Source organism: Pseudomonas sp. SDI (assembly GCF_003105155.1).
Taxonomy (GTDB): Bacteria; Pseudomonadota; Gammaproteobacteria; order Pseudomonadales; family Pseudomonadaceae; genus Aquipseudomonas.
Window position 1 is genome coordinate 1 of record NZ_QETK01000015.1, and the last position, 55,945, is coordinate 55,945.

General features: G+C 63.8%; 52 protein-coding genes, 2 tRNA genes and 1 pseudogene. 19 read left to right on the top strand and 36 right to left on the bottom strand.

Annotated features, from left to right (window positions below; genetic code table 11):
- Positions 1-94: 94 nt before the first annotated feature.
- On the bottom strand, positions 95-1,792 hold the full coding sequence (fadD1, locus tag DCO48_RS11765) for a long-chain-fatty-acid--CoA ligase FadD1 (RefSeq protein ID WP_116550783.1): 1,698 nt from the start codon (positions 1,790-1,792) through the stop codon (positions 95-97).
- A 268-nt stretch (positions 1,793-2,060) separates the two neighbouring features.
- A complete protein-coding gene (fadD2, locus tag DCO48_RS11770) occupies positions 2,061-3,749 on the bottom strand; it encodes a long-chain-fatty-acid--CoA ligase FadD2 (protein WP_116550784.1) in 1,689 nt (562 codons plus the stop codon).
- 204 nt (positions 3,750-3,953) lie between these two features.
- On the opposite strand from fadD2, the gene DCO48_RS11775 reads away from it, so the two are divergent.
- Together DCO48_RS11775 and DCO48_RS11780 are read left to right on the top strand one after the other, a co-directional pair.
- Positions 3,954-4,898 carry an alpha/beta hydrolase gene (locus DCO48_RS11775; RefSeq protein WP_116550785.1) on the top strand — a complete coding sequence of 315 codons (945 nt, stop codon included), beginning with the start codon at positions 3,954-3,956 and terminating at the stop codon, positions 4,896-4,898.
- A 40-nt stretch (positions 4,899-4,938) separates the two neighbouring features.
- Positions 4,939-5,409, top strand: a complete 471-nt coding sequence (locus DCO48_RS11780) for a MaoC family dehydratase (RefSeq protein WP_116550786.1) — start codon at positions 4,939-4,941, stop codon at positions 5,407-5,409.
- Between the two features lie 371 nt (positions 5,410-5,780).
- On the opposite strand, the gene DCO48_RS11785 is transcribed toward DCO48_RS11780, so the two are convergent.
- From DCO48_RS11785 to DCO48_RS11795, 3 genes are all read right to left on the bottom strand, one after another.
- Entirely contained in the window at positions 5,781-6,269 is a 489-nt protein-coding gene (locus tag DCO48_RS11785; protein WP_116550787.1) for a GyrI-like domain-containing protein, read from the bottom strand.
- Positions 6,270-6,603: 334 nt separating this feature from the next.
- Positions 6,604-7,263, bottom strand: coding sequence for a LysE family translocator (locus DCO48_RS11790; RefSeq protein WP_116550788.1), 660 nt, complete (start codon positions 7,261-7,263; stop codon positions 6,604-6,606).
- 105 nt (positions 7,264-7,368) lie between these two features.
- On the bottom strand, positions 7,369-8,325 hold the full coding sequence (locus DCO48_RS11795) for a threonine dehydratase (protein ID WP_116550789.1): 957 nt from the start codon (positions 8,323-8,325) through the stop codon (positions 7,369-7,371).
- Positions 8,326-8,411: 86 nt separating this feature from the next.
- Between DCO48_RS11795 and DCO48_RS11800 the strand changes: the two genes are divergently transcribed.
- The 4 genes from DCO48_RS11800 to ada all read left to right on the top strand — a co-directional run bounded on the left by DCO48_RS11800 (position 8,412) and on the right by ada (position 16,872).
- Positions 8,412-9,752, top strand: a complete 1,341-nt coding sequence (locus DCO48_RS11800; RefSeq protein ID WP_116550790.1) for a PLP-dependent aminotransferase family protein — start codon at positions 8,412-8,414, stop codon at positions 9,750-9,752.
- Positions 9,753-9,839: 87 nt separating this feature from the next.
- Complete coding sequence (locus DCO48_RS11805; RefSeq protein ID WP_116550791.1) at positions 9,840-15,008, top strand: dermonecrotic toxin domain-containing protein; 5,169 nt, start codon at positions 9,840-9,842, stop codon at positions 15,006-15,008.
- Between the two features lie 108 nt (positions 15,009-15,116).
- Positions 15,117-15,725, top strand: a complete 609-nt coding sequence (locus tag DCO48_RS11810) for a DNA-3-methyladenine glycosylase (protein WP_116550792.1) — start codon at positions 15,117-15,119, stop codon at positions 15,723-15,725.
- Positions 15,726-15,807: 82 nt separating this feature from the next.
- Positions 15,808-16,872 carry a bifunctional DNA-binding transcriptional regulator/O6-methylguanine-DNA methyltransferase Ada gene (gene ada / locus DCO48_RS11815; protein ID WP_116550793.1) on the top strand — a complete coding sequence of 355 codons (1,065 nt, stop codon included), beginning with the start codon at positions 15,808-15,810 and terminating at the stop codon, positions 16,870-16,872.
- Between the two features lie 95 nt (positions 16,873-16,967).
- On the opposite strand, the gene DCO48_RS11820 is transcribed toward ada, so the two are convergent.
- Entirely contained in the window at positions 16,968-17,225 is a 258-nt protein-coding gene (locus DCO48_RS11820) for a DUF2790 domain-containing protein (protein ID WP_116550794.1), read from the bottom strand.
- A gap of 364 nt (positions 17,226-17,589) precedes the next feature.
- Here DCO48_RS11820 and DCO48_RS11825 point away from each other — a divergent pair, with 364 nt between their 5' ends.
- Positions 17,590-17,961: a GNAT family N-acetyltransferase gene (locus tag DCO48_RS11825; protein WP_116550887.1), complete on the top strand. Its 372-nt coding sequence runs from the start codon at positions 17,590-17,592 to the stop codon at positions 17,959-17,961.
- On the opposite strand, the gene def is transcribed toward DCO48_RS11825, so the two are convergent.
- The 3 genes from def to DCO48_RS11840 all read right to left on the bottom strand — a co-directional run bounded on the left by def (position 17,913) and on the right by DCO48_RS11840 (position 19,782).
- Positions 17,913-18,452 carry a peptide deformylase gene (def, locus tag DCO48_RS11830; RefSeq protein ID WP_116550795.1) on the bottom strand — a complete coding sequence of 180 codons (540 nt, stop codon included), beginning with the start codon at positions 18,450-18,452 and terminating at the stop codon, positions 17,913-17,915. The genes DCO48_RS11825 and def overlap by 49 nt on opposite strands.
- Positions 18,442-19,434 (bottom strand): YihY/virulence factor BrkB family protein, encoded by a 993-nt coding sequence (locus DCO48_RS11835; RefSeq protein WP_116550796.1) that lies wholly within the window; start codon positions 19,432-19,434, stop codon positions 18,442-18,444. Before DCO48_RS11835 ends, def begins: the two co-directional genes overlap by 11 nt.
- A 168-nt stretch (positions 19,435-19,602) precedes the next feature.
- Positions 19,603-19,782, bottom strand: coding sequence for a CsbD family protein (locus tag DCO48_RS11840; protein WP_116550797.1), 180 nt, complete (start codon positions 19,780-19,782; stop codon positions 19,603-19,605).
- Between the two features lie 376 nt (positions 19,783-20,158).
- Here DCO48_RS11840 and DCO48_RS11845 point away from each other — a divergent pair.
- A pseudogene (locus tag DCO48_RS11845) lies at positions 20,159-20,911 on the top strand (NosD domain-containing protein); the annotation flags it as partial.
- A 96-nt stretch (positions 20,912-21,007) separates the two neighbouring features.
- Here DCO48_RS11845 and DCO48_RS11850 read toward each other — a convergent pair.
- Positions 21,008-21,430 carry a hypothetical protein gene (locus tag DCO48_RS11850; protein ID WP_116550799.1) on the bottom strand — a complete coding sequence of 141 codons (423 nt, stop codon included), beginning with the start codon at positions 21,428-21,430 and terminating at the stop codon, positions 21,008-21,010.
- A gap of 189 nt (positions 21,431-21,619) precedes the next feature.
- Between DCO48_RS11850 and DCO48_RS11860 the strand changes: the two genes are divergently transcribed.
- Positions 21,620-22,000 (top strand): hypothetical protein, encoded by a 381-nt coding sequence (locus tag DCO48_RS11860; protein WP_116550800.1) that lies wholly within the window; start codon positions 21,620-21,622, stop codon positions 21,998-22,000.
- Here the strand turns inward: DCO48_RS11860 and DCO48_RS11865 are convergent, their stop codons facing one another.
- Positions 22,001-22,837, bottom strand: a complete 837-nt coding sequence (locus tag DCO48_RS11865) for a S1 RNA-binding domain-containing protein (protein ID WP_116550801.1) — start codon at positions 22,835-22,837, stop codon at positions 22,001-22,003. It abuts the gene before it with no gap.
- Positions 22,838-22,941: 104 nt separating this feature from the next.
- Between DCO48_RS11865 and DCO48_RS11870 the strand changes: the two genes are divergently transcribed.
- Positions 22,942-23,811: a DUF6279 family lipoprotein gene (locus DCO48_RS11870; protein WP_116550802.1), complete on the top strand. Its 870-nt coding sequence runs from the start codon at positions 22,942-22,944 to the stop codon at positions 23,809-23,811.
- Between the two features lie 17 nt (positions 23,812-23,828).
- Here DCO48_RS11870 and DCO48_RS11875 read toward each other — a convergent pair whose 3' ends face one another.
- From DCO48_RS11875 to DCO48_RS11890, 4 genes are all read right to left on the bottom strand, one after another.
- Positions 23,829-24,152, bottom strand: coding sequence for a DUF2025 family protein (locus tag DCO48_RS11875; RefSeq protein ID WP_116550803.1), 324 nt, complete (start codon positions 24,150-24,152; stop codon positions 23,829-23,831).
- Between the two features lie 171 nt (positions 24,153-24,323).
- Positions 24,324-25,178, bottom strand: a complete 855-nt coding sequence (locus tag DCO48_RS11880; RefSeq protein WP_116550804.1) for an HlyD family secretion protein — start codon at positions 25,176-25,178, stop codon at positions 24,324-24,326.
- Between the two features lie 11 nt (positions 25,179-25,189).
- Positions 25,190-25,396, bottom strand: a complete 207-nt coding sequence (locus tag DCO48_RS11885) for a DUF1656 domain-containing protein (RefSeq protein ID WP_116550805.1) — start codon at positions 25,394-25,396, stop codon at positions 25,190-25,192.
- Complete coding sequence (locus DCO48_RS11890) at positions 25,383-27,371, bottom strand: FUSC family protein (protein ID WP_116550806.1); 1,989 nt, start codon at positions 27,369-27,371, stop codon at positions 25,383-25,385. The genes DCO48_RS11885 and DCO48_RS11890 overlap by 14 nt, the downstream gene beginning before the upstream one ends.
- Positions 27,372-27,568: 197 nt before the next feature.
- Between DCO48_RS11890 and DCO48_RS11895 the strand changes: the two genes are divergently transcribed.
- The gene (locus DCO48_RS11895) at positions 27,569-27,991 is read left to right on the top strand and encodes a tail fiber domain-containing protein (RefSeq protein WP_165840763.1); all 423 of its coding nucleotides are present in this window, start codon (positions 27,569-27,571) and stop codon (positions 27,989-27,991) included.
- Positions 27,992-28,089: 98 nt separating this feature from the next.
- Here DCO48_RS11895 and DCO48_RS11900 read toward each other — a convergent pair.
- Positions 28,090-28,166 (bottom strand) — tRNA-Asp (locus DCO48_RS11900).
- Positions 28,167-28,182: 16 nt separating this feature from the next.
- A tRNA-Val gene (locus DCO48_RS11905) sits at positions 28,183-28,258 on the bottom strand.
- Between the two features lie 159 nt (positions 28,259-28,417).
- On the opposite strand from DCO48_RS11905, the gene rdgC reads away from it, so the two are divergent.
- Together rdgC and sugE are read left to right on the top strand one after the other, a co-directional pair.
- Entirely contained in the window at positions 28,418-29,338 is a 921-nt protein-coding gene (gene rdgC / locus DCO48_RS11910; RefSeq protein WP_116550808.1) for a recombination-associated protein RdgC, read from the top strand.
- Positions 29,339-29,520: 182 nt separating this feature from the next.
- Positions 29,521-29,838 carry a quaternary ammonium compound efflux SMR transporter SugE gene (sugE, locus tag DCO48_RS11915; protein ID WP_116550809.1) on the top strand — a complete coding sequence of 106 codons (318 nt, stop codon included), beginning with the start codon at positions 29,521-29,523 and terminating at the stop codon, positions 29,836-29,838.
- A gap of 16 nt (positions 29,839-29,854) precedes the next feature.
- On the opposite strand, the gene DCO48_RS11920 is transcribed toward sugE, so the two are convergent.
- Positions 29,855-31,729, bottom strand: coding sequence for an MFS transporter (locus tag DCO48_RS11920; protein ID WP_116550810.1), 1,875 nt, complete (start codon positions 31,727-31,729; stop codon positions 29,855-29,857).
- Positions 31,730-31,915: 186 nt separating this feature from the next.
- Positions 31,916-33,052 (bottom strand): TDT family transporter, encoded by a 1,137-nt coding sequence (locus tag DCO48_RS11925; RefSeq protein ID WP_116550811.1) that lies wholly within the window; start codon positions 33,050-33,052, stop codon positions 31,916-31,918.
- A 177-nt stretch (positions 33,053-33,229) separates the two neighbouring features.
- Between DCO48_RS11925 and DCO48_RS11930 the strand changes: the two genes are divergently transcribed.
- Entirely contained in the window at positions 33,230-34,426 is a 1,197-nt protein-coding gene (locus DCO48_RS11930; RefSeq protein ID WP_116550812.1) for an MFS transporter, read from the top strand.
- A gap of 125 nt (positions 34,427-34,551) precedes the next feature.
- The gene (locus tag DCO48_RS11935) at positions 34,552-38,028 is read left to right on the top strand and encodes a PAS domain-containing hybrid sensor histidine kinase/response regulator (RefSeq protein ID WP_116550813.1); all 3,477 of its coding nucleotides are present in this window, start codon (positions 34,552-34,554) and stop codon (positions 38,026-38,028) included.
- Here the strand turns inward: DCO48_RS11935 and rmuC are convergent.
- Positions 38,000-39,385, bottom strand: a complete 1,386-nt coding sequence (gene rmuC / locus DCO48_RS11940) for a DNA recombination protein RmuC (RefSeq protein ID WP_165840765.1) — start codon at positions 39,383-39,385, stop codon at positions 38,000-38,002. The two genes, DCO48_RS11935 and rmuC, sit on opposite strands and share 29 nt — an antisense overlap.
- Before the next feature lie 180 nt (positions 39,386-39,565).
- Positions 39,566-39,892 (bottom strand): sel1 repeat family protein, encoded by a 327-nt coding sequence (locus tag DCO48_RS11945; protein WP_116550814.1) that lies wholly within the window; start codon positions 39,890-39,892, stop codon positions 39,566-39,568.
- Between the two features lie 959 nt (positions 39,893-40,851).
- Here DCO48_RS11945 and DCO48_RS11950 point away from each other — a divergent pair.
- The 3 genes from DCO48_RS11950 (at position 40,852) to DCO48_RS11960 (ending at position 43,310) form a co-directional block, all read left to right on the top strand.
- Positions 40,852-41,079: a hypothetical protein gene (locus DCO48_RS11950; RefSeq protein WP_116550889.1), complete on the top strand. Its 228-nt coding sequence runs from the start codon at positions 40,852-40,854 to the stop codon at positions 41,077-41,079.
- 319 nt (positions 41,080-41,398) lie between these two features.
- Complete coding sequence (locus DCO48_RS11955) at positions 41,399-41,881, top strand: hypothetical protein (RefSeq protein ID WP_177410610.1); 483 nt, start codon at positions 41,399-41,401, stop codon at positions 41,879-41,881.
- Positions 41,882-42,026: 145 nt separating this feature from the next.
- On the top strand, positions 42,027-43,310 hold the full coding sequence (locus DCO48_RS11960) for an OmpP1/FadL family transporter (protein WP_116550816.1): 1,284 nt from the start codon (positions 42,027-42,029) through the stop codon (positions 43,308-43,310).
- A 44-nt stretch (positions 43,311-43,354) separates the two neighbouring features.
- Here the strand turns inward: DCO48_RS11960 and DCO48_RS11965 are convergent, their stop codons facing one another.
- Positions 43,355-44,281, bottom strand: coding sequence for a LysR family transcriptional regulator (locus tag DCO48_RS11965; protein WP_116550817.1), 927 nt, complete (start codon positions 44,279-44,281; stop codon positions 43,355-43,357).
- A 115-nt stretch (positions 44,282-44,396) separates the two neighbouring features.
- Here DCO48_RS11965 and DCO48_RS11970 point away from each other — a divergent pair, with 115 nt between their 5' ends.
- Positions 44,397-44,663, top strand: coding sequence for a DUF2798 domain-containing protein (locus DCO48_RS11970; protein WP_116550818.1), 267 nt, complete (start codon positions 44,397-44,399; stop codon positions 44,661-44,663).
- Between the two features lie 6 nt (positions 44,664-44,669).
- On the opposite strand, the gene DCO48_RS11975 is transcribed toward DCO48_RS11970, so the two are convergent.
- The 14 genes from DCO48_RS11975 to cobO all read right to left on the bottom strand — a co-directional run bounded on the left by DCO48_RS11975 (position 44,670) and on the right by cobO (position 55,934).
- Positions 44,670-45,221: a glutathione peroxidase gene (locus DCO48_RS11975; protein WP_116550819.1), complete on the bottom strand. Its 552-nt coding sequence runs from the start codon at positions 45,219-45,221 to the stop codon at positions 44,670-44,672.
- Positions 45,222-45,262: 41 nt separating this feature from the next.
- Positions 45,263-45,385 carry a hypothetical protein gene (locus tag DCO48_RS22960; protein WP_256584060.1) on the bottom strand — a complete coding sequence of 41 codons (123 nt, stop codon included), beginning with the start codon at positions 45,383-45,385 and terminating at the stop codon, positions 45,263-45,265.
- Positions 45,382-46,587, bottom strand: coding sequence for an MFS transporter (locus DCO48_RS11980; protein ID WP_116550820.1), 1,206 nt, complete (start codon positions 46,585-46,587; stop codon positions 45,382-45,384). Before DCO48_RS11980 ends, DCO48_RS22960 begins: the two co-directional genes overlap by 4 nt.
- Before the next feature lie 62 nt (positions 46,588-46,649).
- Positions 46,650-47,054: a MarR family winged helix-turn-helix transcriptional regulator gene (locus DCO48_RS11985; RefSeq protein ID WP_116550821.1), complete on the bottom strand. Its 405-nt coding sequence runs from the start codon at positions 47,052-47,054 to the stop codon at positions 46,650-46,652.
- A 116-nt stretch (positions 47,055-47,170) separates the two neighbouring features.
- A complete protein-coding gene (locus DCO48_RS11990) occupies positions 47,171-47,902 on the bottom strand; it encodes an adenosylcobinamide-GDP ribazoletransferase (RefSeq protein ID WP_116550822.1) in 732 nt (243 codons plus the stop codon).
- Complete coding sequence (gene cobC, locus DCO48_RS11995; protein WP_116550823.1) at positions 47,902-48,471, bottom strand: alpha-ribazole phosphatase family protein; 570 nt, start codon at positions 48,469-48,471, stop codon at positions 47,902-47,904. Before cobC ends, DCO48_RS11990 begins: the two co-directional genes overlap by 1 nt.
- A complete protein-coding gene (gene cobT / locus DCO48_RS12000) occupies positions 48,468-49,523 on the bottom strand; it encodes a nicotinate-nucleotide--dimethylbenzimidazole phosphoribosyltransferase (RefSeq protein WP_116550824.1) in 1,056 nt (351 codons plus the stop codon). The genes cobC and cobT overlap by 4 nt, the downstream gene beginning before the upstream one ends.
- Positions 49,520-50,041, bottom strand: a complete 522-nt coding sequence (gene cobU / locus DCO48_RS12005) for a bifunctional adenosylcobinamide kinase/adenosylcobinamide-phosphate guanylyltransferase (RefSeq protein WP_116550825.1) — start codon at positions 50,039-50,041, stop codon at positions 49,520-49,522. The genes cobT and cobU overlap by 4 nt, the downstream gene beginning before the upstream one ends.
- A gap of 1 nt (position 50,042) precedes the next feature.
- Positions 50,043-51,497 (bottom strand): cobyric acid synthase, encoded by a 1,455-nt coding sequence (locus DCO48_RS12010; RefSeq protein ID WP_116550826.1) that lies wholly within the window; start codon positions 51,495-51,497, stop codon positions 50,043-50,045.
- Complete coding sequence (gene cobD, locus DCO48_RS12015; RefSeq protein ID WP_116550827.1) at positions 51,494-52,486, bottom strand: threonine-phosphate decarboxylase CobD; 993 nt, start codon at positions 52,484-52,486, stop codon at positions 51,494-51,496. Before cobD ends, DCO48_RS12010 begins: the two co-directional genes overlap by 4 nt.
- The gene (cbiB, locus tag DCO48_RS12020) at positions 52,479-53,387 is read right to left on the bottom strand and encodes an adenosylcobinamide-phosphate synthase CbiB (protein ID WP_116550828.1); all 909 of its coding nucleotides are present in this window, start codon (positions 53,385-53,387) and stop codon (positions 52,479-52,481) included. Before cbiB ends, cobD begins: the two co-directional genes overlap by 8 nt.
- Positions 53,384-54,034, bottom strand: a complete 651-nt coding sequence (bluB, locus tag DCO48_RS12025) for a 5,6-dimethylbenzimidazole synthase (protein WP_116550829.1) — start codon at positions 54,032-54,034, stop codon at positions 53,384-53,386. Before bluB ends, cbiB begins: the two co-directional genes overlap by 4 nt.
- Positions 54,031-55,326 carry a cobyrinate a,c-diamide synthase gene (locus DCO48_RS12030; protein ID WP_116550830.1) on the bottom strand — a complete coding sequence of 432 codons (1,296 nt, stop codon included), beginning with the start codon at positions 55,324-55,326 and terminating at the stop codon, positions 54,031-54,033. The genes bluB and DCO48_RS12030 overlap by 4 nt, the downstream gene beginning before the upstream one ends.
- Complete coding sequence (cobO, locus tag DCO48_RS12035; RefSeq protein WP_116550831.1) at positions 55,323-55,934, bottom strand: cob(I)yrinic acid a,c-diamide adenosyltransferase; 612 nt, start codon at positions 55,932-55,934, stop codon at positions 55,323-55,325. Before cobO ends, DCO48_RS12030 begins: the two co-directional genes overlap by 4 nt.
- Positions 55,935-55,945: the final 11 nt, after the last annotated feature.

The window sequence follows — 55,945 nt, forward strand, 5'->3', positions numbered from 1 at the left end:
AAGCATCGCGGGACGAGCCCGCTCCCACAGGGTTATCACTGAACTCAAGGGCAGTGAAGAACCTTGTGGGAGCGGGCTCGTCCCGCGATAGGGCTTAGGCGATCTTCTTCAAGCCCAGCTTTTTCAGCTCTTCATCGCGCAGTTCACGGCGCAGGATCTTGCCGACGTTGGTGGTCGGCAGTGCCTCGCGGAACTCGACGAAACGCGGCACCTTGTAGCCAGTGACATTGGCGCGCATGTGCTCCATCACCTGCTCCTTGGTCAGCGTCGTGCCCGGCTTGGCGACGATGAACAGCTTGATCACTTCACCCGACTTCTCGTCCGGCACACCGATCGCTGCGCACTGCAATACCCCCGGCAAGGTCGCCAGCACGTCTTCCAGCTCGTTCGGGTAGACGTTGAAGCCAGACACCAGGATCATGTCCTTCTTGCGATCGACGATACGCATGTAGCCGTCCGGCTGGATCAGCGCGATATCGCCAGTCTTCAGCCAGCCATCGGCGTCGAGGATCTCGGCGGTAGCGTCTTCACGCTGCCAGTACCCCTTCATCACCTGCGGGCCCTTGATGCACAGCTCGCCGACTTCGCCCAGGGCCAGTTCCTGGCCTTCGTCGTTGATCACCTTGCACAGTGTCGACGGCATCGGAATACCGATGGTGCCGACCTGGATCTGCTGCGCCGGGTTCACCGAAGCAACCGGGCTGGTTTCGGTCATGCCGTAGCCTTCGCAGATCGCGCAACCGGTCACCGCTTTCCAGCGCTCGGCCACCGACGACTGCAAGGCCATGCCACCGGACACGGTCATTTTCAGCGCGCTGAAGTCCAGTGTGCGGAAGCCCTCGTTGTTGCACAGGGCAACGAACAATGTGTTCAGGCCCACAAAACCACTGAACTTCCACTTCGACAGTTCCTTGACCATCGCCGGCAAGTCGCGCGGGTTGCTGATCAGGATGTTATGGCTACCGATCAGCATCATGGCCATGCAATGGAAGGTGAAGGCATAGATGTGGTACAGCGGCAACGGAGTAATGAGGATCTCGCAACCTTCATTGAGGTTGGAGCCCATCAGCGCCTTGCATTGCAACATGTTGGCGATCAGGTTGCGGTGCGTGAGCATTGCGCCCTTGGCCACCCCGGTAGTGCCGCCGGTATATTGCAGCACAGCGACGTCGTTGCTGTTCGGGGCAACTTCCTTCACCGTCTTGCCACGCCCCTGACTCAAGGCGTGGTTGAACTTCACGGCCTTGGGCAAGTGGTAGGCAGGGACCATTTTCTTCACGTACTTGATCACGCTATTGATCAGTACGCGCTTCAGCGCTGGCAACAGGTCGGCCACTTCGGTGACAATGACGTGTTTGACCTGGGTCTTGGGCACCACCTTTTCCGCCAGGTGCGCCATGTTCGCCAGACACACCAGGGCCTTGACCCCGGCGTCGTTGAACTGATGCTCCATTTCCCGCGCGGTATACAACGGGTTGGTGTTGACCACGATCAGCCCGGCGCGCATGGCACCGAACACGGCAACCGGGTATTGCAGCACGTTGGGCAGTTGCACGGCGATGCGATCACCCGGCTGCAGGTCGGTATGTTGCTGCAGGTAGGCAGCAAAGTGACCGGACAGCTCGTAGAGTTCGCCGTAAGTAAGGGTCTTGCCCAGGTTGCTGAATGCCGGTTTATCGGCGAATCGCTGGCAGGACTGCTTCAATACCGCTTGAATATTCGGATACTCATCAGGATTGATTTGCGAGGCAATCCCAGCTGGGTACTTATCCTTCCAAAAGTTTTCGATCATGGAAGCCCACTCCTCCAGCAACAGCGAATTCTTCACCGCAGTCGATGCGATTATTATTGATATGTGATTACGGTTTATTGCAAACCGAATAATCAGAAGCGGGCCGAGAGTAGCAGCTTTGCCAAGGGTCGCCTAGAGCTAAAGCGGCCCAGATAGTCACAAAAGTGACTCATGAAAAATCAGTAGTCATTTTTAGAGCAAAGATACTAAAACCCGAAATCAAGAACATCGCGGGACGCGTCGTCCCGCAATGGCCGCCCCACAAGATTCAAGCGATATCGCGCAGCTCCCGCCGCAGGATCTTGCCCACCGGCGTCATCGGTAGCGAGTCGCGCAGCACGATGTGCTTGGGCACCTTGTAGCCGGTGAAGTTGGCCTTGCAGTAGGCCTTCAACTCTTCCACGCTCACCCCGCTCTCACGCGGCACCACAAACAGTTTCACCGCCTCGCCGGAACGATCGTCCGGCACGCCGATGGCCGCGCAGCTGGCCACCTTCGGGTGCGCCATGACCACGTCTTCGATCTCGTTGGGGTACACGTTGAAACCGGAGACGATGATCATGTCCTTCTTGCGGTCGACAATCCGGGTGAAGCCGTCCGGGTCGATCACGGCGATGTCGCCGGTCTTGAACCAGCCCTCTTCGTCCTTGGCCTCGGCGGTAGCATCCGGCCGTTGCCAGTAGCCCTTCATCACCTGCGGGCCCTTGATGCACAGCTCGCCACGCTCGCCCAGCGGCATTTCGTGGCCTTCGTCGTCGATGACCTTGAACGCCGTACCCGGCACCGGAATCCCCACGGTGCCCAGGCGCGCCAGCTGGCCATACGGGTTGGTACTGGCCACCGGCGACGTCTCGGTCAGGCCGTAGCCTTCGACGATGCGGCAACCGGTCATGCTTTCCCAGCGCTCGGCCGTGGCCTTGACCAGCGCGGTGCCGCCGGAGTTGGTGACTTTCAGCGCAGAGAAGTCGAGGTCCTTGAACGCCGGGTTGTCCATCAACGCGACAAACAGCGTATTGAGCCCGAGCAGTGCCGAGAAGCGCCACTTCTTCAGCTCCTTGACGAAGCCGGCGATGTCCCGCGGGTTGGTGATCAGCACGTTGTGGTTGCCGGTCACCATCATGCACATGCAGTTCGCCGTGAACGCATAGATGTGGTACAGCGGCAGCGGCGCAATCATCACCTCCTGGCCTTCCTTGAGCAGCTTTTGTCCATCGGCGCCGATCTGCGAGAAGCACGCCAGCACCTGCAGCATGTTCGCCACCAGGTTGCCGTGGGTAAGCATCGCGCCCTTGGCCAGGCCGGTGGTGCCGCCGGTGTATTGCAGTACGGCAACGTCGTCGAGACCGACCTGCACCGGCTTGAGCGCATGCCCGCGACCGCGGCTCAAGGCGGCCTTGAACGGCACCGCCTGTGGCAGCGAATAGGCCGGAACCATCTTCTTTACTTTGGCAACGATGGTGTTGACCAGCCAGCCCTTGGCGCTCGGCAGCATGTCACCCATCTTCGCTTCGATGAGGAAATCGATACCGGTGTCGGGCAGCACTTCCTGCACCAGCTTGCCGAACACGTTCAGGTACACCAGCGCGCGCGCACCGGAATCCTTGAACTGGTGACGCATCTCGCGGGCGGTGTACAGCGGGTTGGTGTTGACCACGATCAGCCCGGCGCGCAAGGCACCGAACACGGCAATCGGGTACTGCAGCACGTTGGGCATCTGCACCGCGATGCGCTCGCCGGGCACCAGGTCGGTGTGCTGCTGCAGGTAGCCAGCAAACGCAGCGGAATAGCGGTCGAGCTCGGCGTAGGTGATGGTCACGCCCAGGTTGCTGAAGGCCGGCCGGTCGGCGAACTTCTTACAGGAGCGCTCGAACACCTCTAGGATCGACTTGTAGGTGGTCATGTCGATCTGTGAAGGAACACCCGTAGGGCGTTTGTCGTTCCAGAAATCAGCGTGCATTTATTGTTGTCCTTATTCCTGACCGGTGCGGGCCGAATTGCCTACATGCAAAACGGATATTCTGCCGACGTTAGCAGCTCTGCCGCAGGTGGCAAATACGCCAAGCGCTGTCATTAACATTGTGAATCTAATTGCCGTGGATCCTGCGATCCGCCAGATGGGTTATACACTCAGACGTCAACGACTTGCGCACAGGGACCCGCCATGCATCACGACGCGTTCTGGCTACCGGCCAGCCACCATTGCAGCCTGTATGTCTATCAATGGTTGCCGGACACGCCGATCAAGGCGGTGGTGCTGATCGCCCACGGCATGGCCGAGCATGCCGGCCGCTACCAGCGCCTGGGCCAGGCACTGGCTGCGGCAGGCTATGCAGTGTATGCCCACGACCAACGCGGCCATGGCCGCAGTGCCGAGCTGGGCAGCCGCGGCCTGTTCGCCAGCCACGACGGCTGGACCCACGTGGTCAACGACCTCGGCCTGCTCAGTCAGCACATCGGCCAGCAACACCCCGGTGCAGCGCTGTTCCTGCTCGGCCATAGCATGGGCAGCTACATCGCCCAGGCCTACCTGCTGCACCACAGCGCCAGCCTGCACGGCGCCATTCTCAGCGGTTCGAACTTCCAGCCGCCGGCGCTGTACCGCGCCGCCTGCCTGATCGCCCGCTTCGAAGCCTGGCGCCAGGGCCCGAACGGGCACAGCGCGTTGATCGAGTGGCTGTCGTTCGGCTCGTTCAACAAGGCCTTCAAGCCCAACCGCACGGCGTTCGACTGGCTCAGCCGCGACCCGGCCGAAGTCGACAAGTATGTCGCCGACCCGTTGTGCGGCTTTCGCTGCAGCAACCGCCTGTGGATCGACCTGCTGATGGGCCTGGAGCAGATCAGCCAGCCACGCCAGCTGGCGCAGATCGATCCGAACCTGCCGATTCTGGTGATGGGCGGCGAATGTGATCCGGTCAGTGCCGGCAAGCGTCTGAAGGATCTGGCCGGTGCTCTGCACCAGGCCGGTAACCAGCATGTGCAGCTCAAGCTCTACCCGCAGGCGCGGCATGAACTGCTCAACGAAACCAACCGCGACGAAGTGACCGCCGAGCTGATCGCCTGGCTCGATCGGGCCCTGAGCCAGGGCCGGCCGGCGCGCAGCGAGTGATACACTGACGCCCCGTCGCGAATCGAAGGAAGCCCCACGCATGACCCAGGTCACCAACACGCCGTACGAAGCCCTCGAAGTCGGCCAGACCGCCAGCTTCAGCAAGACCGTCGAAGAACGTGATATCCAGCTGTTCGCTGCCATGTCCGGTGACCACAACCCGGTACACCTGGACGCCGAATTCGCGGCCAAGAGCATGTTCAAGGAGCGCATCGCCCATGGCATGTTCAGTGGCGCGCTGATCAGCGCTGCCGTGGCTTGCGAACTGCCTGGCCCCGGCACCATCTACCTGGGCCAGCAGATGAGTTTCCAGAAGCCGGTGAAAATCGGCGACACCCTGACCGTGCGCCTGGAAATCCTCGAGAAACTGCCAAAATTCCGCGTGCGCATCGCCACCCGCGTGTTTAACCAGAACGACGAACTGGTGGTCGATGGCGAAGCCGAGATCCTCGCCCCGCGCAAACAGCAAACCGTCGACCTGGTGAGCCCGCCAGCAATCACCATCGGCTGATCAGCCCAGCTCGCGCAGGCGGCGTTCGATAAAGCGCCGCACGGGCGCTGCAACGGGCAGCACAACGGCGATGGTGGCTTGCAGGCAGATCAGGTTTGCCGTGCTCGTCGTCACAGCGGCATCTCACACTCCGGGGTGGTCATGCCGTGCGGCGCCCAGCCCTGTGTGCAAACGACTCATTGTTGTGTTCTCTCTCGTCGCAGGGTTGCAGTTTGCGGATCGGGCGAAACCCGGCTCGTCGCTGGCCTGCACCTGCCACGGCGCCCTCCCGAACACCATCGGCCCCGGGCAGTAGTCGAAGCAGATTTTTCAATCCGCGAGGCAGGCGGCCTTGCCCGACGACCGCTGCCAATGGTCGAACGGAGTCGATGTCACTTCGGCATCAGCGGCACCCAGATTTCTACCCTGCCGCACTTGGACTGCGGATCGAAATCGCCCCCATAGCGCTCGAACTCGGGGGCGTCGGCGGCCTGCTCGCCCGAGGCCGGATACCAGTGTTTCCAGATTTTCTCGAAGGTGTGGCCGATCTTTTCCACCTGACCATGGTGCTCGAACACCGCGTAGCGTTGGCCAGCCAGCTTGAACCAGCGGTATTGCTCGGGCAGTTGGGAAATACTGCCTACCTCGACGCCGGCGATGTACTCAAAACCGCCCTTTTGGTCCGGGTTGCAGCACAGGCCATAGGTTTCCTTGCCGATCCGCCCGGGAACAGTGTCGATATCCTTGGCAAACCGTTGCCAGAGCGCCGGAATGCCCTGCTTGGCCTGTACCGTATAGCGTTCGCCCAACCCGGCGATGATAAAGGCCGGGGCTTCTACTACGCGTACCGGTTCGATGCCGGTGTCCTTGGTGGTCAACATATCCATGCCTCGAAAGGGAAATCGACGAGCAGCCAGCGTGGCGCCCTGCGCGCATCAGCATAAGCGTCTGCCCGGCTAGCGTAGCCGCATTGTCCGGCGCTAGGAACGGCCGTTTCCGCTGTATTGGCCAGCCCATCACACATGAAAAGAGCCCCTTGCGGAGCTCTTGGCGACTTACTTGGGAAGAAACTGGGCGTGGTCACCTTTTGCGTGTTTGGCCTGGCGTTTTTCCTTGGCGGTGTGGACCGGTTTCTTCTTCACAGCTTTCTTCGCATTAAGACCTTTCATGACAGGCCCTCCGCTGAGCGACACCTGCTTGCCGGTGACCGAGTAATTATAGACCCGCAACGGCGGCCGGCGCGGCGAGGATGAATTCGCGATAGCCGGAGACGATCACATACACCGCGAAGTAGCAGAAGATCGCCGCCGAGGCCAGGTACGACCAGGTCAGCAGGCGGTCGCCAAGCAGCCGGCCGCCGTGGCTGGCGACAAAGCACAGGGTAAAGCACCAGGCCAGGCCGGCGGCGAAGAAGCCGCTGAGAAACAACCCCGCCTCCAGCGTGCTGCCACCGCCGGAACGCGAGATCAGCACACCGCCAACCGCGGCGAACCAGAGAATCGCGCTGGGCGAGGACATGGCCAGGAAGATCCCCCGCAGGAACTCGCGCCACGGCGACTCACGCACCACCTGCACGTCGGCATCCAGGTGCGCGTTGCCGCGCCAGGCGGCGAGCAGCATCTTGATCGCGAACCCTACCAGCAACAACGAACCGCCGATCCACAGTACCCAGCGCACGCTGGTGAACTGCAACAACACGCTCATCCCGGCCAGCGCTGCCAGCGCATAGACCAGGTCGCCGACGCAGGTGCCCAGGCCAAGCCAGAAGCCTTGCCAGAAACCGCGTTGCATGGCCAGGGTGATCATGGCGATGTTGGCGATGCCGATATCCAGGCACAGCGACAGGCTTAGCAGAAATCCATTTGAAAAGGGCATGGGCACTCGACTATCGGCAATTGAAGGCAGGCGCCATTAAAGCGGATTTGTCAGGCGCTGTATTGGGAGAAATCGCACTGCCTCACGCCTGCGCGGCGCTGCCTCTCACCCCCCTGCCAGCACTTGCGCATAGCGCTCTCGGTCGACATTTGCCCCACTGAGGATCACCGCCACCTTGCGCCCCTGCTGGCGTTCGCGCTCCTGCAGCAAGGCGGCCAACCCAGCGGCACCAGCGCCTTCGGCGGTGTTGTGGGTGTCCTCGTGGTAGATGCGCATGGCATGGGCGATTTCGCCGTCGTTTACCCGCACGATGCGCGCCGCGCCCTGACGAATGATCTCGAATGCTTCCGGCATCGGTATCCGGCAGGCCATGCCATCGGCAAAGGTGTTAGCGGTTTCGGTGGTCACGATATGCCCGGCCGCAAGGCTTTGCGCAAAGGCATCGGCCTCGGTCGAGACGACGCCGACGATCTCGGTGTTCAGGCCCAGCAAGTTGCGCGCCTGGATCAGGCCGCAGATGCCCGAACCCATGCCGATCGGCACGTACACGCATTCCAGCGCGGATACCGCCTCGAACAGCTCCAGGGCGTAGGTGGCGACGCCGCGAATCAGGTCCGGGTGAAACGAGGGGACCATCTCGTAACCATTGACCTCGGCCAGTCGCGCCGCCTCGCCGCGGGCCAGATCGAAGTCGGCGCCATACTCGACCAACTGTGCGCCCTGCGCGCGCATCGCGGCGTTCTTCTCCCGCGAGTTGCCCTCCGGCACCACGATGATGATCGGCAACCCGGCTGCCCGTGCCGCCAGCGCCAGGCTCTGGCCATGGTTGCCACGGGTAGCGGTGACCAGCCCGCGCACTTGCGGCGCCCGGGCCAACAGCGCCTGCACGTACAACAGGCCGCCGCGCACCTTGAAGGCGCCGGTCGGCGCATGGTTCTCGTGCTTGACCCAGACCTCGGCGCCGACCCGTTCGGCCAGGCGCGGCCAGGCGTACTGCGGTGTAGCCGGAACAACGGCGCGAACCTGACGGGCAGCATCGCGCAAAGCAGGCAGATCGAACATGGGGCAGCTCCAGGGTGGGAAGTTGACCTGATCCTAGTCGCCACGCATTGTATGGGTACATTCTTATATTGCATGGCCAACAATAAATGTGGACCCCCACCCTCCCCGCCAACGACCAACCGCGCTACCTGGCGCTGGTAGAGGCCATTGCCGCAGCCATCGAGAGCGGCGCGCTGAAGGTTGGCGAGCGCCTGCCGCCACAGCGGCGCCTGGCCTGGAACCTCGGTCTCAACCCGAGCACCACCCAGCAGGCGTACCGCGAGGCGGCGGCGCGGCATCTGGTGGCTGGCGAGGTTGGCCGTGGTACGTACGTGCTGGCCGGGAGCAAGGAGGCCACACTGTTCCGTCTCAAGCAGCGCGACACACAGCCGGCGTTGATCGACCTTTCGACCAACGTGCCGGTGGTCGATCCGGCCCGCGAGGACATCGAACGCGCCTTGCAGGCCCTGCTCGACAACCGTCAGGGCCAGCACCTGGAGCACTACCTGAATGCCGAACAATTACTGCTCGGCCGCTTGCACGGCGCCGCCTGGCTGAACCGCCGAGGCCTGCAGTTGAGCGCACAGCAGGTGCTGCTGTGCAGCGGTGCCCAGCAGGGGCTGTTCAGTGTGCTGCTGTCGTTCTGCCAGGCCGGCGATGCGGTGATGGTCGAGGCGCTGACGGCACCGGGCATCAAGGCGGCGTGCCGGCAACTGCGCCTGCCGCTGCATGGCGTGGCGCTGGACGCCGACGGCATTCGCCCGGAGGATCTCGACCGGGTGGCCCGCGCCAGCGGCGCACGCGTAGTGGTGCTGACGCCAACGCTACACAACCCGACCGGCGCCTGCATGAGTGCCGCGCGGCGCGAGGCGATTGCCGAGGTGGTCGCGCAGCATGACCTGTTGCTGATCGAGGACGATGTATACGGCGCCCTGACGGACCATCCACCGCTGCTGCCGTTGCTCGCTGGACGGGGCTTGCTGGTGAGCAGCTTGTCGAAAACCGTAGCGGCGGGCTTGCGCCTGGGCTGGATTGCCGGCGAGACGGCGCTGCTGGAACGCATCGACCCGCATGCGCAGGCGACGCACTGGTCGGTGTCGCCGCTGAACCTGCAGATCGCCTGCACGTGGATTGCCGACGGTACGGCGGCGCGCCGGCTGGCCTGGCAGCGCGAGGAAACCCGGCAACGCTGGCGCCTGGCGCAGCGGATACTGGGGGATCGCCTGCTCGGCCACGGCGAGCCTTCGCCACATGCCTGGGTACAGGGGCAGCGCGCCGGCGCGGAACTGGCGCGGGCGTGTCGCGAGCAACAGGTGGAGGTGGTGCCGGCGGAGGTATTTTCGGTGAAGCAGGGCGATGTCTCGGCGATCCGCCTGAGCCTGTCGGCGGCACGTAGCCGGGCGGAATTGAAACAGGCGCTGGAGCGTGTGGCCGCCGTGTGCCGCTGAACGCTCGTCGCCGTACATATCTAGCGCCGGGCCTTCGCCCCGGGACTTTCTAATGACGCGTCTTCACTTCCCGCACGGACTCGCCCAATGGAAACGCCCTCGCCCGCCCTGTCCCTCCGCCGCCACTTCCCCCTGTCGCCGCTCCCCGCCTACTCTCTGCGCGACGAAAGCCTGGCGCTGAGCGCCAGCCAGCGCAGTAATGAAAGCCGCCGCCAGCTGCACAACCTGGTCGCCGAAACGCCAGCCGAACACCGCCAGGCCTACTGGACCGCCAGGGCGCCACACACGCCCTGGTCGCGCCTGCAACTGGCTGGCCATCTCTACAGCAACCACCTCGAAGCCAGTGCCCAACTGGCTTACGCCACCGCTGCCCTGCCCGCCAGCCAATGTGAACCGGTGCTGGCACTGACCAGCCCCACTACCGAACCCGCCACCTCTGCACCAGCCGCCTATGCGGTGCTGCTGAAACTGGACGACGATACGAAGGTCAGGCTCACCGGCGCACTGGCAATCAGTAGCACGCCCCAGGGCGGATACCTGCTGTATCTGCCGGGAGAACTGCCAGCCCTTCGCGCGTTCGGCGATATCACTGCACTGGGCGATTACCTGAAGGAACGCTTGCAACGGTTCTGGCCATGGGTCGATCCTGCGCGGCTGGACAGCAGCCGCTGCCGGCTGGCGGTAGACCCCGCGCCGCTGCAAAACAGTATGAAGGTATGGATCGCCGACCTGCTTGAGCATCAGGCCCGCACCCCGACCTTCGATCTCGCCCAATACAGCCAGAGCCTGTTCAGCCAGACGCCTGCCCTGCCGGGTATCCGCCCGGAAATAGCCGCTGCGGCCAACCTGAACAGTTTCGGCAACCTGGACCTGGAAGCCCCTCTGAGCACGCGCTGGGCAGCCCTCAGGCACCAGGTCGAGGCCCTCGAAGCAAACCGTCATCAAGCCCAGCCCCTACGCGTCGCGCTGGCGAAGCTGGAGGCCGCGCACAGCGCGGCCAGCACCGCTATCGACGCGCTGCTCACGGCCAGCGCTCCCGCGGACCTGTTCAACCTGCGCAGCAACAAGGAAGGTCACCTGACCGCGCTCCAGCAAGCCCGTAGCGAAGGCTTGCGCGCCGAGTTCAGCATTCAGCACCTGCTTGGACTGATCGACGACAACGAGCAGCGGCTGTGCGCAGTGCTCGACGACTCGGGCATGGCCAACATCGCCGTCGCCTCGAACCTGAGCCTGGTCCTGGCGCACGGCGAGCAGGCTGGCAGCCAGCAGGAGATCTTCGGTGCGATGCTCATCAGCCCAGGCCAGGCCTTGCCTGCCGACACCACGGGCGTCCTGCTGTACCTGCCCGGAACCGGCGGCGGGCTGCAACGGTTTGCCAGCCGTCGGGAGATGGAGCAGAGCTTGTTCATGACCACCAGCAGCGACCCGGCCCTGACCCTGGCCTATTCGCACATTCCGGGCGAAGCGACGGACTACGGCGTGCAGGCCCAGTTGCATCGGATCGAGCAACAAGCCGTGGCATTGACGCACAGGCCCGCGGCGGAGCACGACGCTGCCTTGCCGAAACTGCTCGAACAGGCCCGCCACAGCCTCCAGGTCCCCCTGCCAAGCGCCCGGCGTGCGGCCCTTGAGCTGATCGAAGAGCAACGGCAAACCGAGCTCCTGGCGGATCAGTTGCCCGAATGGCTGAAAAAACTCGATACCCCAGGCCGCGAACGCCTGCGCGACCTCATCCACGCCTACATCGCCGCCATGCACCGTTCGCAGGCACTGCTGGATCGCGACCTGGCCCCGCGTGAAGCGTTCGTGGACAAACGGCTACAACAACAAATGCAACAGGATTTCGCACTGCAGCACAGCGCAGCGGTCAGCCTGGACCTGCCGGAAAAGGTCGAGTTCAAACGCGAGCTGATCATCGGCGCCGGGGTCCCCGGCGCGCCTTACCGCGAAGTGCCGTATCCGAGCAAAGCGCGCAGCCAGGTCTCGCTGACCGAGATGGCGTTGAACAACCTCGACGACGCCCTCAGGCAGCGCCTTGCGTTCATGCACGTCAATATCGAGACCGACCACCCCGAGGACCGCCAGGCGCTGCTGACGGGCATCGACAAGGACTGGCTGGTGCGGACCCTGCCTCGGCTGGATGCCGCCGGGGCCTATGAACAGCACCTGCGTGCCGCGTTCATGGGCGCCCCCGATGAATCGCCCTACGCCAATGCCTACCGCCGCGAATGCCTCAGCGAACCGCTGCGCCTGATGCTGCAACTGCAAAACGAGGTGGCGCGCCAGCAACGGAACATCGACGACAGTGCCTGGCGCATCGTCGATATTGCTATCGATGCCAGCACCGCAGACGCCTGGCGAGCCGACGGTCACGACATCGTCCTGCATGCCGCCGTCCTCAGGAGCGGTGGCAAAGCGGCCCAGGAGCCAGGTGTAACGCTGAGCGGGATTACCTTTATCCACGACCGCAACAGCCAGCAAACAGTGCTCTACCTACCCGACGCCCCCGACGGCAACCACCTGCGCGCCTATGTCAGCCTGGAGGCGGCGCGCCTTGGCCTGTTCCGTCTGAGCCTGAACCACAACCTGCGCGACTACCTGGCCGAACGCGCCCTGCTGGGCTCCCCGCAAGCGCATGCCGCCCGCCTCGACCAGGCCCACCTGAACCACTTCGACCGCATCATCGCGGTGGGCACATCATGGCCCGCTACCACTTCGCTGGCCGTTCACCTGCTCGACGCCAACATGGGCTGCCGGATCGAAGCCCACCGGCAGACGTCGCGGTCTTCCTACGCGCTGTACATGGAACGGTTCGCGCTGAAAAGCGACAGTGTGTTCAATTACGTGAGAATGGCGATCGGCATGGTGCCCTTCGTCGGCACTGTGCTGGCCCTCCATAATGCCTGGACTAGCGCCAACAAAGCTGTGACCGCGATCCGCGACGGCGATCTGGGCACCAGCCTCGCGCAGCTCGAGTCGGTGCTGTTGTCGCTGATCGACGCCTTCATGGACCTCGCGCCCGGCCTTGTCATCGCGCCCCCTGCTCGCCAACGCCAGGTGAGCCGCTTGCTTAGCGGCGTGACCCGACGCCAGCCACGCAAACCGGGCCATGCCTTCCAGGCACTGCGTTCGTTCGCCGGCTACGAGTACACCGGCGATATACAGCTGGCTGGCATTACCCCTGGCACCGTCGGGCTTTACCGCAACATCTACCGCCATCCCAAGGGTAACTTCATCGTCAGCATGGGCCGGATCTACCAGGTCGACCTGAGCGAAGCACCACGGACCTGGCGCCTTTACGGTACGGCGAGCAAGACCTACAAGCAGCCCATCGCCCTCGACGAGTTTGGCGAGTGGGCCACTCATGGGCAACTCTACGGCACCCTGATCAAGGGCGGCCTGGCCGGAGGCGGCAATCTGCTCGGACGCCTGGCCGACGGCCTGGAGCCGGTCTGGCCGAACATGATCCGCGAGTACCTGCCACGTTGGTGGGTCGACCGGATCTATCGTCGGCGCGATCAGTTGAAAAGCAGCCTCGACTCGCTCTACCAGAGAATCGAACAACAGGACGTGCGCGCGCAAGATAGCTTCGAGGTGTTCAATACCTCGAAACAGACCCCGGCACCGACTCGCAGCCTAGAGGCGCACCGGGTCGCCACCCTGGCGGCAGACCAGGCCAGCCTGCAACAACTGGAGCTGTGCAAGAAAGCAGCCCGCCAGCTCGAGGAACTGCTGACGCTGACCTCCGGCAACCGCCGCCAGCAACTGGGCGAAGCGCTCAGCGAGGTCTGCACCAAGATCACCCTCAACCTGCAGAACCGTACAGTGCTCAATACATCCCGACAGCTGGATATGCTGGACGAGCTTGCCCAGGCGGTCGCCAGCCCGGCCAGTACGGTCGACTTCAGCCGCCTGGCACGGATCAAGCAGTTGCGCATCCAGTTACTGGGGCACATCGACGAAGCACGCGACCTGCTGGACGACATGCTGGCGTGGAGCCGACGGATTACCAAAGCCGCGCACAAAAGGGAAATCGGCAGCGACGTACTGGACGCCATTGCACGCGTACCGGCACACACGACCACGCTCATGCGCACCAGCCAGCTGTTGCGCATCATCCTGCGCTATGACGGCTCACCGAGCATCGAATGGTTGCTACTGGCTGCCGAAGTCAGGCCAATGCTCAGCGTCGGCGACCGGACACTGGCCAGCCTGCTCGGCCTGAGCACCGCCAGCTTCACCCAGCGCCAGCATAAGCTGCTGCTCCAGCAGGCCAGCGCGTTCCTCGAACAGCTGCAAAACCACCTCAAGAGCTGGCAGTTACGTTATCCGCAACTGATCGATGTGCCGCATGCCGAACGCCTGCACCAGCATTTGGACGAAATCCTGACATTCAACAAACGTGCGCCCGAGCCAGCGCCGCCGCGCAGACCGGTAGCGAGCAAGCAGCCGCCACGGGTATTCGAAACCGAAGATGGCACCCTGCTGATCGGTGACGAGCAGGCCGCGACCGCCCGCACACCGCGACGCTTCACCATCACTGGTGCAGGTGGGCATACCGAAATCTACGAGCAACAGGCCGGAGGTCGATGGCAGTTGACCAACGCGCTGCCGCCGCCCACGCATTTGCCGGAACCGGCCCGCTACATCGGCGAGGCGCGCCGGCGTCTGCTCGACGTCGAAGCCCTAAGCGAACGCGTTCGCGGCTACGCCCAGCGATACGACACGTTGCCTGCCGACCTGGAGGACATCCTGTGCCTTGAGGCCAAAGCCTTGCAGGAACGCGCCAACCGCTTGCACGATCTGGCGCCGGACAATCCGCTGATCGGCCAGCTGTATGGCAAGGCCAACCAACTGATCGACGAAGGCCGCCGACTGCGGATCGAGCATTCGCTGCAGAGTGAGACGCCCACCGACGGCATGCTCGATTACCTGATGGACGAAGGCGCCCTGGAGATCATTCGGCTGGGCAAGCCTAAGGAGCTGGCGAAACGTCCGGATGGGCGCCGCGACTTTCTTCAGGAGTACGAGATCCGCAAGTTGCAGGGCGGCAAACCGATACCGCACTGGTACGCGCACTTCCATTACGAAAGCGCAGCGGCGCCGTTCGAACAGTTTGCCAAGGCGCACCTGAAAACCGCCAACCAGCGCCACCTCGGCCTGCAATGGCAGGTCGCCCAGGGACAGCGGGCCGAACCGATCTGGCGCGGCGCACTGAGCAAGCCGTTGGCGATCAAACACTTCCAGGCGTTGTAAGCCAACCCTCGCGCCAGTCCGCGGTCTCTCGGACTGGACGCAGGTGTCGACAGGGAGGACAACATGAGAAATATTCGAGCCACCCGCAAACGACCTCAGGTGTAATCCGTGCCGCCCCCCTACCGCCAGGCCACCCGCCACCTCAGCGCGCTCGACCCCATATGGGCCGCGCACATCGCCCGGGTCGGCCCTTGCCTGCACGCCCCGTTACCAACCCGCGACCCGTACCAGGCTCTGGTCCGTGCCATCGCCTACCAACAACTGCACGCCAAGGCCGCCGAAGCGATCCTTGGGCGTTTTCTCGCGCTCTACCCCGACACGTCCTTTCCCAGCCCAGAACAATTGCTGGCCACCCGCGCCGAGCAGTTGCGCGCCTGCGGCTTTTCCGCGCGCAAACTCAACACGATTCAGGGCATCGCTCGGGCGCGCCTCGACGGCCTGGTCCCCGACCACCGGCAAGCTCGGCAACTCGACGAGGAAACCCTCGTCGCACGCCTCACCCAGTTGCACGGCGTCGGCCGCTGGACCGTGGAAATGCTGCTGATCTACACCCTCGAACACATGGATATCCTGCCCGCCGATGACTTTGGCGTGCGCGAGGGGTACCGTCGCCTGTATGGCCTCGAACGCCAGCCGACCCGCCAGCAGATGATCGACATCGGCCAGGCCATGCGGCCCTATCGCACCGTCGCCGCCTGGTACCTGTGGCGCGCCTGAATTCGATAGCAAGACTCGGAGTTTCACCTGCGCGCCAGCCGCGTAACCTGATCGACATCCACCCTGCCATGAGAGCCCGACCATGCGCCGCCCCGGTACTCCCGCGATCAGCGAAACCGATCCACGCTGGCAAGCAGTCCTGGCCCGCGACCCCGCCGCCGACCCAGGCTTCGTCTACGCCGTGCGCACCACCGGCGTGTACTGCCGGGCCTCCTGCCCGTCGCGCCTGCCGCGCCGGGAGAACGTCGAATTCTTCGACACCGCCGCACACGCCGAAGCTGCTGGCTACCGCCCCTGCCGCCGCCAGGCCGGCAATCCCGGCCGGGTCGCCGAGCAGCATGCCGCGCAGGTCACCCGCGCCTGCCAGTTGATCGAACGTGCCGAGCGCGAACCCAGCCTGAAGCAGTTGGCCGAGCATGTCGGCATAAGCCCGTTTCATTTTCATCGGGTGTTCAAGGCCGCCACCGGCCTGACCCCCAAGGCCTATGCCAGTGCCCATCGGGCGCGCAAGGTACGCCGCTGCCTGACCCAGGCCGAGACCATCACCGATGCCGTGTACGAAGCCGGTTACAACGCCAACAGCCGCTTCTATGAAGCCAGCGACGGCCTGCTCGGCATGACCCCTGGCGCCTACCGCGCGGGCGGCGCCAACACCGACATCCGCTTCGCCATTGCCCAGTGTTCGCTGGGCGCGATCCTGGTGGCGCAAAGCGCCCGCGGCATCTGCGCGATCCTTCTGGGCGACGACCCACAGGCTCTGCTGCACGACCTGCAGGACAAGTTCCCGAAGGCCAACTTCATCGGCGCCGACGCCGACTTCGAACAGTTGATCGCCAGGGTGGTGGGCTTTGTCGAAGCGCCAGCGCTTGGCCTGGATCTGCCGCTGGACCTGCGCGGCACGGCCTTTCAGGAGCGGGTCTGGCAGGCGCTGCGCAACATTCCGGCCGGCAGTACCGCCAGCTATGCCGAGATCGCCGCACAGATCGGCGCGCCCAAAGCCGTGCGCGCGGTGGCCCAGGCCTGTGCCGCCAACAGCATCGCCGTGGCCATCCCCTGCCACCGCGTGGTGCGCAGCGACGGCAGCCTGTCCGGTTACCGCTGGGGCGTCGAGCGCAAACAGCTACTGCTGGAACGGGAACGCCATTAATCCCGGTTTCTTACAACAATCGCGGCGAATCACTAATACGCCAGATAAACAAAGCCCCCACTCAGGCGGGGGCTTTCATGGGCAGTCGATGTCTATCAACCCTGGCTGCAACCGTCGCCCATGGCGCGGTATTCGATAGTGTGGCGCTGACCTTGGTGATCTTCATAGATCATGGTCGCCGGCACCACTTCACAGACATTGGGAATGGTCGACAGGCTGATCACCTTGGCGATATCCAGGTTAGTCGAATAATCGTACTGCGCCACTGCCGGCTGGGCCGAAGCTACGTTGGCTTCATCGGCAAAGGCAAAAGAAGAGGCCGCAACCACTACAAGGGCAAGTAAACGTTTCATCGTTATAGGCCTGCACAGCAATCGAACTATCAGCTTGACTTCATCTGCCGTTATGGCGCGGAGAAGTTGTTATATCAACTCGCGGATATAACACGAAGAACCGATCCCGCTGGACTGGATGACTGGGGGATGGGCGTAGTTTACGACCTGGAAAAAACAGTTGAATCCCGAACCCAGACATTCACTGTTACCTAATCCGCAACAATAGCGCCATCAAACAGCCCTCGACAGATCCCGCCTCACGGTGTAAAAGCCCGTTGCAGAGCCTCTGCCGGAAGCCGCCGTGAGCGCAATCAGCTTCACCACCCTGAACGCCAGCGAACGTCCGCTGTTGAATAAATTCTACCGAAGCCATGCCTCGGCCATGCGCGCCAGCGCCAACGCTGAACTGTGGGTCGCCCGTGCACCGGGTATCGTCGCGGCGCTGAACCTCAGTGCGGTTGCAGAGGGGTATTGGCTGACCGGCCTGCTGGTCGATCCGACACGGCGCAGCCAACGCCTCGCCCATCGGCTGATCGCGCAGGCCTGCAGCGGCAAGGCCGGTACCGTCTGGCTGTTCTGCCATCCCGAACTGGCCGGGTTCTACCAGCAACAGGGGTTCACTGGCGTGGACAGTCTGCCAGCGGCGTTGGCCGAACGCCTGGCGCGCTACCAGCGCAGCAAGCCACTGATCGCGCTGGGCCGGGCTCAGTCGTCGGTGCTGGGATCAAGCCCGGGGAACAGTACCTCGGTATAGCCGAACTTGCCGAAGTCATGAATACGCGAGGGGTACAGCCGGCCAATCAGGTGATCGCACTCGTGCTGCACCACCCGCGCATGGAAGCCATCGGCCGTGCGCTGAATCGGCTGGCCCTGCGGGTCGACCCCTTCATAGCGGATATGGCGCAAGCGCGGCACCACCCCACGCAGCCCCGGCACCGACAGGCAGCCTTCCCAGCCGTCCTCGACTTCACTGCCCAGCGGGGTAATCAACGGGTTGAGCAGGATGGTCTGCGGCACCGGCTCGGCGTCCGGATAGCGCGCGCTGCGCTCGAAGCCAAAAATCACCAGTTGCAGGTCGACACCGATCTGCGGCGCGGCCAGGCCAACGCCGCCGACATGGCGCATGGTCTCGAACATGTCGTCGATCAGTTGTTGCAACTCGGCGCTACCGAACAGGCTGGCGGGCACCGGCGGGGCGATGCGCAGCAGGCGCTCGTCACCCATCTTGAGAATGTCACGAATCATGGGGGGCTCGGCTCACGGGGGCAATGTCGACCTCGGGCGCGTGTGCATGGTCAAGCGAATGATCGCGACCCAGCCCGGACACATGCTTTTTATCATGCGCCGCCGGGGCTGCGCCGAAATCTTTCTGACCGGGGTCTTTGCCCTCGGCCGACATGTGTTCGATCACCGCATTCATTTCCGCGCCGAGCAATAGCACCGCGGCGGAAATGTAGAAGTACAACAGCAACACGATGATTGCGCCGATGCTGCCGTACATGGCGTTGTAGTCGGCGAAGGTCTTCACGTAGTAACCGAACGCCAGCGAAGCGATGATCCACACCACCACGGCCAGCACCGAGCCGGGGGTGATGAAGCGGAATTTCTGCTTCACGTCGGGCATCACGTAATAGATCAGTGCCACCGCCACCATCATCAGGATGACGATGGTCGGCCAGCGCAGTACTGTCCACACCGTGACAATGATGTCTTCCATGCCGACCTGCGCGGCGATCCAGCCGGTAACCTGTGGCCCGAGCACCATGAACGCGGCGGCCGCCAACAGCATGCCGGCGATGCCGATGGTGTAGATCACCGACAGCGGGATGCGCTTCCACACCGGGCGGCCCTCGACCACATCATAGGCGGCGTTCATCGCGCTCATCATCAGCCGTACGCCGGCCGAGGCCGTCCACAGGGCGATGACGATACCCACCGAAAGCAGGCCGCCCTTGGACTGCTGCAACTGGTCGATCACCGGGTTGACCTGCTCCAGCGCCTGCGGCGGCAAGACCAGTTCCGATTGCAGGCGCAGCCAGGAGAAAAAGTCCGGCAGGTGCAGGAAACCGATCAGGGCAATCAGGAACAGCAGGAACGGAAACAGCGAAAACAGCATCTGGTACGCCAATGCAGAGGCGTAGGTGGACATCTCGTCATTGAGAAATTCCGTGATAGTGCGCACCAGCACACGGTGCAACGGCAGACCGCGCAAGTCGGGAAAAATCATAGCGTCTCCTTTCGCCGCTCGACTGTCATAAGCAAGATCCTTGAATCTTGGGAGGCGTTATACCTCACGGTAGTCTAATAGACCGCGCCCGCGAGCTTACGCTTCATTGCCGCCAACATAAAAAACGGCCACCCGAAGATGGCCGTCACTTTAGCTGTAAGGCACAGTTCAAGGCTTCTGCAGAGCATCCTTGACCTTGCCGACCACCTGTTGGGCTTCGCCTTTGAGCTCCTGAGCCTTGCCCTCGGCGCGTAGCTTGCCATTATCGGTTGCTTTGCCAACGCCTTGCTTGATGTTGCCTAGCGCTTCGTTGGCCAGACCTTTGACTTTATCTTGGGTGCCACTCATGGGATTTCTCCTGACGGGGGGGGGAAGTGCGCTGTCAGAATCGACAGTCAGTGGACCCAGGGCCGTTTGCAGGAGTTTCATATATTTTTCCGGCGGCGTTTTGGCGCGGGCAAACAGCGGGCGAATATCACCCCGAATCGTCCGTCCACCCGGCCGTTGCGCCTGCGCATTCCTTAGAATCAGCCACCAACGACTGCTTGCCAGTCGCCATAACAACAACAGACTTCGTGGTAATTCCGCCTATGCGCATCTCTCCTCTGCTGGCAGCGTTGCTGCTGACCGTACCCGCCCTCGATTCCCTGGCCGCCAGCGCGGCGCCGACTGTCCTGGTGGTCGACCGCTATGCCGACGATAATCAGCCAGGCAGCCGTCGCAGGGCATCGAGATCCTCTGGGGCAACGACAACAGCGTGGTGCGCAATCGTTTCGAAAACTATTCGGACGGTTTGCAGATCAACTGGGGCCAGCGCAATTACCTGGGTGCCAACACCTTCAGCGGCAATTCGATTGGTGTGAGTGTCAGCGGCACCGGGAACATCCTCGATGGCAACCTGATCCATGGCAACCGCATCGGCGTAGCCTTGCGCCCGGAGCCGACATCGACCAGCAACCGCCTCAGCGCCAACCGGATCTGGGACAACGGCAAGGACATCCGCCGTTGCCAGGCCGGCGGTTCCTGCGTGCCGGAGCAGCGTACCGGCGCCATCGTATTCTCGGTGCCGGCGCTGGAGCATGCGATTTATGTGGGCTCGCGGGGGATTGGCGTAGATCAGTCGGGCACCCACCGGGCGATTATCTGCACGGTAGATGCGGCGCCGAGCGGCTGCCAGCCGATTCCGAACCACAACCAGCCGGCGCCCGTGCTGAGCGGGCTGAAAGATGGCCACTTGCGCGGCCGTGTGCGTGGCGAGGCCAACAGCCTGTTGCGGATGGAGGTGTTTGCCAATCGCGAGGCTTCGGCGAGCGAAGCCGAGGCGTATCTGGGCGACGTGCTGGTGAGCACGGATGCAACGGGCGCGGGACGCTTCGACTACGCGCTGGAGCAGGCCGAGGGGTTTGCGGCGTTTACCGCGACGGTAACCCGTGCCGATGGGGCCACCTCGGAACTGAGCAGCGCACTTACCCGCTAACGGTCAACCTCGTGTCGGAGCCGACTTTGCCAGCGATGAAATCGGCGCTGGCCCTATCGCCGGCAACGCCGGCTCCCACAGGTTTTGTCGGCGCTATCAGCGCTTCATCGCATTGCACCGCGCGCGCAAGTCACTGTCGCCGATGCTCATACAACTGCTGCCCTGCTGGGCGTTACAGAACGCTCGCTGATCATAATCGGAGATGGACATGCAACTGCCACTGCCGGTCTCGGCATTGCACTGGGCACGTAGATCGGAGTTACTGATGCTCATGCAACTGCTACCTTTTCTGGCGTTGCAATACGCACGTTGATCGCTGTCGGAAATGGACATGCAACTGCCACTACCGGTCTCGGCATTGCACTGGGCACGTAGATCGGAGTTACTGATACTCATGCACGAGCTGCCATTTTCCCGGGCATTGCAATACGCACGTTGATCGCTGTCACCGATACTCATACAGCTACCGGCACTGGCATAGCTGCTGAACAGCAACAGTAGGGCAATCACAACGCTCATCTATGGTCTTCCTTGGGTTGTCAGGGAACAGCCTGGCACTGATCGATCGAATCGACGGCAGCACGTTAACGCGCCACTAAATTGATATCAATTTCAGCATTAAGTTCCGCAGCCACAGCGCCTGCTTTATGTTTCAGTACAATCCCAGCACAATGTGCGACCTTTCCAGCGTCACCCGTAGGAACCTGCATGAAAATCGACAAACCCACTGCCATCGCCCGTCGCAATCAGGAACTGGCCAAGCCGGTCCTGACCAGCACCAACACCCTGTTCGCCGTGCTCGACAGCAAGCGCAGCCTGTGGTGGTTCGATGTACCGGTGGCGTTCATCTACAACGGCGTCACCGACTGGGTGAACCTGCTGCTGCACACCCCGGAAACCGACGAGTTGCAGCACCTTAAGGTGCCGGTGAACTTCCTCAAGGCGCATCTGGAAAGCATGGAAGTGCGCAATCCGCGCAAACGCCGCTCGACCATCAGCCTGGCGCTGAGTGCCGATCGCGACGCGAAGCTGCAGGACCTGCGTCCAGGCGGCAACAACCTGAGTTTCGCCGCCTTCCTGCAAGGTTGATCAGACCAGCTCGATGCGGTCCGGGTGAATGACGATGCGGCCGTCCTTGTACAGGGCGCCGATCGCTTTCTTGAAGTTGCCCTTGCTCACCCCGAACAGCTCGCTGATCAGCTGCGGATCGCTCTTGTCGCTGACCGGCAGGCTGCCGTTGGCCGCCTTGAGCTTGTCGAGGATCTTCTCGTTGAGGGTGCTGGCCAGGGCCTGGCCCACGGGCTGCAGGCTCAGGGCGATCTTGCCGTCGCTGCGCAGTTCCTTGATGTAGCCCTTCTCCTGCTTGCCCGAACGCAGGAACTTGAACACTTCGTTCTTGTGGATCAAGCCCCAGTGCTTGTTGTTGATGATCGCCTTGAAACCCATCGGGGTTTCTTCGACCACCAGCAAATCGACTTCCTGACCGACCGTGTAGTTGGCCGGCAGTTTGTCCAGGTAGCGGTCCAGCCGCGCGGTGGCAGTGATGCGGCGGGTACGCTTGTCGAGGTAGGCGTGCACCACGCAGTACTCGCCAGCCTTCATCTGACGCTTCTCTTCCGAGTACGGCATCAGCAGGTCCTTGGGCAGGCCCCAGTCGAGGAACAGGCCGATGCTGTTGATCTCCTTGACCTTGAGGCTGGCGAACTCACCGACCTGCAGTTTGGTTTTTTCCGTGGTGGCGATCAGCTTGTCTTCGCTGTCGAGGTAGACGAAGACGTTCAGCCAGTCTTCCACCTCGGTGGGCGTGTCCTTGGGAATGTAACGATTGGGCAGGAGGATCTCGCCGTCCGCCCCGCCGTCCAGGTACAGACCGAAGTCCGTGTGCTTGACCACTTGCAAAGTGTTGTAACGCCCAACTAAAGCCATTTCCGCAAATCCTCGATGCAAGGGCGGCATTCTACCACCTGAGTTGAACCGAGCGTGACCGCCTTGTTCTATAAAGACAAGCAAGCCTTCGCAAGGATTCGCTCATGTACGCCTGCCTGTCCAAGTACCTGCGCCCGCTCCTCCTGCTGGTGCTCCCCGGCCTGGTATTACTGGCCTGCACCCGTATCGACCTGGCTTATCGCAACCTCGATGTGCTGGTGCCGTGGTCGCTCAGCGATTACCTGAACATGAACCGCCAGCAGAAGGACTGGCTCAACCAGCGGCTCAAGCAGCACCTGGCCTGGCATTGCCGGACGCAGTTACCGGGTTATCTGACCTGGCTGGACGGCGTGCGCAGCATGGTCGCGAGCAATGCAGTCAGCGACGAGCAGTTGCGCGGGCAGACCCAGCAGGCCAAGGCGGCAATTGCCAAGGTGGCCGAGCAGATCACCCCGTCGGCGGCGCAGCTGCTACGCGGAATGAGCGATGAACAGGTGCGCGGGTTGCGTGAAGCGTTTACCGAGGATATTCAGGCGCGTCAGGCCAAATATGTAAAGACACCACTGGCCAAGCAGGTGGCGGCGCGCAGCCAGCGCATGGAAAAGCGCTTGAGCGATTGGCTGGGCGAGTTGAGCCCGCAGCAGCGCGTGCGAGTGATGAGCTGGTCGCAGGCGCTGGGCGAGCAGAACCGCCAGTGGATTGCCAACCGGGCCTCTTGGCAGCAGCAGTTCAGCGCGGCGATGGAGCAGCGCCAGACACCAGCATTCGAGCCGCGGCTGGCACAGTTGCTCAAGGACCGCGAGAGCCTGTGGACGCCGGAGTACCGCCAAGCCTATCAGCACGCCGAGCAGGAGGCGCGCCGTTTGCTGGTGGACCTGATGGCGCAGAGCAGCCCGGCACAGCGCCAGCATCTGCAGGAGCGGCTGAGCAAGATGCGGGCGGATTTCAGCAACTTGAAATGCCTGAAAGGCTGAGGCCGTCCCTACCCTACTCAGGCCCGCAAGCGCCGCTGCGCCGCGATCTCCGGCAAGTCCCGGCGCCGTAGATAGACCCGCAACGGCTCGGTGATGTTCAACCGTTCATCCACATTCTGCGCTAGCAGAACTTCGATCAAGTCCCGGCGCAAACTCATCAGCTCTCCCTCCACCGCTGCCCACACAAACTCACAACTGGGAATAATGCTCGCATCCGCCACGTCCATGCCGAACGAGTCTTCGCTAAAGCGCACGATGTGCTTGCCACTCTTGTGATTGAAGCCCACAAAGCCTTTGAGCTGGTCGGCCGCGGCGCAGATATCCTGGGATGTGATGTGCATGTCAAACCTCGCTGAAGCACCCCAGCAGGGATGCAGAACAAAAGGGATTGGCACGCGGGGCGGAAGACAACTGGCATCCCTCTGACGGGGACACTCGAAGGCCTGTCAGCCTACTAAAGATCGAGAGCCGCCGCCAGCAACTGCGCCAGCCAGCAGCGGTAAGCCCTGCGGTTACTCCTGAACCTGCACACTGGCGGTCATCCCGGCACTCAGCGGCAGGTTGTCAGGCACCGTGTCGAGCTTGATCCGCACCGGAATGCGCTGGGCCAGGCGAACCCAGTTGAAGGTCGGCTCGACCTCGGCCAGCAGTTGGCTGTCGGGGGTGGCGTTACGGTCGGTGATACCGCGGCTGATGCTTTGTACGTGGCCTTGCAGTGGCTCGCCGGCACTCATCAACCAGACTTTCACCGGCGCACCGACCTTGATCCGCGGCAGCTTGGTCTCTTCGAAATAGGCTTGCACATAAAAGGTCGAATCGTCGACCAGGGCCATCACCGATTGCCCGGCATTGACGTAGTTGCCTTCGGCCAGGCGCAGGTTGGTGATATGCCCGTCGCGAGGCGCCTTGACCTGACTGCGGGCAAGGTTCAATGCCGCCACCTTGACCTCGGCCTGGGCCTCGCGCAATTCGCCACGGGCCACGGCGGCGCCGATCTGGGCGTTCTCGCGCAGCTCGGCACTGATCGCCTGCGGGCCCAGGGCAGCGCGGCGCGAGGCTTCGTGTTCGCGCAGGCGCAGTTGCTGCTGACGGGTTTCGGCGACGGCACTGGCTTTATCGAGCGCCGCCTCGAAGCGCTCGCGGTCGATCGACATGAGCAGCTCGCCGGCTTTGACCTGCTGGTTGTCCTGCACGTTCAGCTCGCGCACCCAGCCGGACACATCCGGGGCGACGATGACCACATCGGCACGGATCTTCGCGTCGCGGGTCCAGGGCGTGAGCATGTAGTACTGCCAGAGCTGGAAGCCGGCGAACAACGCCACCGCCACCAGGCTCAAGGTTACTGCGACACGTACGGAGGTACGCATTTTCGAACTCCTTATAAAGGCCCCAGGCCAAGCGTCACCAGGGTCAGGATACAAACGAACAAGGCACAGTCGAACAGCGCTTCGTGCCAGATCCAGCGGCCGATCGGGGTCAGGCGTAGCAACAGCCGCAACGCCCCGGTCAGCAGCAACGCCAGCAACGCATAAAGCAGAAACGGGCTGAGCAGCACCCCGCCCAGCGCCCACTCACGCAAGCCCATGGATTTCCTCCTGCCGCTGGCACCATCTGCCCCAGCTTTTCTGTAATTGCAGCACCGCACCGACCGCCAGGCGCAGGGGGTCGCTGCGGGGCTGCTGTTCCAGCGCAGCGATGAACGCGGCGCTGGCGGCGTCCAAGCGCTGCCCCCGACCGGCGCCGGGGCCTTCGGCAAGCACCCGCTCCAGCGCGCGCAAATAGGCATGCTCGGCCCGCCCTAGCGGGGCCTGGGCCACCGCCAGGCACATACGCAGGTGCAGCAGCTCGTCGCCGATGTCCAGACCATGCAGGCCGTCATCCCAACTGCCGCGATCCTGTTCCGGCAACGCCGCGTAGTGCCGCGCCAGTTGCAGCAGCCGGTCGGCCATACGCCCGCCGAACCAGGTTTCGGCGCCCCGCAGCTCGCGCCGGGTCAGCCGCACCAGGTCACTCTGGGTCGCGGCGCGCAGGCGCTTGCCGTGCCAGTAGGGGTTGCGCAACACCAGCAGCTTGAACGCCAGCACCGCAGCGCCCACCCCGAGCAGCATCGCCTGCGCACTATTAAGGAACACACCGACATCGAAATGCATGCTGTTGAGCGGCGCCACCAGCACGATGAAGTGCAGGCAATAGGACGTGGCGGTCGCGCCGATCTTCGGATTGGCCATGCCCAGCGCACCGAAGAACAGCGGCACGCCCATCCCCATGCAGAGCAGAGCGAAGCCGCTCCACTGCGGCAGCAGGATCTGCCCGACGAAAAACGCTACCGGGATCGCCAGGAGAATCCCACGCAGAAAGCTCATGCCGATTTGCGCGCCGTTCTCGCGGCTGGCAAACAGGCTGCAGACCACGCAAGTGAGCACCAGCCCGCCGGGCGCAGCACTCCAGGCAGTGGCCAGCCAAAAGCCGGCCATGGCCAGAAACGCCAGGGCACTGCGCGAACCGAACAACAGCGCCAGCGATAGATCGCGGTGCACGGCGAGGCTGCCCGGCAGATCGCTCGGTGCCTTGCCCTCCTCCACCGCCTTGAGCGCGAGGCTGGCAGCCATGGCGGTGTCCAGCAGCAGGGTCATGCGCGCCAGGCAATAGTGCTCGTCGGAGCTGTTGCGCGCGTCGTGCGCGGCATCCCAGACACGCTGACGCAACACCAGCAAGGCGCCTTGATCGCTCGTCGCCAGGGCCGCACGAACCTCGTCGAGCCAGGGCGCCATATGCCGCGCCTGGGTTTCGTCGAGTTGCCGCCACTGCCGGCGCACCGAGCGGGCAATGCGCAACAGCACCAGCAGTTTCTGGCTGAGGCCGCGAATCGCCCGCGCGCGTTGGCGGCCTAGGCTGCCTTCGAACCAGGCATGTTCGCGCTGGGCGTCGACGGCCACGATCCGCCCGAGAATTTCCAGCAAGCCTTGCCGGCCCTGCTCATCGCCGGCCAGGGTGGCGCTGGCCGCGTTCATCCCCGATTGCCAGGCCTGACGGGCCTGACCGCCCAGCTGTTGCTCGACGCGCAACGGCCAGAGCAAGGCACTGGCCAGCGTGGCGCAGATAATCCCCAGGCTGATCTCGGTGCAGCGCGCCACAGCCTGGTCGAATACCAGCAGCGGGTGGTTGATGGCCGGCAGGGCAATGATCGCCACGGTGTAGCCGGCGAGCACGAAGGCGTAAGCCCAGGCACTGCGCAGCAAGGTGGAACAGGCGGTGCACAGCGCCAGCCACAAGGCCAGCGCCAGCAAGAACAGCCAGGGGGTCTGGGCAAAGACACCAATGAAGGCCACCGACATGAGGGTCCCGACCAGCGTCCCGAACAGCCGGGCCAAGCCCTTTTGCAGGACCATGCCGGACAGTGGCTGGGCCACGATGAACGCGGTCATCAGCGCCCAGGCGGGTTGTTCGAGACCCCAACGCAAGGCCAGCCATAGCGCCAGACCGCCACCTAGCAGGGTTTTGATGGCGAATTGCAGGGCAAGCTTGTTGGGTGCCAGTAAAGCCAGCAGAGTGATGGGCACGACGTAAACCTTGCTGAGCAGTGTTGTAAAGATAGACACAGAATGAAGGAAAAGTCGGAGACGAATTATTAGCTAGCTAACGATAAATCGTAAAGAACAATTTCCTGCGGCAGGTTTTCAATCGGCTAATTACTTAACACCTGCGCAGGCCGGCGAACCTTGATGGTATGCGCTCCCCCAACACAAGGAGCACCCTCATGCCGTTGAAAAAAACCAAACTGAGCGCCGGCCTGGTTGCTGGCATCACCGCCCTTGGCTTGTTCAACCTATCCCACTCCCAGAACGCACGCGCCGAAAACATGTGCGGCCCTTTTGTCTGCAGCCCGCTGCCCGGTATCGGTGAGCTGTGCTGCATGTCCGACGAACGCCTCAAGCAAGAAATCACCCCGCTACGCGATCCGATCGCCCACCTACAGGCATTGCGCGGTGTTTCCTACCGCTTTAAAAGCGATGGCAAACGCGACGTCGGCCTGCTGGCTCAGGATGTCGAGAAGGTGTATCCGGAACTGATCGTGGAGCAGAATGGCTATAAGGCGCTCGACTACCAGAAACTGGCAGCGCCCTTGATAGAAGCGGTGAAGGTCCTGGACCAGCGCCTGTCTGCCCTGGAAAAGCAGTGACACGGCAGGATTTGTCGAATTTCGGGCACAAAAAAAGCGACCCTAGGGTCGCTTTCTCTGTTGCTTCCGGGTGTTCAGTGGGCCCTGGAAGCTAAATATGGCGCGGCGGACGGGACTCGAACCCGCGACCCCCGGCGTGACAGGCCGGTATTCTAACCGACTGAACTACCGCCGCGCTATACATCGAGAAGTGGTGGGTGATGACGGGATCGAACCGCCGACCCTCTGCTTGTAAGGCAGATGCTCTCCCGGCTGAGCTAATCACCCTTTCGTCTCGGTGTGGCGCGCATTCTACGGAGCAGCTAACACTCTGGCAAGCACTTTTTTAAAAAAATTTTTCAGGCCTTCCAATGACTTAGCGGGGTTGGCCTGAGGAGGCTGCTCGGAGAATAATGCCCTCCTTAGTAAAGAGGAGAGATTCACCCCATGTGGTTCAAAAACCTGCTGACCTATCGCCTCACCCAGGACATCCCCTTCGACGCGCAAGCACTGGAAGACGCCCTGGCCAGCAAGCCGGCGCGCCCCTGTGCCAGCCAGGAGTTGACCACCTACGGTTTCGTCGCTCCCTTCGGCAAAGGCGAAGATGCACCGCTGGTGCATGTCAGTGGCGACTTCCTGCTGGTGGCGGCACGTAAAGAAGAACGCATCTTGCCGGGCAGCGTCGTACGCGATGCCGTTAAAGAGAAGATCGAAGAGATCGAAGCCGAGCAGATGCGCAAGGTCTATAAGAAGGAGCGCGACCAGATCAAGGACGAGATCATCCAGGCCTTCCTGCCGCGGGCGTTTATCCGGCGCTCGATGATCTTCGCCGCCATCGCGCCGAAACAAGGCTTGGTGCTGGTCAACTCGGCGAGTGCCAAGCGCGCCGAAGACCTGCTGTCGACCCTGCGTGAAGTGCTCGGCTCGCTGCCGGTGCGCCCAGTGACGGTGAAGATCGCGCCGAGCGCAACCATGACCGACTGGGTGAAAACCCAGCAAGCCGCGCCCGACTTCTATGTACTGGACGAGTGCGAGCTGCGCGACACCCACGAAGACGGCGGCATCGTCCGCTGCAAACGTCAGGACCTGACCAGCGACGAGATCCAGATGCACCTGGGCACCGGCAAGCAGGTCACTCAGCTGTCGCTGGCCTGGCAGGACAAGCTGTCCTTCGTGCTCGACGACAAGATGGTGATCAAACGCCTGAAGTTCGAAGAGCTGCTGCAGGATCAGGCCGAGGAAGACGGCGGCGACGAGGCCCTGGGCCAACTGGACGCCAGCTTCACCCTGATGATGCTGACCTTCGGCGACTTCCTGCCGGCGCTGTACGAAGCGTTGGGTGGCGAGGAAATTCCGCAGGGGATCTGATTTTCCATCTATATAGAAGGAGACGTTGCCGGCACCTTATAGAAAGAAGCCGGCCTCGCCCCCTGGGCGGGGCTTGCCCCCCGAGCGCAAGATGTGCAATATAGTGCGCACTGTGAGGACGACCTCACGACGCACTGCGTGACCGCTCCGGGGACGGCCCCATCATTCGATGGAGTATTAGCATGTCCTGGATCATCCTGTTTTTCGCCGGCCTGTTCGAAGTCGGCTGGGCGGTCGGCCTGAAATACACCGACGGCTTTACCCGCCCGCTACCGACCGCCCTCACCGTCGCCGCCATGGCCGTCAGCCTTGGCTTGCTCGGCCTGGCGATGAAGGAACTGCCGCTGGGTACGGCCTACGCGATCTGGACCGGCGTCGGCGCCATCGGTACGGTAATCGCCGGGATCATCCTGTTCGGCGAGTCGATGGCCTTCATGCGCCTGCTCAGCGTCGGCCTGATCGTCGCCGGCCTGATCGGCCTCAAGGTCAGCGCCAGCTGACCTTGCCTGCCCTTTCCTAACGAGCCGTTCCGCGCAAGGCGCTGACCTGCTCGCGCAACAACGCCGGCTCCGCTGCCTCCACCGCAACAGCGGAACCGGCCACCAGCGTTACCCGCGACCACAGCCGCCGGAAGAAGCCCTTGGCCGGATCGCGGCTGAAGAAGCTGCCCCACAACCTCTGCAACGCCAGCGGGATCACCGGTACCGGGGTCCGTTCGAGGATGCGCATCAGGCCGCCCTTGAACTCGTCGATTTCGCCATCGCGGGTCAGCTTGCCTTCCGGAAAGATGCACACCAGCTCGCCGTCGGCCAGGTAAGCGGCAATCCGCTCGAACGCCTGCTCATAGGTCGCCAGGTCTTCGTTGCGCCCGGCAATCGGGATGGCCCCGGCCGTGCGGAAGATGAAGTTCAACACCGGCAGGCGGTAGATCTTGTAGTACATGACGAAGCGGATCGGCCGCCGCACCGCACCGCCGATCAACAGCGCGTCGACGAACGAAACATGGTTGCACACCAGCAAGGCCGCGCCTTGGTCGGGAATCTTGTGCAGATCGCGGTGTTCGACCCGGTACATGGAGTGGCTGAGCAGCCAGATCATGAAGCGCATGCTGAACTCGGGGACGATGCGGAAGATGTAGGTGTTGACCGCGATATTGAGCAGCGAGACCACCAGGAACAGCTGCGGGATGCTCAGCTTGGCCAGGCTCAGCAGCACGATGGTGACAAGTGCCGAGACCACCATGAACAGGGCGTTGAGGATGTTGTTCGCGGCGATCACTCGCGCCCGCTGATGCTCCGGGGTCCGCGACTGGATCAGCGCATACAGCGGCACGATATAGAAGCCGCCGAACACGCCCAGGCCGAGAATCGACAGCAGGATCCACCAGGCCTTGCTCAGGCCGAGCAGTGCCAGCCAGTCATACGGGGCGGCCGCCTGCGGAATATCACCGGAATGCCACCACCAGAGCAGACCGAACAGGGTCAGGCCGAACGAGCCGAAGGGCACCAGACCAATTTCCACCTTGCGTCCGCTCAGGCGCTCACACAGTAACGAACCGATGGCGATGCCGACCGAGAACAGGGTCAGGATCAAGGTCACCACCGTTTCGTCGCCGTGCATCCATTCCTGGGCGTAGGCCGGGATCTGCGTCAGGTAGATCGCCCCGACAAACCAGAACCACGAGTTGCCGACAATCGAGCGCGAAACTGCCGGGGTCTGGTTCAGGCCCATGCGCAGGGTGGCCCAGGTCTGGGCGAAAATGTTCCATTGCAGCTTCAGCTCCGGGGTCGAGGCCGCGGCGCGCGGGATGCCACGGCTGGCCAGGTAACCGAGCACGGCCACCGAGACCACGGCGCTGGCGACCACGGGGGCGTAGTTGCCGACCGACATCATTACCCCGGCGCCGATGGTACCGGCAAGGATGGCCAGGAAGGTGCCCATTTCCACCAGGCCGTTGCCGCCGACCAGTTCCTCTTCGCGCAGGGCCTGCGGCAGGATCGAGTACTTCACCGGACCGAACAGTGCCGAGTGGGTACCCATGGCGAACAGCGCCAGTAACATCATCCACAGCTGGTTATAAAGGAAGCCGATGGCTCCGACGGTCATGATTGCCACTTCGGCGAGCTTGATCAGGCGGATCAGCGCGTCCTTGGCGTATTTTTCGCCAAACTGCCCGGCCAGTGCCGAGAACAGGAAAAATGGCAGGATGAACAACAAGGCGCAGACGTTGACCAGCAACGAGCCATCGCCGCCAAGGCTGAGCTTGTAGAGGATGGCGAGGATCAGCGACTGCTTGAACAGGTTGTCATTGAACGCGCCCAGCGACTGGGTCACGAAGAAGGGCAGAAAACGCCGCTTCTTGAGCAAGGCAAATTGTGAGGGATGACTCATCGTCCATGGTCCTGAGTGGGGCTTTGTGGTTGGAGGAAGCCTGAACGCAAAAAGCCACAGAAGCGTGGGGAAATGCAACCATAGGCATCCCGGATCCCCGTAGGACTGTTCCCTTATTAAAGGAGGGTGAGCTGTGAGAGCCAGCTTTTGCCGACGCCCACAGGGTTGGCTGATACAGCGAGAGCGTCAGCTCGCCGCGATGCACGGCGACACAAACAACTCGCCACGCCAGGCCCCACGCAGCGTGCGGCTGGCCACCAGCAGCCACAACCCGGCCAGGGCCATCACCAGCACCCCGCCCATCACCGCGAAGAAGCCCAGGTGCAGCCACTCGGCCAGTTTCAGCGTGGCCAGCGCATACACCCCCAACGGGAAGGTGAAGCCCCACCAGCCGAGGTTGAACGGCATGCCGTGCCGCATGTAGCGCAGGGTGATCAGCACTGCCGTCAGCAACCACCACAAGCCGGCGCCCCACAGCACGATCCCGGCCATCAGGCCCAGGCCGCGGGCAATCTCGCCCAGCCCACCGAGACCATTGGCGGCAAACACGGCCGGCGCGTCGCCGCCCAGTACCAGCATGCCCAGCGCCCCGGTACCGATCGGGCCCAGCGCCAGCCAGCTCGATGCCGCCATGTTGGCGTGTGGCAGTTTATGCAGGGCCATGCGCAACATGAGAATGGTCAGAATGCTGAAGGCCACCGGCAACGACACCGCCCACAACACATAGCTGGTGATCAGCACCTGGAACTGTCGGTGCGCATCGAGCAGGTGCGGCGCCAGCAGGCCACCGCTGGCCGCAGCCACTTCCGCAGCCACCACCGGCAACAGCCAGACAGCGGTCATCTGATCGATGCTGTGCTCCTGGCGGGTGAACATCAAGTACGGAATCGCCACCCCGCAGAGCAGCGCCAGCCCCACATCGAACCACCACAACGCCTCGATCCACGGCAGCAGGCCATCGCCCCAGCGCGGCAGGCCGAACAGCAGCGCACCGTTGAGAATGGTGGCCAGGCCCATGGGGATGGTGCCGAAGAACATCGATACGGTGGAGTGCGCGAAAATCCGTCGCGCCTCGTCGAAGAACATCACCCAGCGCGCGGTGTACAGCAGCGAAAACAGCACGAACAAGCCAATGGTCAGCAGCCAAAGGCCTTCCGCCGGCCCGGCCAGCGCCGGCACCGCCACCTGCTTGAGCGCTAGCGCCAGCACCCCGGTGCCCATGGTCGCGGCAAACCAGTTGGGGGTGAACTGACGGATCACTTCACGCGGGTGCGCCAGCTGGCTGAACGGCCGCAAGGGATGAGTGGTGGTTGAGCAAAGCATAATTCAGTCTCCTGTCCTCTGCTGAGGTGGACTTCATCTTATGCTTCGGAAGAATATCCATATAACGGGTAATTTCTCTATCTGTTATCGATTTTGCAGATATACAGACACCCCTCGCCGCCCGCCGAGAGACTGGCGTATGCTCGCGTAACCCCTGAAAACGCCAAGGACATGGCAATGCTTGCTCGCCTCAAAGGCTACTCCGCCGAAGTACGTTTATTGCTCTGCACCACCTTCATCCTGACCCTGGCGCGGGCGATTACCCTGCCCTACCTGGTGGTGTACCTGTCGCAAACCTTCACCCTCGACATCAGCGGTATCGGCCTGACGATTGGCGGCGCGCTGATCGTTGCTTCGCTGCTGAGCCTCTACGGCGGCTATCTGATCGACCAACTGCGCAGCTACACGGTGATCGTCGGCGCGACGTTGCTATTTGCCGCGGCCTTTGTCGGTGCCTTCGCCAGCCGGCAGTTGGGCCTGTTCTTCTTCTGCCTGGTGCTGATCAACCTGATGCTGGCGGTGGTTGATATCGCTGCCAAGGCCGGCTTCTGCGCGCTGTTGCCGGTGGAGGAGCGCGGCGAGGTGTTTTCGATCAAGTACACCCTGAGCAACGTCGCCTATGCCGTCGGGCCGTTCGTCGGGGTGGCGCTGGTGCTGCTCGACCAGCACCTGCCGTTTCTACTGTCGGCCGTGCTCGGCCTGGCCATGTGCCTCAGTTACCGGCGCTGGGGCGAGCGCTCGGCGCGAGCTCGCCTGGAGGAACAGGCAGCCCCGGGCTTCATGGCTGTCGGCCGGCAATTACTGGGCGATCAGCGGCTGATTTACTTCACGCTGGGCGGTGCCCTCAGCGCCATCGTCTTCGGCCAGTTCACTGCGTACCTGTCGCAGTACCTGGTAACCACCACCGATGCCCAGCAAGCCAACCTGACCATCAGCTACCTGGTCGCCACCAACGCGGTGACGGTGATCGCCCTCCAGTATGTGATTGGCCGGCGCATCAGCAGCCGGCAACTGATGCCCTGGCTGCTGGCCGGGATGGCGCTGTTCCTGGTCGGGTTGCTGGGCTTTTCCGTGGCCCAGTCGCTGCTGATCTGGTGCCTGGCGATGCTGGTGTTCACCCTCGGCGAAATCATCGTGATCCCGGCCGAATACATGTTCATCGACAGCATCGCCCCGGAGCATCTGCGCGGGGTGTATTACGGCGCACAGAACCTGTCGAACCTGGGCGCGGCCCTCGGCCCGGTGATCTGCGGTTTCGCCTTGGCACAGCTGGTGCCGGTGGCGATGTTCTACCTGATGATGCTGGCGGTGCTGCTGGCGGGGCTGTTCTATTACTTCGGGGCGCGCCGGGCATCGCCGGCGAAAACCGTCTAAACCTGCGACGCTCTGCCACTGCTACCTTGGTCGGCGCTGACGAACCGCGAGCGGCGTGCCAGACTGATTGATCGAGGTAGGCTGCCAAGGTTGGCGCTGTGCGTTTTGTTTAGTTCGGAGTTTTCATGTCGCTGTCCAGTGGGCTGATCGCCGGGGTCGCCCTGGCCTATATGGCCATCATGTTCGCCATCGCCTTCTACGGCGACCGTCGCAGCAAACCCTTGCCGCCGCGCCTGCGTGCCTGGGTGTACAGCCTGTCGCTGGCGGTGTACTGCACCAGCTGGACCTTCTTCGGCGCGGTCGGCCAGGCCGCCGAACAACTCTGGGCGTTCCTGCCGATCTACCTGGGCCCGGTGCTGCTGTTGCTGTTCGCGCCCTGGGTGCTGCAGAAGATGGTACTGATCAGCAAGCAGGAGAACATTACCTCGATTGCCGACTTCATCGCCGCACGCTACGGCAAGTCGCAATCGCTGGCGGTGGTGGTGGCGCTGATCTGCCTGGTCGGCGTGCTGCCCTACATCGCCCTGCAGCTCAAAGGCATCGTGCTCGGCGTGAACCTGCTGATCGGCGCCAGCGCCGATGCCACCGGCAGCCGCGTGCAGGACACCGCGCTAGTGGTTTCGCTGGTCTTGGCGCTGTTCAGCATCATCTTCGGCACGCGCAGCCTGGACGTCACCGAACACCACCGCGGCATGGTGCTGGCGATTGCCTTCGAATCGATCGTCAAACTGTTCGCCTTCCTCGCCGTCGGCGCCTTCATTACCTACGGTCTGTTCGACGGCTTTGCCGACCTGTTCAACCAGGCCCGCCTGGCGCCGCGCCTGGACGCCTACTGGCAGGAAACCATCAACTGGCCATCGATGATCGTCCAGACCGGCGTGGCGATGATGGCAATCATCTGCCTGCCGCGGCAATTCCACGTCACCGTGGTGGAGAACATCGAACCGCAGGACATGCGCCTGGCCCGCTGGGTGTTCCCGATGTACCTGATCCTTGCCGCGCTGTTCGTGGTGCCGATTGCCCTGGCCGGGCAGATGCTGCTGCCGAGCGCGGTGATCCCGGACTCCTTCGTCATCAGCCTGCCGCTGGCCGAGGCGCATCCGGCGCTAGCCCTGCTGGCGTTCATCGGCGGTGCATCGGCGGCCACCGGCATGGTGATTGTCGAGGCGGTGGCGCTGTCGACCATGGTCTCCAACGACATGCTGCTGCCGTGGCTGCTGCGACGCAACAACGCCGAGCGGCCGTTCGAGGCGTTCCGCCACTGGATGCTCTCGGTGCGCCGGGTGACCATCGTGGTGATCCTGCTGCTGGCCTACGTCAGCTACCGCCTGCTCGGCTCCACCGCCAGCCTGGCGACCATCGGCCAGGTGGCGTTCGCCGCCGTGACCCAACTGACCCCGGCGATGTTCGGCGCACTGTACTGGAAGCAGGCCAACCGCCGCGGGGTGTTCGCCGGCCTGGCGGCGGGGATCTTCCTCTGGTTCTACACCCTGGTGTTGCCGATTGCCGCGCACAGTGTCGGCTGGCCGCTGGAGCTGTTCCCCGGCCTGGCCTGGCTGCACGGCAACCCGCTGGACCTGCCGATCACCCCGCTGACCCAGGGCGTGGTGCTGTCGCTGGCAGGTAACTTCACGCTGTTCGCCTGGGTGTCGATTCTGTCCCGCACGCGGGTGTCCGAGCACTGGCAGGCCGGGCGCTTCATCGGCCAGGAAACCAGCGCGCGGCCGAGCAACCGCTCGTTGCTCGCGGTGCAGATCGACGACCTGTTGAGCCTGGCGGCGCGCTTCGTCGGCGAAGAGCGCGCACGGCAGAGCTTCATCCGCTTCGCCTACCGCCAGGGCAAAGGTTTCAACCCGAACCAGAACGCCGATGGCGACTGGATCGAGCACACCGAACGGCTGCTCGCCGGCGTGCTCGGCGCCTCCTCGACCCGCGCGGTGGTGAAGGCCGCCATCGAAGGCCGTGACATGCAGTTGGAGGACGTCGTGCGCATCGCCGACGAGGCCTCGGAAGTGTTGCAGTTCAACCGCGCGCTGCTGCAAGGCGCCATCGAAAACATCAGCCAGGGCATCAGCGTGGTCGACCAGTCGCTGCGCCTGGTGGCCTGGAACCGCCGCTACCTGGAACTGTTCAATTACCCGGACGGGCTGATCAGCGTCGGCCGGCCGATTGCCGACATCATCCGCTACAACGCCGAACGCGGCCTGTGTGGCCCCGGCGAGGCCCAGGTGCATGTCGCCCGGCGCCTGCACTGGATGCGCCAGGGGCGCGCGCACACCTCCGAGCGGCTGTTCCCCAACGGCCGGGTGATCGAGCTGATCGGCAACCCGATGCCGGGCGGCGGCTTCGTCATGAGTTTCACCGACATCACCCCGTTCCGCGAGGCCGAGCAGGCACTCAAGGATGCCAACGAAGGCCTTGAGCAGCGGGTTGCCGAGCGCACCCATGAGCTGTCGCAACTGAACCAGGCGCTGAGCGAGGCGAAGAGCCACGCAGAAGCGGCGAACAAGTCGAAAACCCGCTTCCTCGCCGCCGTCAGCCACGACCTGATGCAGCCGCTGAACGCGGCCCGGCTGTTCTCCGCCGCGCTCTCCCATCAAGGCGACGGGCTGTCGCAGGATGCCCAGCAACTGGTCCAGCACCTGGACAGCTCGCTGCGTTCGGCCGAAGAGCTGATCAGCGACCTGCTGGACATCTCGCGCCTGGAAAACGGCAAGATCACCCCGGACGCCAAGCCGTTCGCCCTGAGCGAACTGTTCGACACCCTTGGCGCCGAATTCACCGTGCTGGCCCGCCAACAGGGCCTGGACTTCCGCGTGCGTGGCAGCAAGCTGCGGGTCAATAGCGACATGAAGCTGCTGCGACGGATCCTGCAGAACTTCCTGACCAACGCCTTCCGCTATGGCAAAAGCCCGATCCTGCTTGGCGTAAGGCGCCAGCAGGATCGCCTGTGGCTGGAGGTCTGGGACCGCGGCCCAGGCATCGCCGACGACAAATTGCAGGTGATTTTCCAGGAATTCAAACGCCTGGACAGCCACCAGACCCGTGCCGAAAAAGGCCTGGGCCTGGGCCTGGCGATTGCCGATGGCCTGTGCAAGGTGCTCGGTCATCCGCTGGAAGTACGCTCATGGAGCGGCAAGGGCAGCGTGTTCCGCGTCAGCGTGCCGCTGGCCAGCGCCAACAGCGCACCGGTGGCGAGCCCCGCCGAGCAGGCCGGGCAACCGCTGGCCGGCCTGCAGGTACTCTGCGTGGACAACGAGGACAGCATCCTGATCGGCATGAACAGCCTGCTCAGCCGCTGGGGCTGCCAGGTGTCGACCGCGCGCAACCGCGAGGAGTGCGCAGCGTTGCTGGACAAAGGCCTGCGCCCGCACCTGGCGCTGGTCGACTACCACCTCGACGACGGCGAGATCGGTACCGAACTGATGGCCTGGCTACGCACCCGCCTCGGTGAACCGGTGCCGGGGGTAGTGATCAGTGCCGACGGCCATGGCGAAACCGTGGCCAAGGTGCATGCCGCCGGGCTCGACTACCTGAGCAAGCCGGTCAAGCCGGCGGCCCTGCGCGCCCTGCTCAATCGGCACCTGAGCCTGGTTCAGTAAGGCCTTCGGGCAACACCTCGGTGTCGCTCATGGCGCGCTCCAGCAGGTCGGCCGGCAGGCTCTTGCTGGCGCGGGCGCCGAGCAGCTTGAGCTGCTCGCTGCGGCTGATGAGGTTGCCGCGCCCTTCGCAGAGTTTGTTGCGCGCTGCTGCGTAAGCCTTGTCGACCTGCTGCAGACGGCTGCCCAGTTCGTCCAGGTCCTGAATGAACAGCACGAACTTGTCGTACAGCCAACCGGCACGCTCGGCGATTTCCCGGGCGTTCTGGCTCTGCCGCTCCTGCTTCCAGAGGCTGTCGATCACCCGCAGGGTAGCCAGCAGCGTGGTCGGGCTGACGATCACGATCTGCCGGTCGAAGGCTTCTTGGAACAGGTTCGGCTCGGCTTGCAGGGCCGCCGAGAAAGCCGCTTCGATAGGAATGAACAGCAGGACGAAATCCAGGCTGTGCAGGCCTTCGAGGCGGTTGTAGTCCTTGCCGGAAAGGCCTTTGACGTGATTGCGCAGCGACTGCACGTGCTGCTTGAGTGCGGCCTGGGCGATATCGCTGTCGGCGGCACCTATATAGTGCTGGTAGGCCGTGAGGCTGACCTTGGAGTCGACCACCACCTGCTTGTCGCCCGGCAGCATGATCAGCACGTCGGGCTGATAGCGCTCGCCATCGGCGCTCTTCAGGCTGACCTGGGTCTGGTACTCGCGCCCCTTCTCCAGGCCAGCCTGTTCGAGCACCCGCTCAAGAATCAACTCACCCCAGTTACCCTGGGTTTTCTGGCCCTTGAGCGCCTGGGTGAGGTTGTTGGCTTCATCGCTCAGGCGCAGGTTGAGCTGCTGCAGGCGCTCCAGTTCCTTGGCCAACGAGAAACGCTCGCGGGCCTCTTGCTGATAGCTGTCCTCAACGCGTTTCTCGAAGGCCTGAATACGCTCTTTCAGCGGGTCGAGCAGTTGCCCGAGGTGCTGCTGGCTGGCCTGCGCGAAGCGCTGTTCGCGCGCGTCGAAAATCTTCGTGGCCATTTCGGCGAACTGCGCACGTAGCTCATCGCGCGAGCCCTGCAAGTCGGCCAGGCGCTGGGCGTGGCTGTCCTGCTGTTCGCGCAGCTCGGCGCTAAGGCCGGCGCACTGGGCGTCGAGGCGGCGCAGTTCGGCCTCGCGGTTGCTGCGCTCCAACTGCCAGGCGTGGGCGGCGTCGCGGGCATTGTCGCGGTCGATCTGCAGCAGCTCCAGCTCGCGGTTCTGCGCGGCCAGTGTGGCCTGCTTGGCGGCGTTGGCCTGGCCGAGGTCACTGATTTCGTCGCGACAGGCATCGAGTTGCGCCTGCAAGCCTTCCTGCGCCAGCACGGCGCTGTTCAAGCGCTCTTCGGCCAGCGTCGCCTGCGCCAGTTGCGCGGCCACCCGACGCTGCCACTGCAGCAGCACCAGCACCGCCGGCACTGCGGTTATCACCATGCCCAGCAGAATGCTGGGCAGATCCATTGCAGCCATCGACAGCATGCTCACCCCCAATCAAATCCTCCCAGAGCTTACCAGCCCCAGGGCGCTGCGCATTCAGTCGCGCGGCAATTGCTTGAGCAGACGCTGGGCACGTTGATCGCCGGCGCGGGCGGCCTGGCGCAGCAGCTCATGGCCGATCCGCCGGTCGCGTGGGGTACCGCAGTCGTGGCAGAGCATCTGCCCGAGACGACTTTGCGCAGCCACCACACCTTCGCGCGCCGGCTGCTTGAGCAGGCGCCCGGCAAAGTGTTTGACGTTGGTGTTTTCGCTCAGGTGCGGGTTGTCGAGCAACCACAGTGCGACCCGCAGCGACAGGCGCTTGGGTTCGGCAAGAGCAGTGGGAGATGGCGACGAATCGGGAGTTTTGCTGCGAAACTTCATAAAAAACAGTGCGGGCAACTCGAGAGGCGCGCCACTCTACTCCTTTTTCCTGGCGATGGCCCGAGGCATTTCGGCAGTTTTTTCGATTCATTGCGATTTTTTTTCTTGACGCTCGCGACGGCGATTCGATAGCCATACAACCGTCCGTGAAGATTGTCGGACAGATCGCAAAGAGCTGGTACGCCCGTGCTAGAGCAAGCGCTCGGGACAATCCACAGAAGCTGTGGATAACTCGGTGGACAACCCCTTCGGACACCCCGCAAACCCCGGTAGAATGGGGGCTTCAGTCAAACTGACGATTTTTTCACCAGCTAAAAAAAGTGTTTTTTTTCATTGACTTGTAAATCCATACCGGGCAACGGCAGTGCTGCAAGACGATGTTGCAGTGCTGTTACAGGGTCTGCCTCAGGTGTGCACAGTTGCGCCATTGCAAGGCGAACCGGTGCACAAAATTGGCACATTGTCGGGCGTTGCCCGCCATTTGCCCTCTTCACAGAGTGGCTATAACGCGACATACTGGCCGGCTCCCCGAATGAAAAGTACACGAGCTTGCCTTTAAGCTCAGGCTGTTGTAGCATTACCGCCGTTAGTACCAAGCTGAACCTCATTCTGGCCAAAGCAGTCCTTACAGTCGCACTGTTCACCTACCCATGGAACAGGCCCTGTTGAAACAAAGGACCGGCCCACTTGATGACTCCCAGGCAACCATTACCGCCCTGCCGAGTCACCCTGCAGATTGAACAGGATCTTTCCCACGGCAGCGAACCTTTGCCCTGGACTATTGCCTGTCTTCCGAGTACCTACCAGTCAGCCCAAGCGCCACACTATTAATGCGCACACAACTGGCTGCCCTGTTCCAGTCAGGTTCTTCGCACATGGCCCTAAAGCCTGGCGCTACTGGAACGTTTTAAGCGTATGCGGATCCTATTCCGTATCTATTGCAGGAACTTCTAATAATGATGAATCAATCCACCCATACTCAGGCTGCCATTCGCACCCTAACCCAAGCCTTTGCTCCGCTGAACTGCCTGATCGTGGCGGCTTCGCGCAAAGGTAGCTTCAGTTTCACCCTGGTCGACGATAACGGTATCGCCCAGCACAGCGAGCGCCTGTACCCGGAGCAATACACCTCCGCCGCGCCGCTGCAAGCGGTAATCGACCGTACGCGCCAGTCGCTGATTGCGTGATACGCCAGCAGCAACCTCAGAAAGCCCCGCCGCCAGCGGGGCTTTTTTTGTAACCGAACCGCTCAAAATTGCGGCCGAGCGCTGTAGGAAGCTTCTGAGAACACCTCGACATTGCACGGGCTCATTCAGGGCTTTTAAGTCCCGATCTGCATATGCGCTATAGCTAGAAGCCGCAAATGTTTTAAAAACAGCTCTTTACAGCGCGTATGTGACACTACACTTCAACTCAAGCGGCCTGCACCGCTTCCGGCGGGCCTGACCGATCCACCTGCTGCCAAGCTCCAGCGCCCCGCCGGCCATTTTCCAGTTCGAGGGCATTATGGGTATCGCCGCAAGCGAGTTGAGCCAATACGTGATCCGCCCTACGCTGATCTACCTGGGTCGCCACTGCCCGAGCGCTGAGGCCCTGCTGCTGGGGATCGCCGCCAGCCAGTCGGCACTCGGCTCGGCACTGCACGACCGCCGCGGACACGGGCTCTACCGCATTGGCGAAGGCCGCCACCAGACGCTCTGGGACCAGTTCCTGGCCCGCGATCCGGAGCTGGCCAGCCTGGTCCGCGGCCTGGCCAGCCAGCACGCCTTCCTCAGTGGCCCGCACCTGGAACTGACGGTAAACCTGCGCTACGCCACAGCGATTGCCTGGATGCTCATCGAAGAACAAGCCCTTGTTCTGCCGGCAGCCGACGACCTGCTAGGCCTGGCGAGAATCTGGCGGCAAACCTTCCAACCGCAGGGCCGGCTCTGTGATTTCACCCGTGCCTGGCAAACCTGCGTCGCCCCGCTGACCGAACACGCCTGTTAAACGCCGCTTGAGATACCTCTCGCCAACTAACCCGATTATGGTCGGATTGTCCTACAAAACCGCTCTATCTCCTGCGATGTAGCCTATAGCGCCCTACGAAAAATGTTGGTACTTTGCGCCACGGTGATCCCAAGGAGTTCTAATAATGAAAAAAGTAATACTCAAAACCTCGCTCAGTGTCGCGGTAGCCCTGGCTTCGACTCAACTGTTTGCCAGTGGTTTTGCGCTCAACGAACAAAGCGTCAGCGGCATGGGCACAGGTTTCGCGGGTCGTTCCTCTTCTGCCGATGATGCCAGTACCGTATTCGGCAACCCTGCCGGTATGTCTCGCCTGAAACGTGAACAAGTGACGGTTGGTGGCGCCGCCATTATCGCCAAGACCAACATCAAGAACGGCCGCGGCACCTTCGGTGGCAGCAACGACGGCGACATGGTGCCGACCGTGGGTGTGCCGATGGGCTACTACGTCAAACCCATCGATGAGCACTGGGCTTTCGGTATCGGCATGTACGCGCCGTTCGGCCTGGTGACCGATTACGAAAAAGGCTTTGCCGGCCGCTACTTCGGCAGCAAGAGCCATGTCCAGGTGGTAACCCTGCAGCCCACCGTCAGCTACGCCTTTAACGACAAGGTGTCGATCGGCTTCGGTCCGACCATCAACCGCATCGAAGGGACCCTGGAATCGGCCGCGCTGAACCGCGCGAGCCTGGGCCGCGACGACGGTAAGGTGAAGATCTCCGGTGACGACACGGCCGTTGGCTACAACATCGGCGTGATGGTTCAGGCCACCGACAGCACCCGTCTGGGCCTGACCTACCACTCGATGGTCGACTACAAGCTGGAAGGCAAGACCCAGGTCCGCGGCTCCGGCTTCGGCCCGTTCGACGCGGCCAAGTTCGATGCCTCGCTGAAGATCAAGACCCCGGAATCGGTGGACTTCTCGGTCACCCACGAGCTGGATGAAAACTGGACCCTCTACGCCGGTTCCACCTGGACCCGCTGGAGCCGTCTGGAAGCCATCACCGTGAACAACGAAGGCGTTCCAGCGGCCCTGAGACCGACCCTGGGCCAGATCAGCGAAGAACAGAACTGGCATGACACCTGGGCCCACGCCATCGGCGCGGCCTACAAGGTCAACAAGGAATGGACCCTGCGCGCTGGCTTCAGCGTCGACCAGGCGCCAACCAACAACCAGAACCGTTCGCCGCGCATCCCGACTGGCGACCGCAAGGCCATCAGCCTGGGTGCTGGCTGGAGCCCGAACGACGACATGACCATCGACGTGGCCTACTCCTACCTGTGGGAAGAGGACGCCAAGATCAATCAGTCGACTTCGCCGACCGATCCTGCACACTTCAAAGGCTCGTACAGCGCCAAGTACCAAAACAGCGCGCATGGCCTGGGTGCATCCCTCACCTACCGCTTCTGATCGGTACCGCGTTACCTGAAAAAACCGCCTTCACGGCGGTTTTTTCATTGTGACGGCCAGACACCTTCCAACTGTTCCTGCACGTAATCCATGAACACCCGCACCTTGGGTGTCAGGGCAAAGCGGTCAGCCACGCACAGGTAAATATCCATTGGCTCGGTCTGGGCGTAGGCCTGACCCGATTGCAAACCTTCGAACAAGCGCACCAGCTCGCCACGTTGCAGAAACGGCCGCGCGACAAACTCGGCGAGCCGGGTAATGCCACCACCGTTGGCGGCCATTTGCGCCAGGGCATCGATGTCGTCGCTGATCAACAACGGGCCGAACTCGGCATCGAAGCGCAGGCCATCGCGAACAAAGCCCCAGCGTAGAAAACGCCCATCCACCGGATAGCGAAATACCAGGCAACGGTGCGCCTTGAGCGCCTCCGGCGTTTGCGGCCAACCGGCGCTGGCCAGATAGCCGGGCGAGGCACAACAGATGAACGGCACCCGCGCTACCCGCCGGGCCAGCAGGCCATCCTCCAGCTGCGGGGTGATGCGGATGCTGACGTCAACCCCCTCCTGGGCGTGATTCACTTTGCGGTCAGTCGTAATCAATTCAAGCGAAAGCTGCGGATAGCGCTCGGAGAAAGCTGGGATCAGCGGCGCCAGCACATGCCGGCCAAAGGCAGAACTGGAAGCGATGCACAGCCGCCCTTGCGGCGTGCTGTCGAGCGCGGTGATGGCCGCTTGTGCCAGTGCCAGATCGCGCTCGATGTGCCGCACCCGCTGGTAATACTCCGCACCACTGGGGGTCAAGGCCATGCTACGGGTGGTCCGTGCCAGCAAGCGCACCTGCAGATGTGCTTCCAGGCGGGCAATGTTCTGGCTCACCGCTGCCGCGCTGAGACCCAGGCTGCGCGCGCCGGCAGCGATGCTGCCGGCCTCGACGACCTTGACGAAGCTCTTGATCGAGCCGAGCAGGTTCACAGGCAATCTCCGGCATTCGTAAGATTTTCTTTATAAAGACCTAACGACGGCGAGTCTACTGAGCGGCCGTTCAACTTGCTAACCTTGCCGCTCCGTCAAACCTGAAGGAGCTCGCATGACCTCATCCACCACCACCCGCCGCCTGAAACTGGGCGTGCGCGCCACGCCCTACGTGTTCGCCTTCTACATGTCGGCAATCATGGCCATGCTGATGTGCTTCGTGATTACCGCCGCCAACGGCGGCATCGGCGAACACTACCTGACCAATGTGCTCAAGGCCTACCAGTTAGCCATGCCGGTAGCGTTCGTCTGCGTGCTAGTGGTGCGGCCGATCGTGCTCAAGCTGGTGGCCTGGACGGTGCACCCGCACAGCGACAACTGAGCCGATTCAGGGCTGCGAGGCAATCGCCTTTTCGATAGCGGCCTTGAATTCGGGATCGTCCGGTTTGGTCAGGCTGGAGAAGTTGGCGATCACATTGCCCTGGCGGTCGACCACATACTTGTAGAAATTCCACTTCGGCGCGCTGCTCTGTTTCGCCAGTTCCTTGAACAGGTGGGTAGCGTCGGCGCCACGCACCGGTTGCGGCTCGGTCATGGTGAAGGTCACGCCGTAGTTGGCGTAGCAGACCTTGGCGGTTTTCTCGCTGTCGGCGTCTTCCTGCTTGAAGTCGTTGGAGGGTACGCCGAGCATTTCCAGGCCCTGCCCCTGGTACTCCTTGTACAGCGCTTCAAGGCCTTCGAACTGCGGAGCGAAACCGCAGTAGCTGGCCGTATTGACCACCACCAGCGGCTTGCCGGCGAAGTGCTGGCACAGGTTGACTTGCTCTTTGGCACGCAGCTTGGGCAGATCGCCCTGCAGCAGTTCGGGACATGCCGCCGCCAGGGCGGAATTCGCCCCGGCCAGCAACAACAGTGGAACCAGTAACCGGTGTAGGCGCATCTTCCGTCTCCCTTGCATTGATGCAGAAGGATAGCTTACCCCTAGCAGGCGCCCATACCCAACTGCATCAGCGCCAGGCCGCCACGCTGCCAGCCCCACCAGACCAGCGCCAGCAGCACGCAGGCGCCAACCATCGCGATCAGCCGCAGCGCCGAGCGACTCATGCGGCCTGCGCCTGCAAGCGCGCCACCGGGCGCTCGCGCACCGGCCAGTTGAGGGCGGCCGCCAGCAGGCTGAGCAGGATCGAGATCTGCCAGACCAGGTCATAGTTGCCAGTGCTGTCGTACACCACCCCGCCAAGCCAGCCACCGAGGAACGCACCGAGCTGGTGGAACAGGAAGACGATACCGCCGAGCATCGACAGGTTACGTACGCCGAACAGGGTGGCCACGGTGCCATTGGTCAGCGGCACGGTGGACAGCCACAGCAGGCCCATGGCGATACCGAACAGGTAAGCACTGAGCTGCGTTACCGGCGCCCACAGGAACAGCACGATGACCACCGCGCGCAGCAGGTACAACGCGGTCAGCAGGCGCGGCTTGGACATCCGCCCGCCCAGCCAGCCGGCGGTGTAGGTGCCGACGATATTGAACAGCCCGACCAACGCCAGCACCGTAGTACCGATGGTTGCGGGCAGGTGCTGGTCGACCAGGTAGGCCGGCAGGTGCACGCCGATGAACACCACCTGGAAGCCGCAGACGAAGAAGCCCAGCGCCAGCAGCCAGAACCCGGAATGCGAACAGGCTTCACGCAGCGCCTGGCCAAGGGTCTGCTCCTCGCCCTTGACTGCCGGCAGCGGCTTGTCGCGCAGCAGGCCGACCAGCGGCACGATCAACGCCACCAGCAGGCCGAGCACCAGTAGCGCGGCCGACCAGCCCAGCCATTCAATCAAGCCGAGGGTACCGGGCAGCATGGCGAACTGGCCGAACGAGCCGGCGGCGCTGGCGATGCCCATGCCCATGCTGCGTTTTTCCGGCGGTACGGCGCGACCGACCACACCGAGAATCACCGAGAACGAGGTGCCCGACAGGCCGATTCCGATCAGCAGGCCGGCGCTCAACGACAGCGACAGCGGCGAGTCGGACATGCCCATCAGCACCAGGCCGACGGCGTAGAGAATGCCGCCGACGATCACCACCTTGGCCGCGCCGAGGCGGTCGGCCAGGGCGCCGGCGAATGGCTGGGCCAGGCCCCAGATCAGGTTCTGCAGGGCGATGGCCAGGGCAAATACACCACGGCCCCAGCCAAACTCGGCGCTCATCGGCGCCAGAAACAGGCCAAAGCCGTGCCGAACGCCCAGCGACAGCGCCAGAATCAGCGCTGCACCGAGAAGAATCCAACCACTGGTCCGCCATACCGACGTCATTGTTATTTGCTCCCATCTGCCGCAAGGTTTCGCGGGTATATACCCGCTTAAGGGCGTAAAAATCAGGCCAGTTGTTCCAGCAGGTGCACCAACTGATCGCGCTGGGCTTCGCCGAGGCTATCGACCAGTTTGCGTTGCGCGGCTTCCCAGGCCGGCTCGGCGGCCAGCAGGCGGGCCTGGCCTTGCTCGGTGAGTACCACCAGGCGGTTGCGCAGGTCGTGACCTTCGGCCAGGGCCAGCAGCCCCTCGGCTTCCAGCACCTTGACGTTACGCCCGAGGGTGCTGCGGTCCAGGCCCATGGCGTCGGCCAGGCTAGAGATACTCGGCTGGTCGAGCCGCCGCACATGACGCAACAGGGAAAACTGGGCGACATTGATGCCGAAGCCGGTGAGGGCCTCGTCGTAATGTCGGCTCACCCCACGGGCAGCTCGACGCAGGTGGGTGCAGATGCATTCGCTGGTCAACATGAGATGGGTGTATATACCCGGGCTTAGTGAAATACAAGGAAATACTTTTTGTCTGCCCAGGCCTCATCGCGGGACGAGCCAGCTCCCACCAGGGCATACGGGCACGTCTGGGCGGGCTAGGCCCGCGATAGTGCCAGCCCAATCACCACAGCAGCCTCCAGCAACTCCAGCATCGCCCCTGCCGTATCCCCGGTGGTCCCTCCCAGGCGCCGCATCATCATCTGGCGCAACCCGGCAAACACCGCCAGCGCCACCCCCAGCGAAAGCGCCCCGCCCGGCAGCAGCAAGCAGCCCAGTGCACACAGCGCCAACACCACCCACGCCGCCTGCCGCGGCAGGTGATCGGCCAGCGCCTGCCCCAGCCCACCGCTACGCACATACGGCGTACACAGGAACAGCCCGAGCAACGCCGCCCGCCCCAGCAGCGGCGCTAGCAGCAGCGCCAGGCCCTGGCCGGCCTCGACCAGTGCCAGCAGCGCAGAGAATTTCAGCAGCAACACCAGCACCAGCGTCACCACCGCAATCGGCCCGCTGCGCGGGTCCTTCATGATCGTCAGGGTGCGCTCACGGTCGCCGAAGCCGCCCAGCCAGGCATCGGCGCTGTCGGCCAGGCCATCCAGGTGCAGCGCCCCGCTCAGCCACACCCAGGCACTGAGCAGCAAGGCGGCCTGCAACAGCGGCGGGCTGCCCGCCAGCTGCAGGTTCAAGCCCCACAGCAGCGCGCCAAACAGCACGCCCACCAGTGGATAGAACAGCAACGAGCGGCCCATCTGCTGCGGCGCCGGCATCCCCGGCAAGCGCACCGGCAAGCTGCTGAGAAATTGCAGGGCAATCCAGAACGGCAGCATCAGCTCGGCTCCCGCCACTGGCCGTCGGCCTGCAACGCCAGGCGACACAACGCCCCATGCCGCACCTCAACCTGCAACAACTGCTCACGCGGCAAGCCACGCGCCCGCGCCAGCAACAGGCGCATCACCCCGCCGTGGGTCACCAGCAACAGTCGCTCACCGGCATGCGCCTGCTGCACTCGCGCCAGCGCCTCCAACACCCGCGCCGAGAACGCCGCCACCGGCTCGCCGCCGGGTGGCGTAAAGGCATACGGGTCGGCCCAGAACTGCCCCAGCCCGGCTTCGTCGGTGAGCATCAGCTCGGCCGCGCTACGGCCCTCCCAATCGCCGAAATGCAGCTCCTGAAAGCCCGGTTCCAGGCTCAGTGGCAGGTCCAACTGCACGGCCAGTTCCTCGGCAAATCGCGCACAGCGTTGCAACGGCGAACTCACCAGCCGATCCCACGGCCCGGCGGCCTGCACCGCCTCGCGCATCTGCGCCCAGCCTAACGCGGTCAAGGCATCGTCGAGGCTGCCACGCAGGCCGCCGCCCTGTTCGGTTTCACCGTGGCGCAGCAGATCGAGGATCATGCCGGGCGATCCGTCACTGCCGCTTCGGCGAAGGTCGCCATCTGCCCGTGGAGGTCGCAGGCCAGGCGCAACAGCGGCACCGCCAGCGCCGCACCGCTGCCCTCGCCCAGGCGCAGGCCCAGCGCCAGCAACGGCTCGGCCTGCAACTCGGCGAGAACCCGCCGATGCCCAGGCTCGGCCCCGCAGTGGCCGAAGAACAGCCATGCCCGGCACGCCGGGTTGATGCGCACTGCGGTCAACGCCGCGACCGTGCAGATAAAGCCGTCGACCAGCACCGCGACGCCTTCCTGGGCACAGGCCAGGTACGCCCCGACCAACGCGGCAATCTCGAAACCGCCGAAGCAGAACAACTGTTGCAGAGGGTCGTCGGCCAGCCCGGCGTGGGTCTGTCGTGCGCGCTCGATCACCGCCGCCTTGTGTTGTACGCCCTGGGCGTCGAGGCCGGTGCCCGGCCCGGTCAGCTCGCTGGCCGCGCAGTTGAGCAGCACGCTGGCCAGGGCACTGGCCGCCGTGGTGTTGCCAATGCCCATTTCGCCGCCGATAAACAGCTGGCTGCCCGCCTCGCACGCGCGCAGCACGCTGTCGCGACCGGCCTGCAAGGTGCGCAGCCCCTGCTCGGCAGTCATCGCCGGCTGCTCGGCAAAGTTCGCCGTACCGCGGCCAAGGTGTTCGTGGCGCACACCCGGCAGTTCTTGCTCAAGGGTCGCGGTGCCGAGGTCGATCACCTCCAGGCGCGCGTCCAACTGGCGCGCCAGCACGCTGATTGCCGCGCCGCCATTGACGAAATTCAACAGCATCTGCCCGGTCACCGCCTGTGGGTAGGCAGAAATGCCTTCGGCAACCACCCCGTGATCGCCGGCAAAAATCGCAATCCATACCTGGCTCAGGCGCGGCTTGAGCTGGCCCTGCAAGCCGGCCAGGTCCACCGCCACCTGCTCCAGCCGACCCAACGAACCGGCCGGCTTGGTCAGTTGCTGCTGATGGGCCAGGGCCCGTTCGCGCACAGCGCCATCCACCGGCCGACAGCCGTTCAGCCACCAGGTTTGACTCATGATTGCGATCCTTTAAGGGTAAGCGGGAGGCCCGCGACAGTCAGCACAACGCTGGCGCAGCGCTCGGCCACGGCTTGATGCAGCAGGCCGGCTTCATCGACGTAGCGCCGGGTCAGCTCGCCCAGCGGCACCACGCCAAGGCCGGTTTCGTTGCTGACCAGAATGATTTCACCGGGCAACTGCGGCAGGCAGTCGAGCAATGCATCGCGCTCGGCGGCCAGCCGCTCGGGGTTGTCGAGCATCAGCAGGTTGGTCAGCCACAAAGTCAGGCAGTCGACCAGCAGGCAGCGCTGCGGCGCGGCGTTTTCGCGCAGCACGCGGGCCAGCGCCAGCGGCTCTTCGATCAGCGCCCACTCGGTCGGGCGGCGCGCGCGGTGCAGTTGCACCCGGGCGTTCATTTCGCCGTCCAGCGGTTCGCTGGTGGCAATGTAGGTGACGGCCAGGCCACTGGCCTGGGCGCACTGTTCGGCGAGGCGGCTCTTGCCCGAACGGGCGCCGCCGAGGATCAGCTTGAGCATGTCAGTTCAGCCCACAGAGTTGACGCAGCCGGGCGGTATCCAGGTGGTTCTCCACCAGGTCTGCCAGGCGTTCGATGTCCAGTTCGCGCAGGGCGTGATAGTCGACCTGTTCCACCTCGCTCAAGCCCGCCCAGCGCAGCAGCGCGGCACAGGATGCCGGCGACTCGAACAGGCCGTGCAGGTAGGTCGCGAGGATCTGCCCGTCGGCACTCAGCGCACCATCGCAACGGCCATCGCGCAACTGCACCGCCGGCCGTTCCAGGGCCGGGCCACGGCTGACGCCGGCATGAATTTCATAGCCACTGATCGGCGCTTGCTCCAGGTGCAGGATACCGTCGACGTTACGCAGTTGCTTCTCGGCCTCCAGCTCGGTGACGTAGTCCAGCCAGCCCAGCCCTGGGCTGCTGCCAGCCGGGCCTTCGAGGCCGAGCGGGTCGTCGACGCGCTGGCCGAGCATCTGCAGACCGCCGCAGATCCCCAGCAGCTTGCCGCCATAGCGCAGGTGCCGGGCAATCGCCTCTGCCCACCCCCGCTCGCGCAGTTGCGCCAGGTCGCCGCGTACGCTCTTGGAGCCCGGCAGGATGATCAGGTCGGCCGGCGGAATCGCCTGCCCCGGCCCGATGAATTGCAGGTCGACCTGCGGGTGCAGGCGCAACGGGTCGAAATCGGTGTGGTTGCTGATGCGCGGCAGCACTGGGACGATCACCTTGAGCACCCGAGCCTGCTTTTCGCCCTGGCGCTGGTCGAGACCGTCTTCAGCCTCCAGGTGCAGGTCCATCACATAGGGCAGCACACCGAGCACCGGTTTGCCGGTGCGTGCTTCCAGCCAGTCGAGGCCGGGCTGGAGCAAGGCAATGTCACCGCGGAAGCGGTTGATGACGAAGCCCTGAACCCGCGCCTGCTCGCTCGGTGAGAGCAATTCGAGGGTACCGACCAGGTGCGCGAACACGCCCCCCCGGTTGATGTCGGCAATCAGGATCACCGGGCAGTCCACCGCCTCGGCGAAGCCCATGTTGGCGATATCGCCAGCGCGCAGGTTGATCTCGGCCGGCGAGCCGGCACCTTCGACCATCACCACCGGGTAGGCAGCGCTCAGGCGTTGATGCGAAGCGAGCACCGCCTGCATGGCGATGGCCTTGTAGTCGTGGTAGGCGACCGCATTCATGCTGGTGACCGCGCGACCATGCACGATGACCTGAGCGCCGGTATCGCTGTTGGGCTTGAGCAGCACCGGGTTCATATCGGTGTGCGGCGCCAGGTGGGCGGCCTGGGCCTGCACCGCCTGGGCGCGGCCGATCTCGCCGCCGTCGGCGGTGACGGCGCTGTTCAGCGCCATGTTCTGCGGTTTGAACGGCACCACGCCGATGCCCTGGCGCGCCAGCCAGCGGCACAGCGCCGTCACCAGGGTGCTTTTGCCGGCGTCGGAAGTGGTGCCTTGCACCATCAGGGTGGTCATGGGTGGTCCTTGCGGTAATCGGCCAGGGCCTGGCGCAGGCGCTGCCAGTCGGATTCGTGCGCCGGCAGGCCGAAGCGCAGGCTGGACGTGACGCTGAACAGGCGCACCAGAATGCCACGGCGGGCCAGGTAGTCGTAAAGGTGCGCAGCCTGCTCGAACAGCAGGTACTGGAACAGGTCGCAGCCGCCGTCGGGCTTGAACCCGGCGTCTTCGAGGGTGTTCGCCAGGCGCGCGCTGGCTTCGGCGCAGCGCGCGATCTGCGCCTGCTGGGCGGCACGGTCGAGCAGGCAGGCCTGGCCGAGGACCCGCGTCGGCCCGCTGATGCTCCACGGCCCCAGCTGTTCGGCCAGCAGTTGCAGCAGTTGCCGCTCGGCCAGCACGAAGCCCAGGCGCACCCCGGCCAGACCGAAGAACTTGCCGAACGAACGCAGCACAATCAGGCCGCTGCGCCAGGTTTGCGCGGCGATGCTCTGCCCCGGCGTGTTGTCCATGAACGCTTCGTCGACCAGCAGCCAGCCGCCACGCTGGGCGAGCTTGGCGTGCCATTCGAGCAGGCGCTCGGGCGGCAACTTGCGCCCGGTCGGGTTGTTCGGGTTGACCACCACCAGCACGTCGAGGCTGTCGAGGTAGAACTCGACCTGGTCCTCGCTCAGCTCGCGCACACGGTGGCCGGCGCGACGCCAGCCCTCGGCGTGCTCGGCGTAACACGGCGACAGTACGCCGACCTTGCCGCTACGACGCAGGCGCGGCAGGGCCTGGATCGCCGCCTGCGAGCCGGCCACCGGCAGCAGTTGCGACACCCCGTAAAACTCGGCGGCGGCCTGCTCCAGGCCGTCGTCGGTCTCCGGTAGGCGTGCCCAGGCGCGGCTGGGGATGTCGGGAATGGCAAACGGCCAAGGGGCGATACCGCTGGAAAGATCGACCCAGTCGTCCTGGGCAATCCCGTATTCGCGAATCGCCCGCTGCAAGCGGCCACCGTGTTCAAGCATAGAATTCTGCCCCCAGGCACAAGAGCAACAACCACAACCAGACACCCTGGCTCACCAGCCGCCAGCCGCGTTCGATGGCATCGGCATCGGCGGCCGGGCCTTCACCCAGCTGCGGACGCTCATGCAACTCACCCTGATAGACCGCCGCCCCGCCCAGCTCGACGCCGAGCGCACCGGCACCGGCGGCCATGACCGGGCCAGCGTTCGGGCTGTCCCAGGTCGGGCCCTGGGTGCGCCAGCATTTTAGCGCCAGGCGGGTCTTGCCGAGCAGCGCGTAGGTCAGCGCCACCAGCCGCGCTGGAATGTAGTTGAGCACGTCGTCGATCCGCGCGGCGGCCCAGCCGAAGCGCTCGAAGCGCTCGTTGCGGTAACCCCACATCGCATCCAGCGTATTGCTCAGGCGGTACAGCACCACGCCCGGCGCGCCGGCGACGACAAACCAGAACAGCGCGGCAAACACCGCGTCGCTGCCGTTCTCCAGCACCGATTCGGTAGCAGCGCGGGCCACTGCGGTTTCATCGAGTTCGGCGGTTTCGCGGCTGACCAGGTAGCCCACCCGCCGCCGCGCCTCGCTCAGGTCACCGCCGCGCAAGGCTTCCGCGACCGGGCGAATGTGCTCGCCGAGGCTGCGCAGGCCAAGCGCGCAGTACAGCGCCAGAATCTCCACCAGCCAGCCGACATAGGGCAGCCAGGACAGCAGCGTCGCTAGTAAGGTCAGCGGGATCACCGCGAGGAACCAGGCGGTTACGCCATGGCTACGCCAGCCGCGCCCACCGGCATTGAAGCGCTGCTCCAGACGCCCGGCATAACGCCCGAACGCCACCAGCGGATGCCGCCGTTGCGGCTCCCCCAGCAACGCATCCAGCGCCACACCGGCAACGGTCAGCAACGCCACACTCATTCCTGCTCTCCCCAATGGTTGTCGTACAGCATTTCGTTCAGTGGTCGCGGCGTGGCCCAGCCTTCCAGCACCAGCATCGGCGCCGGGTAAAACGCCTTGACCGGGCCCAGGCAAAGGATCGCCAGCGGCTTGGCCCCGGCCGGCATGCCCAGCAGGGCCGCCAGTGCCTGCGGGTCGAACAGCGATACCCAGCCCATCCCCAGGCCTTCGGCGCGGGCCGCCAGCCAGAGATTCTGGATCGCGCAGGACAGCGAGGCCAGGTCCATCTCCGGCAGCGTGCGGCGGCCGAAGATGTGTTTTTCGCGCTCGTCCATCAACGCGGCCACCAGCACTTCGGCGCAGTCGTTGATGCCCTCGACCTTGAGCTTCATGAATTCGTCCGAGCGCTGCCCGAGCGCTTCGGCGGTGCGCACCCGCTCGTCTTCCACCAACCGCTGGATCTGCGTGCGCAGTTCGCGGCGGCTGATGCGGATAAACCGCCACGGCTGCATCAGGCCGACACTGGGGGCCTGATGCGCGGCTTCGAGCAGACGCGCGAGCAACTCGGGGGCCACTTCGCCGCCGGCAAAGTGGCGCATGTCGCGGCGCTCGCCAATGGCACGGTATAGCGCCGCGCGTTCGGCATCGCTATAGGCGTGCTCGCTCATGGTGCCAGCAGCGCCGCCAGCGCCGACGGGTTGGACGGAAAGTAGAAGTGCACGTAGGACGCCGTCAACCGACCGATGCGGTACACCGCCTCGGCGCCACGCCCGCCGTTCGGGCTCTGGCCACGGGCAATCGGGGTTAGCTCGGTGCTGGTCAGCGAGTGATGATAGGTGTGCCCGCGCAGGGTGCCTTCGGGCAGCTCCACCGCTTGCAAGGCCAACGCGGCGAGACGCTTCTGCATCACCGCTTCGCCCGGCAGCAGAGCGACCAGCGCGGCGCGCTCGCCCGCCACGTCGGTCAGCCCCTGAAGCAGGTAGAGCATGCCGCCGCATTCGGCCAGTAGCGGCTTGTCGGCGCCATGGTGGGCGCGGATCGCTGCCAGCATCGGGGCGTTCGCAGCCAGGGTCTGGTGGTGCAGTTCAGGATAGCCGCCGGGCAGGTAGAGGCTGTCGGCAGGCGGCAGTTCGCGGTCATGGATCGGTGAGAAGAAACGCAGTTCGGCGCCCATCTCGCGCAGCAGGTCAAGGCTGGCGCCATAGGTGAAGGCAAAGGCTTCGTCGCGGGCCACGGCAATCCGCACACCCGCCAGCAACGGTGCAATTTCTCGCGCGCCCGGCGCCTCGAAGGTGACCGCTGGCGGCAAGGCCGATTCGCAGCTGTCGCCCAGCGCCTTGGCCGCTGCATCCAACCGCAGGTCGAGGTCGGTCAACTCGCTGGCCTGGACCAGCCCGAGGTGCCGGCTCGGCAGCTCGATGCCGGTTTCCCGCGACAGACCGCCGTACCAGCGCAGGCCTTCGGTGAGGCTGCCTTCGAGCAATTGTGCGTGGCGCAGGGTGCCGACACGGTTGGCCAATACGCCGGCAAACGGCAGGTCCGGCTGATAGCGAGCCAGGCCCAGGGCCAATGCGCCGAAGGTCTGCGCCATGGCCGTGCCGTCGATCACCGCCAGCACCGGCACGCCGAAGTGTCGGGCCAGATCGGCACTGGACGGGGTACCGTCGAACAGGCCCATCACCCCTTCGATGAGGATCAGGTCGGCATCCGCCGCGGCCTCCCAGAGCAGGCGCCGACTTTCCTCGGCGCCGACCATCCACAGGTCGAGCTGGTACACCGGGTTGCCGCTGGCACGTTCGAGGATCATCGGGTCGAGGAAATCCGGCCCGCATTTGAACACCCGCACCTTACGCCCCAGGTTACGGTGCAGCCGCGCGAGGGCGGCGGTCACGGTGGTCTTGCCCTGACCGGAAGCCGGCGCGGCGATCAGTACCGCCGGGCAATGCCGCACATTACTCATAGTTCGACGCCCTTCTGCGCACGAATGCCGGCCTGGAAGGCGTGCTTGAGCATACCCATCTCGGTGACGGTGTCGGCCAGTTCGATCAACTCGGGCTTGGCGCCACGGCCAGTAACGATCACATGCTGCATCGGCGGGCGGGCCTGCAAGTCGCTGAGCACCTGATCGAGGTCGAGGTAGCCGTGCTTGAGAGCGATGTTCAGCTCGTCGAGCACAACAAAACCGATGCTCGGGTCTTGCAGCAGTTCGCGGCTCACCGCCCAGGCCGCTTCGGCAGCGGCGATATCGCGCTGACGGTCCTGGGTTTCCCAGGTGAAGCCCTCGCCCATCACGTGGTAGCGCACTTCATTCGGGAAGCGGCGGAAGAACAGCTCTTCGCCAGTGCTGTTGCGGCCCTTGATGAACTGCACCACACCACACTGCATGCCATGGCCCAAGGCGCGGGCGAGCATGCCGAAGGCCGAGCTGCTCTTGCCTTTGCCATTGCCGCTGAGCACCAGCAGCAGGCCGCATTCGTTGGGCGAGTTGGCGATACGCTCGTCGATGATCGCTTTCTTGCGCTGCATGCGCGCCAGGTGGCGTTCGTCACGGTCGGTGGATTCGGTCATCGGGGTTCTCC

Excerpts from the sequence above, each read along its gene's own strand:
- sugE (WP_116550809.1), top strand. The coding sequence starts at position 29,521 with ATGTCCTGGATCATCCTGTTTTTCGCCGGCCTGTTCGAAGTCGGCTGG.
- DCO48_RS11790 (WP_116550788.1), bottom strand. The coding sequence starts at position 7,263 with ATGCCCTTTTCAAATGGATTTCTGCTAAGCCTGTCGCTGTGCCTGGAT.
- DCO48_RS11795 (WP_116550789.1), bottom strand. The coding sequence starts at position 8,325 with ATGTTCGATCTGCCTGCTTTGCGCGATGCTGCCCGTCAGGTTCGCGCC.
- cobU (WP_116550825.1), bottom strand. The coding sequence starts at position 50,041 with ATGCTCAAGCTGATCCTCGGCGGCGCCCGTTCGGGCAAGAGCCGCCTC.
- def (WP_116550795.1), bottom strand. The coding sequence starts at position 18,452 with ATGATTCGTGACATTCTCAAGATGGGTGACGAGCGCCTGCTGCGCATC.
- DCO48_RS12030 (WP_116550830.1), bottom strand. The coding sequence starts at position 55,326 with ATGAGTAATGTGCGGCATTGCCCGGCGGTACTGATCGCCGCGCCGGCT.
- DCO48_RS11990 (WP_116550822.1), bottom strand. The coding sequence starts at position 47,902 with ATGCTGCCGTTCTGGATTGCCCTGCAATTTCTCAGCAGCTTGCCGGTG.
- DCO48_RS11785 (WP_116550787.1), bottom strand. The coding sequence starts at position 6,269 with ATGTTGACCACCAAGGACACCGGCATCGAACCGGTACGCGTAGTAGAA.
- DCO48_RS11950 (WP_116550889.1), top strand. The coding sequence starts at position 40,852 with ATGAATCAATCCACCCATACTCAGGCTGCCATTCGCACCCTAACCCAA.
- DCO48_RS11850 (WP_116550799.1), bottom strand. The coding sequence starts at position 21,430 with ATGAGCGTTGTGATTGCCCTACTGTTGCTGTTCAGCAGCTATGCCAGT.
- DCO48_RS22960 (WP_256584060.1), bottom strand. The coding sequence starts at position 45,385 with ATGAGTCGCTCGGCGCTGCGGCTGATCGCGATGGTTGGCGCCTGCGTG.
- ada (WP_116550793.1), top strand. The coding sequence starts at position 15,808 with ATGCGCCGCCCCGGTACTCCCGCGATCAGCGAAACCGATCCACGCTGG.
- DCO48_RS11945 (WP_116550814.1), bottom strand. The coding sequence starts at position 39,892 with ATGAAGTTTCGCAGCAAAACTCCCGATTCGTCGCCATCTCCCACTGCT.
- DCO48_RS11800 (WP_116550790.1), top strand. The coding sequence starts at position 8,412 with ATGTGGACCCCCACCCTCCCCGCCAACGACCAACCGCGCTACCTGGCG.
- fadD2 (WP_116550784.1), bottom strand. The coding sequence starts at position 3,749 with ATGCACGCTGATTTCTGGAACGACAAACGCCCTACGGGTGTTCCTTCA.
- DCO48_RS11875 (WP_116550803.1), bottom strand. The coding sequence starts at position 24,152 with ATGCACATCACATCCCAGGATATCTGCGCCGCGGCCGACCAGCTCAAA.
- DCO48_RS11985 (WP_116550821.1), bottom strand. The coding sequence starts at position 47,054 with ATGTTGACCAGCGAATGCATCTGCACCCACCTGCGTCGAGCTGCCCGT.
- DCO48_RS11870 (WP_116550802.1), top strand. The coding sequence starts at position 22,942 with ATGTACGCCTGCCTGTCCAAGTACCTGCGCCCGCTCCTCCTGCTGGTG.
- DCO48_RS11780 (WP_116550786.1), top strand. The coding sequence starts at position 4,939 with ATGACCCAGGTCACCAACACGCCGTACGAAGCCCTCGAAGTCGGCCAG.
- DCO48_RS11865 (WP_116550801.1), bottom strand. The coding sequence starts at position 22,837 with ATGGCTTTAGTTGGGCGTTACAACACTTTGCAAGTGGTCAAGCACACG.
- DCO48_RS11840 (WP_116550797.1), bottom strand. The coding sequence starts at position 19,782 with ATGAGTGGCACCCAAGATAAAGTCAAAGGTCTGGCCAACGAAGCGCTA.
- DCO48_RS11930 (WP_116550812.1), top strand. The coding sequence starts at position 33,230 with ATGCTTGCTCGCCTCAAAGGCTACTCCGCCGAAGTACGTTTATTGCTC.
- DCO48_RS11835 (WP_116550796.1), bottom strand. The coding sequence starts at position 19,434 with ATGATTTTTCCCGACTTGCGCGGTCTGCCGTTGCACCGTGTGCTGGTG.
- DCO48_RS11975 (WP_116550819.1), bottom strand. The coding sequence starts at position 45,221 with ATGCGCCTACACCGGTTACTGGTTCCACTGTTGTTGCTGGCCGGGGCG.
- bluB (WP_116550829.1), bottom strand. The coding sequence starts at position 54,034 with ATGAGCGAGCACGCCTATAGCGATGCCGAACGCGCGGCGCTATACCGT.
- DCO48_RS11980 (WP_116550820.1), bottom strand. The coding sequence starts at position 46,587 with ATGACGTCGGTATGGCGGACCAGTGGTTGGATTCTTCTCGGTGCAGCG.
- DCO48_RS11925 (WP_116550811.1), bottom strand. The coding sequence starts at position 33,052 with ATGCTTTGCTCAACCACCACTCATCCCTTGCGGCCGTTCAGCCAGCTG.
- DCO48_RS11955 (WP_177410610.1), top strand. The coding sequence starts at position 41,399 with ATGGGTATCGCCGCAAGCGAGTTGAGCCAATACGTGATCCGCCCTACG.
- cobO (WP_116550831.1), bottom strand. The coding sequence starts at position 55,934 with ATGACCGAATCCACCGACCGTGACGAACGCCACCTGGCGCGCATGCAG.
- DCO48_RS11880 (WP_116550804.1), bottom strand. The coding sequence starts at position 25,178 with ATGCGTACCTCCGTACGTGTCGCAGTAACCTTGAGCCTGGTGGCGGTG.
- DCO48_RS11805 (WP_116550791.1), top strand. The coding sequence starts at position 9,840 with ATGGAAACGCCCTCGCCCGCCCTGTCCCTCCGCCGCCACTTCCCCCTG.
- DCO48_RS11820 (WP_116550794.1), bottom strand. The coding sequence starts at position 17,225 with ATGAAACGTTTACTTGCCCTTGTAGTGGTTGCGGCCTCTTCTTTTGCC.
- DCO48_RS11885 (WP_116550805.1), bottom strand. The coding sequence starts at position 25,396 with ATGGGCTTGCGTGAGTGGGCGCTGGGCGGGGTGCTGCTCAGCCCGTTT.
- DCO48_RS11970 (WP_116550818.1), top strand. The coding sequence starts at position 44,397 with ATGACCTCATCCACCACCACCCGCCGCCTGAAACTGGGCGTGCGCGCC.
- DCO48_RS11775 (WP_116550785.1), top strand. The coding sequence starts at position 3,954 with ATGCATCACGACGCGTTCTGGCTACCGGCCAGCCACCATTGCAGCCTG.
- fadD1 (WP_116550783.1), bottom strand. The coding sequence starts at position 1,792 with ATGATCGAAAACTTTTGGAAGGATAAGTACCCAGCTGGGATTGCCTCG.
- DCO48_RS11860 (WP_116550800.1), top strand. The coding sequence starts at position 21,620 with ATGAAAATCGACAAACCCACTGCCATCGCCCGTCGCAATCAGGAACTG.
- cobT (WP_116550824.1), bottom strand. The coding sequence starts at position 49,523 with ATGAGTCAAACCTGGTGGCTGAACGGCTGTCGGCCGGTGGATGGCGCT.
- cobD (WP_116550827.1), bottom strand. The coding sequence starts at position 52,486 with ATGCTTGAACACGGTGGCCGCTTGCAGCGGGCGATTCGCGAATACGGG.
- rdgC (WP_116550808.1), top strand. The coding sequence starts at position 28,418 with ATGTGGTTCAAAAACCTGCTGACCTATCGCCTCACCCAGGACATCCCC.
- DCO48_RS11895 (WP_165840763.1), top strand. The coding sequence starts at position 27,569 with ATGCCGTTGAAAAAAACCAAACTGAGCGCCGGCCTGGTTGCTGGCATC.
- DCO48_RS11920 (WP_116550810.1), bottom strand. The coding sequence starts at position 31,729 with ATGAGTCATCCCTCACAATTTGCCTTGCTCAAGAAGCGGCGTTTTCTG.
- DCO48_RS11825 (WP_116550887.1), top strand. The coding sequence starts at position 17,590 with ATGCGCGCCAGCGCCAACGCTGAACTGTGGGTCGCCCGTGCACCGGGT.
- DCO48_RS11960 (WP_116550816.1), top strand. The coding sequence starts at position 42,027 with ATGAAAAAAGTAATACTCAAAACCTCGCTCAGTGTCGCGGTAGCCCTG.
- cobC (WP_116550823.1), bottom strand. The coding sequence starts at position 48,471 with ATGATCCTCGATCTGCTGCGCCACGGTGAAACCGAACAGGGCGGCGGC.
- DCO48_RS11935 (WP_116550813.1), top strand. The coding sequence starts at position 34,552 with ATGTCGCTGTCCAGTGGGCTGATCGCCGGGGTCGCCCTGGCCTATATG.
- cbiB (WP_116550828.1), bottom strand. The coding sequence starts at position 53,387 with ATGAGTGTGGCGTTGCTGACCGTTGCCGGTGTGGCGCTGGATGCGTTG.
- DCO48_RS12010 (WP_116550826.1), bottom strand. The coding sequence starts at position 51,497 with ATGACCACCCTGATGGTGCAAGGCACCACTTCCGACGCCGGCAAAAGC.